Here is a 56191-nt window from a genome sequence, read left to right as displayed (position 1 = left end):
GGGGGCCGCGGGCATCCATCGCCTCGGTCAGGCGCGCGCCGAAGCCTGTGCCCACGACCGGGGCTCGGCCGGCATCGACCGCGGTCACACCCGCTCCGCCCGCGCGATCGCGTAGTCCTGCAGGCTCGTGACGCTGACCGGCTCGCCGCGGCTCTCGAGCGAGGCGACGGCCGCGCCGAGCTGCGCGATGGTCGTGAACAGCGGCTTGTCGGCCGCGACCGTCGCGGTGCGGATCTCGAAGCCGTCGGCGCGGGCGCTGCGACCGCTGGGCGTGTTGACGACGATCTCGACCTCGCCCGCGTTGATGCGGTCGACGATCGAGGGCTCGTCGGGGTCGTCGCCGGGCTTGAGGAAGGCCTCGCCGTGCTTGCGCACGATGCGGGCGGGGATGCCGTTGCGCGCGAGCACCTCGGCGGTGCCGTCGGTCGCCCAGATCTCGAAGCCGAGCTGCTGCAGGCGCAGCACCGGCAGCGTGATGGCGCGCTTGTCGCGGTCGGCGACCGAGACGAAGACGACGCCCGAGGCGGGCAGGCCGCCGTACGCGGCGTCCTGGCTCTTGGCGAAGGCGCGCGGGAAGTCGCGGTCGATGCCCATGACCTCGCCGGTGGAACGCATCTCCGGCCCGAGCACGCTGTCGACGATGCGGCCCTCGACGGTGCGGAACCGCTTGAACGGCAGCACGGCCTCCTTGACGGCGACGGGCGAGTCGATCGGCACGATCGAGCCGTCCTGCGCGGGCAGCATGCCCTGCTCGACGAGCGAGCGGATGCTCGCGCCGGTCATGACGAGCGAGGCCGCCTTCGCGAGCGGGATGCCGAGGGCCTTCGAGACGAAGGGCACGGTGCGGGACGCCCGCGGGTTCGCCTCGAGCACGTAGAGCACGCCCGCGCCGATCGCGAACTGCACGTTGATGAGGCCGCGCACGCCGATGCCGTTCGCGATCGCCTCGGTGGCCGTGCGCACTCGGTCGATGATGTCGCGGCCGAGGGTCACGGGCGGCAGGGTGCAGGCCGAGTCGCCCGAGTGCACGCCGGCCTCCTCGATGTGCTCCATGATGCCGCCGACGTAGAGCTCCTCGCCGTCGTAGAGGGCGTCGACGTCGATCTCGACGGCGTCGTCGAGGAACCGGTCGACGAGCAGCGGCTGGCCGGGTCCGATGATGGCCTGGTCGCGCACGCGGTCGAAGTAGTCGACGAGCGAGGGGCTGTCGTAGACGATCTCCATGCCGCGGCCGCCGAGCACGAAGCTCGGGCGCACCAGCACGGGGTAGCCGATCGTCTCGGCCACGGAGACGGCGCTGTCGACGTCGGTCGCCGTGCCGTTGCGGGGGGCCACGAGGCCGGCCTCGTCGAGGATGCGCGAGAAGGCGCCGCGCTCCTCGGCCAGGTCGATCGCGTCGGGGCTCGTGCCGAGGATGGGCACGCCCGCGTCGGCGAGGCCGTGCGCGAGGCCGAGCGCGGTCTGCCCGCCGAGCTGCACGATGACGCCGACGAGCTCGCCCGAGGCCTGCTCGGCGTGGATGACCTCGAGCACGTCCTCGAGGGTGAGCGGCTCGAAGTAGAGCCGGTCGGAGGTGTCGTAGTCGGTCGAGACCGTCTCGGGGTTGCAGTTGATCATGATGGTCTCGAACCCGGCGTCGCGCAGCGCGAAGCTCGCGTGCACGCAGCTGTAGTCGAACTCGATGCCCTGCCCGATGCGGTTCGGACCCGAACCGAGGATGACGACCTTGCGGGCGTCGCTCGGGGCGACCTCCGTCTCGGTCTCGTAGCTCGAGTAGTGGTACGGCGTGAGCGCCGGGAACTCCCCCGCGCAGGTGTCGACCGTCTTGAAGACCGGCCGCAGGCCCGCGTCCGTGCGGATGGCGCGGATGTCGCGCTCGGTCAGCCCGCGCAGCTGGGCGAGCTGCGCGTCGCTGAAGCCGTGCTGCTTGGCGTGCCGCATGAGGGACGGGTCGAGGGCGTCGGCCGCGGCGACCTCGGCGGCGACCTTGTTGATGAGCGCCATCTGATCGAGGAACCAGGGGTCGATCCCGGTGGCGTCGAAGGCCTCCTGGATGCTCGCCCCGGCCCGCATGGCCTGCTGCAGCGTGACGATGCGGCCGTCGGTGGGCATTGCCGCGAGCGCGAGCAGGGCGTCCTTGTCGCCGGGCTCGCCCTCCCAGTGGAAGCTGGAGCCGCGCTTCTCGAGCGAGCGCAGCGCCTTCTGCAGGGCGGTGGAGTAGTTGCGGCCGATGGCCATCGCCTCGCCGACCGACTTCATCGTGGTCGTGAGGCCCGTGTCGGCGCCGGGGAACTTCTCGAAGGCGAAGCGCGGCACCTTCACCACGACGTAGTCGAGCGTGGGCTCGAAGCTCGCCGGGGTGACGCGGGTGATGTCGTTGGGGATCTCGTCGAGGCGGTAGCCGATGGCGAGCTTCGCGGCGATCTTCGCGATCGGGAATCCCGTGGCCTTCGAGGCGAGCGCGCTCGAGCGGGAGACCCGCGGGTTCATCTCGATGACGATGACGCGGCCCGTGGCGGGGTCGACGGCGAACTGCACGTTGCAGCCGCCCGTGTCGACGCCGACATCGCGGATGATGCGGATGCCGATGTCGCGCAGGTTCTGGTACTCGCGGTCGGTGAGCGTGAGCGCGGGGGCGACGGTGATCGAGTCGCCCGTGTGCACGCCGACGGGGTCGACGTTCTCGATCGAGCAGACCACGACGGTGTTGTCGGCGCGGTCGCGCATGAGCTCGAGCTCGTACTCCTTCCAGCCGAGGATCGACTCCTCGAGCAGCACCTCGGTCGTCGGCGACTGGTGCAGTCCGTCGGCGACCATGCGCTCCAGCTGCTCGCGGTCGTAGGCGAAGCCCGAGCCGAGCCCGCCCATCGTGAAGGAGGGACGGATGACGAGCGGGTAGCCGAGGTCCTCCGCGAACTCGACGGCCTCGGCCACGGTGTGCGCGATGTGGCTGCGGGCGACGTCGGCACCGGCATCCAGCACCAGCTGCTTGAACAGTTGGCGGTCCTCGGCCTTGTGGATCGCCTCGAAGGAGGCGCCGATGAGCTCCACCCCGTGGCGCTTCAGGATGCCCTGCTCGTGCAGCGCGATCGCCGCGTTGAGCGCCGTCTGGCCGCCGAGCGTCGGCAGCACCGCGTCGGGGCGCTCCTTGACGATGATCGCCTCGATGACCTCGGCCGTGATCGGCTCGATGTAGGTCGCGTCGGCGAAGTCGGGGTCGGTCATGATCGTCGCCGGGTTGGAGTTGACGAGGATGACGCGGATGCCCTCCTCGCGCAGCACGCGGCAGGCCTGGGTGCCCGAGTAGTCGAATTCGGCCGCCTGGCCGATGACGATCGGGCCGGAGCCGATGACGAGGACGGAGCGGATGTCGTCGCGCTTGGGCATCAGTGGTCGCTTTCGTTCTGGGTGCTGGCCGCCGCGGCGCGGTGCGCGATGACGGCGTCGCGGAAGCGGTCGAAGAGGTAGGTGGAGTCGTGCGGGCCGGCGGCGGCCTCGGGGTGGTACTGCACCGAGAAGGCGGGGATGTCGAGCGCGCGCAGGCCCTCGACCACCTGATCGTTGAGGCCGACGTGGCTCACCTCGACGCGGCCGAAGCCCGCGGGGCTCTCGACGACGCCCTCCGTGGGGGCGTCGACGGCGAAGCCGTGGTTGTGCGCCGTGATCTCGATGCGGCCGGTCTGCTTGTCGAGCACCGGCTGGTTGATGCCGCGGTGCCCGAAGGGCAGCTTGTAGGTGCCGAAGCCGAGCGCGCGGCCGAGCAGCTGGTTGCCGAAGCAGATGCCGAAGAAGGGCAGGCCGTCGCGCAGCACGCCCTGCAGCAGCTCGACGTGGCCGTCGCTCGCCGCGGGGTCGCCGGGGCCGTTCGAGTAGAAGACCGCGACCGGGTCGAGGGCGCGCAGCTCGTCGAGGGTGACCGACTGGGGCAGCACGTGCACCTCGAAGCCGCGCTCGGACAGGTGGCGCAGCGTCGAGGCCTTGACGCCGAGGTCGAGCACCGCGAGGCGGCCGATCCCCTCGCCGACGGCGGGCACGACGAGCGTCTCGCCGACCGAGACCTCGGCGGACAGGTTGCGGCCGGCCATGCCGGCGCCCGCCCGCACGAGCTCGAGCTGCTGCTCGGGGTCGAGCCGGGCATCCTCACCGGAGAAGATGCCGGCGCGCATCACGCCCGCATCGCGCAGCCGGCGGGTGAGGGCGCGCGTGTCGATGCCGCTGATGCCGACGACGCCCTGCTCGACGAGCTCGTCGTCGAGGCTGCGCACGGCGCGGTGGTTCGAGACGACGCGGGAGGGGTCGCGCACGACGTAGCCGTCGACCCAGATGCGGCGGCTCTCCGGGTCCTCGTCGTTCATGCCCGTGTTGCCGATGTGCGGCGCGGTCTGCACGACGATCTGGCCGGCGTAGCTCGGGTCGGTCAGGGTCTCCTGGTAGCCGCTCATGCCGGTGGCGAAGACGGCCTCGCCGACGGTGCGGCCCTCGGCGCCGTAGGCGCGGCCGGGGAATCGGGTGCCGTCTTCGAGCACGAGCACGGCGGGGGCGGAGGTCATGAGGCGGGCCTTTCGTCGGGGCGGAGCGCGGGCTCGTCGGGGTGGGGGTCGGAGGCGTCGGGGGCGGTGCCGTCCGCGGGCGCGACTGCGCGCAGGGCGGCGAGCAGCTCGGCCGCGCGATCGTCGGTGACGCGCAGGTAGCTGTCGACCTCGGTGCCGTCGAGCGTCCAGGCGAGCATCACGAGCCCGCCCTCCTCGACGACGCGGTCGATGGTCCAGGTGGCGCGGGTCGCGCCGCGCACGGCGGCGGCGGGCACGTAGACCGGCTCCTGGCCGCGCAGCGCGAGCACGACGCCCTCGGGGTGCACGCCGACCTCGCCGCGCGAGCGGAAGCCGAGGCCGTGCACGGCGATGCGATCGAGCGGGGCGTCGGCGCGCGTCGTGGCGACGTAGAGCACGGGCACGCGGATGCCCGGCTCGCCGATCCCCGCAGGCAGCGGCTCCGGGCGTCCGAGCCCCGCCTGCCGGCGCCGGCGGTTGCGCCAGCCGAGCAGCATGAGCGCGAAGGCCAGCAGCAGGATCGAGATCACGATGAGCGCGGGGGTGAGCCTATCCACGGGCAACCTCCTCGGCGGGGCGGAGCGCCCCGTCGAGCAGGGTCGGCACGCCGCCGTGCACGGTGGCGACGATCGCGCCCGCGAGCTCGACGCCCGTGTAGGGCGTGTTCGAGGAGCGGCCGTGCAGGTCGTCGGCGCCCCAGGTGCGGCGCGCGGCCGGGTCGACGAGCGTGAGGTGCGCGGCCGAGCCCTCGGCGAGCGGGGACTCGTAACCCTCGAGGCGCCCGATGGCGGCGGGGGCGGTCGACAGCACGCGCGCGATGTCGGCCCAGCCGAGCATCCCCGTCTCGATCATCGCCGTCTGCACGACCGGCAGCGCCGATTCGAGGCCGACCATGCCGAAGGCGGCCTCGGCCCAGGTGCACTCCTTCGCCTCGGCGGGGTGCGGGGCGTGGTCGGTGGCGACGATGTCGATCGTGCCGTCGGCGAGGGCGGTGCGCAGGGCGTGCACGTCCTCGTCGCGGCGCAGCGGCGGGTTGACCTTGAAGCGGGCGTCGTAGCCGCGGGCGAGCTCCTCGGTGAGCAGCAGGTGGTGCGGGGTGACCTCGGCGGTCACGGCGATGCCGCGTGCCTTCGCCCAGCGGATGACGTCGACGCTGCCGGCGGTCGAGACGTGGCAGACGTGCAGGCGCGCGCCCACGTGCTGGGCGAGCAGCACGTCACGGGCGATGATCGCCTCCTCGGCGACGGCGGGCCAGCCGGCGAGGCCGAGCTCGCCCGAGAGCGCGCCCTCGTTCATCTGGGCGCCCTCGGTGAGACGGGGCTCCTGCGCGTGCTGGGCGATCACGCCGTCGAAGGTCGCGACGTACTCGAGCGCGCGGCGCATGAGCAGGGCGTCGTGCACGCACTTCCCGTCGTCGCTGAACACCCGCACGGCGGCGCGCGAGCGGGCCATGGCGCCGATCTCGCTGAGGCGCTCCCCCGCGAGGCCGACCGTCACGGCGCCGATCGGCCGCACGGTCGCGTAGCCGTGGCGGTGCCCGAGGCTCGCGACCTGCTCGACGACGCCCGCGGTGTCGGCCACGGGGCTCGTGTTGGCCATGGCGAAGACGGCGGTGAACCCGCCGGCCGCGGCGGCGCGGGTGCCGGTGAGCACCGTCTCGCTCGCCTCGCCGCCCGGCTCGCGCAGGTGGGTGTGCAGGTCGACGAGGCCGGGCAGGGCGACGAGTCCCGCGGCGTCGATGACCGTCTCGCGCAGCTCGGGCAGCAGGGAGCCGGTCGCGACGATGCGGCCCTCCCGCACCCGGATGTCCTCCTGCGCGCCGCCGAGCGTCGTCGCGCCGCGGATCAGCAGGCCGGTCATGCGTCGGCCCCCGAGGGGCGGGGCGCGTCGTCGGCGCCGGCGATGAGCAGGTAGAGCGATGCCATGCGGATGAAGACCCCGTTCGTGACTTGTTCGAGCACCGTCGACCTCGCGGAGTCGGCGGCGGCGGACGAGATCTCCAGGCCCCGATTCATCGGGCCGGGGTGCATGACCATCGTATCGGCCTCCAACCGGCCGAAACGTTCCGCGGTGAGCCCGTACTCGCGCGCGTACTCGAGCGCGCTCGGGAAGAAGGCGTCGTGCATCCGCTCCTGCTGCACCCGCAGCATCATCACCGCGTCGGGCCCGGTCGCGAGGGCGGCGTCGAGGTCGTGGTGGATGCGCGCGGGCCAGCTGCCGACCCCGGCGGGCAGCAGCGTGCGCGGCGCGCAGAGGTGCACCTCGGCTCCGAGGGTCTCGAGCAGCCAGACGTTCGAGCGCGCGACGCGCGAGTGCAGCACGTCGCCGACGATGAGCACGCGCATCCCGTTCAGATCGCGACCGCGGGAATCGCCACCGAAGCGGCGCGACCGCATCGTGAACGCATCGAGGAGGGCCTGCGTGGGGTGCTCGTGCGTGCCGTCGCCGGCGTTGAGCACGTGCGCATCGATCCAGCCGCTGTGGGCGAGCTGGTGCGCGGCGCCCGAGGAGGGGTGCCGCACCACGATCGCGTCGGCGCCCATCGCCTGCAGGGTCTGCGCGGTGTCCTTGAGGCTCTCGCCCTTCGAGACGCTCGAGCCCTTCGCGCTGAAGGTGATCACGTCGGCGCTGAGGCGCTTGGCCGCCGACTCGAACGAGAGCCGCGTGCGGGTGCTGTCCTCGAAGAAGAGGTTGACGACGGTGCGGCCGCGCAGGGTCGGCAGCTTGCGCACCTCGCGGGTGGCGGTGAGGGCCATGTCCTCGGCGACGTCGAGCAGCCGCACGGCGGCGGCCCGGTCGAGATCGCGGGTGGAGAGCAGGTGCTTCACGGCTCGATCGTCACCTCCTCGACGCCGTCGACGTCGACGAGGCGCACGCGCACGCGCTCGCTGGTCGCGGAGGGCAGGTTCTTGCCGACGAAGTCGGCGCGGATGGGCAGCTCGCGGTGGCCGCGGTCGATGAGCACCGCGAGGCGCACGGCCCGCGGGCGGCCGTGGTCGGCGAGCGCGTCGAGCGCCGCCCGCACGGTGCGGCCCGAGTAGAGCACGTCGTCGACGAGCACGACGATCGCGTCGTCGACCCCCTCGGCGGGGATGCGCGTCGGGGCGGGCGCGCGGGTGGGCGTGCGGCCGAGATCGTCGCGGTAGAGCGTGATGTCGAGCGAGCCGACGCTGCTCGAGCCGGGCTCGATGGCCTCGACGAGCGCGTGCACCCGCTCGGCGAGCACGGTGCCCCGCGTGGGGATGCCCAGGAAGACGATGCGGCCGTCGCCGCGGCGGGATTCGACCACCTCGTGGGCGATGCGGCGCAGGGCGCGCGCGATGTCAGCGTCGTCGAGCACGGTGCGTGCGACCACTCTGACCTCCTTCCCCGCCTCTCGGGACGGCTCTTAAAGGATGTCGGTGCCGCCAGCCTAGCGGGCGGCGTCGGTATCGCGGGCCTCCGACGGCAGGACGGCGACGGCGCGGACGGGCGAGCCGTCGACGCCGGGGAGGGCGAGCGGCAGGGCGATGAGCTCGGCGCCGTGGGCGGGTACCGCGGCGAGCCCGGCGAGGTTCTCGAGGATGAGCCCGCCCGCGCCGAGCACGAGCTCGTGCACGGGCAGCCGCCAGGCGCCGTCCGGGCCCGGGCGGCTGGCGTCGGGGCTGAGGGCATCGGTGCCGATGACGCGCACGCCGCGGGCGAGCAGCCGCTCGGCGACCTCGGGAGCGAGGCTCGGGTGGTCGACCGCGTCGGCGTCGTCGAAGCGGGCGTCCCAGCCCGTCTCCACGACGACGGCGTCGCCCGCGCGCACGAGCTCGGCCTGCGACTCGAGCTCGGCCCAGCCGATGACCGTGCCCGGAGCGCGATCGCGGGCGCGCAGCACGACGAGCGGGACGATGAGCTGCCCGAGCGGCACCGCGTCGATGCTCGCGCCGCCCGCGATGCTGTGCGAGGGCGCGTCGACGTGCGTGCCGCTGTGCGAGCCCAGGTGCAGGGCGCTCACGGCGAAGCCGTCCTGCTCGAGGGTCGCCGCCGATTCGATGCGCACCGCGGGATCACCGGGGAACACCGTCATGCCCGTCCGCAGCGGGCGGCTGAGATCGACGAGGCGACGACCGGCCAGCGGGATGCTCACGCCGCGGTCTCCCCCGCCGGCGCGGCGTCGCCCGCCGCCGCGGGCGTCGCCGAGAGGTGCTCGTGCACGGCGAGCAGCGTGCCGTCCGCCCCACGGGCGAGCACGATCGTCTCGCGCTCGTCGAGCACCGCGGAGCCGCTCCCCTCCCCCGTCGCCACGACCGTGCGCACCCGGTGCGTGAACACGGCGGCGTCTCCGATCAGCTGCACCCGGCGGTCGGAGCTCGTGCAGTCGAGCACGCTCCAGCCCTCGGCGACCCACTCGGCCCAGAGGCGCTCGTAGGCGGCACGGGACTCGAGGCGGGCATCCCGATCGGGGAAGAGGAAGGTGGCGTCCGCGTGGAAGCAGGCGAAGTAGGCCGGGCCGTCGGTGCGGCGGAAGGCGTCGACGAGGGCGTCGACGGCGGGGAGCACGGCGGTCTCGGTCAGGGCGGGCTGCTCGGGCACGAGGGTCCTCTCACGGCGGGGGCCGCACCGGTCGGCGCGTTGCCCCAGGGTAAACATGCGTCGACCCTGGGGCAACTCGTCGGAGAGGTGGGGATCAGCCCCAGCGCTGGAGGAGCGCCCGCTCGCCGAGCCCCACGAGGGCGTCGGTCGTCTTGCCGAGCACGGCGAGCAGGATGATCGCGAGGTAGATGCGATCCATGCGGCCGTTGTTCTGCGAGTCGGTGAGCAGGAACCCGAGCCCCATCGAGGAGGAGATGAGCTCGGCGGCGACGAGGAAGAGCCACGCCTGGGCGAGCGCGAGGCGCAGGCCGGAGACAATCGCCGGCACGACGGCGGGCAGCTGCACCGTCGTCAGCAGCTCCAGCCGGCCGAGGCCGTAGGCGCGGCCGACCTCCACGAGGTGCGGGTCGACGTGCCGCAGCGCTCCCGCCACCGTGGTGAACACGGGGAAGGCGGCGCCGATCGCGATGAGGGTGAGCTTCGGCTCCTCGTAGATACCGAGGTAGATGAGCAGCAGCGGCACCCAGGCGAGCGAGGGCACGGCGCGGATGGCCCCGAGCAGCGGGCTCAGCAGCTCGGAGGCGATGCGGGAGAGCCCGACCAGCGCTCCGAGGGCGAGCCCGATGGAGGCGCCGATCGCGAAACCGATGAGCACGCGCTGCAGCGAGATGAGGATGTACGGCGCGAGCAGCCCCGCCTGCGCGAGCTCGACGCCCGCGTCGACGACCTGCGCCGGCGAGGGCAGCAGGAAGTCGGCGATGTCGGTGTACTCGGCGGCGACCCACCAGACGGTGAGCAGCGCGAGCGGCACGACGAGGCCGAGCACGATGGTGCGCGCGCGCAGCCGGCCGCGGGTGACCTCGGGGAGGTCGGCGCCCGCCGCGGAGAAGCCGTAGGACGAGGCGAAGGCGAGCAACGAGGGCCGCCGGCGCTGCTCCTGCGGTCGATCGTCGGCGCGCGGCGGCGCCCCCGCCCCGCGCGCACCCTCCGAGGAGGGGCGAGGGACGAGGGCGGCGCCGCGCTCGTCGAAGCTCATTCGCCGGCGAGGGCGTCCGGGTCGGCGGCCGCCGCGTACGTGTCGTCGAACAGGGTCTCGAGCGCGGTGTCGATCTGCTCCTGGCTGGTGACGTCGCCGCTCTCGACGAAGATCGGGCCGATGATCTCGAGCACGTCGCGCTGGGTCTGACCCGGGACGGGGTCGATGTCGATCACGGTGCGCTCGATCGTCGCCTCGGCGATGGGCACCTCGATGCCGGCGACCTCGGCGAGGATCGCCGCGGTCTCCTCCGGGTTCTCCAGCGCCCAGGCGCGGGCCTTCTCGTAGGCGTTCACGACGAGCTGGGCGAGGTCGGGGCTCTCGGCGAGGAAGCTCTCCGTCGCGTTGAGGAAGCCGTAGGAGTTGAAGTCGACGTTGTCGTAGATGATCTCGGCCGAGCCGTTGTAGACCGAGGTCGACAGCAGCGGGTCGAGGCCCGACCACGCCTCGACGGCGCCCGTCTCGAGGGCGGTCTTGCCGTCGGCGTGCTGCAGGTTCTGCAGCTGCACGTCCTCGAGCGCGAGGCCCTCGGTGGCGAGCGCCTGCAGCAGGAAGAAGTAGGGGTCGGTGCCCTTGGTGGCGGCGACCGTGCGACCCGCCAGGTCGTCGATGGAGTCGATGTCGGAGCCGGTCGGCACGAGGATCGAGGCCCAGTTCGGCTGCGTGTACACGTCGATGGTCTTGATCGGGCTGCCGTTCGATCGGGCGAGCAGCGCGGCCGAGCCGGCAGTCGAGCCGACGTCGATGGCGCCCGCGCGCAGCGCCTCGTTGGCCTTGTTGGAGCCGGCCGACTGCACCCAGCTCACGGTGACCTCGTCGCCGAGCTCGTCCTCGAGCCAGCCCTGCTCCTTGATGATCAGGCTCAGCGGGTTGTAGGTGGCGAAGTCGAGGGTGAGCTCGGTGGCCGACCACTCGGCGCCCTCGGCGGGCTCCGGCGCGGTCTGGCCCTCACCGGCGACGCAACCCGTCATGACCATGGCCGCCGCGGCGGCGGTCGCGGTCAGCAGGGTGAGGCGGCTACGGGTGGTCATGATGGCCTTTCGGGGCGTGGAGCGGTGGGGTGGGGTGGTGCACCGGTCGGTCGACCGGGGTTCGTGGGGGCCGTCAGCGGCCGTGGTGGCTCGGCACGCCGAGGCCGTCGAGCAGCTGCGCGCGCAGGCGGGCGAGCACGGTGGATGCTCGGTCCCGGGGTCGCCCGCCGGGCACCTCCATCACGCGGCTGATCGTCGCGCCGGGCCGGTCGAAGCGGGTGCCGAGCAGCACCACCCGGTCGGCGAGCATGAGCGCCTCGTCGACGTCGTGGGTGACGAGCACGATCGTGGCGGGCTCGGCCCGGTGGATGTCGATGAGGAGGTCCTGCATCGTCAGCCGCGTGAGCGCGTCGAGGGCTCCGAAGGGCTCGTCGAGCAGCAGCACGCCCGGTCCGCGGGCGAGCGCCCGGGCGAGTGAGACGCGCTGCGCCATGCCGCCGGAGATCGCGCGCGGCTTCAGCTGCGCGGCGTGCTGCAGCTGCACGAGCTCGAGCAGCTCGTCGACCCGGGCGCGACCGGCGTCGCGGTCGAGGCCGCGGGGCAGGCCGAGCTCGATGTTGCGGGCGACCGTGCGCCAGGGCAGCAGGCGCGGCTCCTGGAAGGCGACCGCGCAGCGCTGGTCGGCGGGCGCGACGCGGGCGCCGTCGATGGTGAGGCTGCCGCTCGTCGGCCGGTCGAGCCCGCTGATCTGGCGCAGCAGGGTGGATTTGCCGCAGCCGGAGGGGCCGAGCAGCGCGACGATCTCGCCGGGCGTGATCGTGAGCTCGACGTCGCGCAGCACGATGCGCGGCTCCTCGCCGCGCGCCCCCGGGAAGTCGCGGCCGACGCCGTGCAGCGCCACCGGCAGGGCCGGGCTGGCGGTCGCGGCGCGGGCGCGAGTGGTGGAGGACATGCCCGTCACCCTACGAAGCGGCCTCCACCCCTCGCAAAAGCGCGGGAAACGCGACGCAACGCAGTGCAACACGGCGTCACATTGCGTCGTCCGCGGCGTGTCGCCGCGGGATGCGGCCGCCGGCGCCGGCCGCGGTGCCGCGGGCTCAGGCCGTGCGGTGCATCGCGTCGGAGATCGCGCCGAGCACGCCGTTGACGAACGACGAGGAGTCGTCCGTCGACAGCACCTGGGCGAACTCGACGGCCTCGGCGATCGCCACCGCCTCGGGCACGTCGGGGTTGTGCACGAGCTCCCAGACGGCGAGGCGCAGGATGGCGCGGTCGACGGCGGGCATGCGCGCGAGCGTCCAGCCGTGCGCGTTGTCCTCGATGAGGCGGTCGATAGACGCCCCGTTGTCGATGACGCCGCGCGCGATGTCCTGCGCGTAGGGCCAGCTCGACGCGCGCTGCGGCTGGGCCGCGGCGCGCTCGCCCTCCTCGACGAGCACGTCGGCGAGGGGCAGCTGGCGCACGTCGGCGATGTACAGCATGTCCAGGGCCCGCTTGCGGGCCTTCGTGCGGGCGCCCACTACTCGGAGACGCGGCCGAGGTAGTCGCCCGTGCGGGTGTCGACCTTGACCTTCGTGCCCGTCTCGAGGAAGAGGGGGACCTGGATCTCGTAGCCCGTCTCGACCGTCGCGGGCTTGGTGCCGCCGGTGGAGCGGTCGCCCTGCAGGCCGGGCTCGGTGTAGGTGACCTCGAGCACGACCGAGGCGGGCAGCTCGATGTACAGCGCCTCGCCCTCGTGGATGGCGATCGTCACCATCTGGTTCTCGAGCATGAAGTTCTTCGCGTCGCCGACGATGACGCCGGGCACGGTGATCTGCTCGTAGTGCGTGGTGTCCATGAAGACGAAGTCCTCGCCGTCCTGGTACAGGTACTGGTAGTCGCCCCGGTCGACGGTCGCGAAGTCGACCTTGAGCCCGGCGTTGAACGTCTTGTCGACGACCTTGCCCGAGCGCACGTTGCGCATCTTGGTGCGCACGAACGCGCCGCCCTTGCCGGGCTTCACGTGCTGGAACTCGATGATGTTCCAGAGCTGACCGTCCAGGTTCAGCACGCTGCCGTTCTTGATGTCGTTCGTCGAAGCCATGGCGAAGGGGGTGTCCGTTTCCGTATCGGGTGGTGCGGGGGGCGTGCGGGCACGCCGAGGAGGCAGTCTAGTCGAGGCCGCGGCGGGCCCGATCCGTCGAGGCTATGCCGAGCCGGCGATGTGCGCGAGGGCGAGGCGGTACGAGCCGAAGCCCAGCCCGGCGATGACCCCGGTCGCCACGCCCGAGATGACGCTCGTGCGCCGGAACTCCTCGCGCGCATGCGGGTTGGAGAGGTGCACCTCGATGAGCGGCAGCCCGGCGCCGGTGACGAGCGCCGCGGCGTCGCGCAGCGCGTAGGAGTAGTGAGTGAAGGCCGCCGGGTTGAGGATGACGGGGCTGCGGGTGTCGACGGCCTCGTGCAGCCAGCCGATGAGCTCGGCCTCGTCGTTCGTCTGCCGCAGGTCGACCTCGACGCCCGCGGGCGCCGCATCCCGCAGCTCGGTCTCGAGGTCGGCGAGCGTCGCGGTTCCGTAGACGTCGGGCTCGCGCGTGCCCAGGCGGTTGAGGTTGGGGCCGTTGAGCACGAGGATGCGGCGCGGGTCGGTCATGGGTCGAGCCTACTCAGCGGCGGATGGCGCCCTGGCGCTCCTCGCCGACCTCCTGGTACGCGGCGAACAGCATCGACTCGTCGGTGCCGTTGAGCACGCGCGGTCGTCCCTCGGCCTCGAGGATGATGAAGCGCAGCATGCCGGCGCGCGCCTTCTTGTCGCGCTGCATGGTGGCGAGCAGGGTCTTCCAGCGCCCGAGCGGGTAGCCCGTCGGCAGGGTGAGCGAGGCGAGGATGCGGCGCGTGCGCTCCACCGTCGCGTCGTCGAGGCCGCCGGCGAGCCGGCTCAGCTCGGCGGCGAACACCATGCCGACGGCCACGGCGGCCCCGTGCCGCCAGCGGTAGCGCTCGGCGTGCTCGATCGCGTGCCCGAGGGTATGGCCGTAGTTGAGGAACTCGCGCCGCCCCTGCTCGGTGAAGTCGTCGCTGACGACGGCCGCCTTGACGCGGATGCTGCGCTCGACCAGCTCGCGGAACACGGGCGTCGCGGGGTCGGTCGCCACCGTGACGTCGGCCTCGAGCAGGTCGAGGATGACGGGGTCGGCGATGAACCCGGCCTTCACGATCTCGGCGAAGCCGGCGAGGATCTCGTGGGTCGCGAGCCCCTCCAGCAGGTCGAGGTCGACGATGACGCTGCGCGGCGCGTAGAAGGCGCCGACGAGGTTCTTGCCCTCGGCCGTGTTGATGCCGGTCTTGCCGCCGACCGCGGCGTCGACCATGCCGAGCACGGTGGTCGGCACCTGCACGAGCGGCACGCCGCGCAGCCAGGTGGCGGCGACGAAGCCCGCGAGGTCGGTGGTCGCTCCCCCGCCGAGCCCGACGACCGCGTCGGTGCGGGTGAAGTCGGTCTGCCCCATGACCTGCCAGCAGAAGGCGGCCACCTCGATGCGCTTCGCGCCCTCGGCGTCGGGCACCTCGGCGAGCAGCACCTCGATGCGCCCGGCGAGCTGCTCGCGCAGGCGCTCGGCGACGGCCGCGAGCGGCGGCGCGTGCACGACGAGCACCTTCGCGACGGTGGACGGCAGGTGCGCCTCGAGGTCGGCGACGAGCCCGCGGCCGACGTGGATGGCGTGCGGGGCGGAGCCGGTGACCTCGATGATCGTGGGCGGGGCGTCGGTCACGGGGTGTCCTCTCCGGACTCGGGATGGGCGGCGGGGGCGGAGTCGCGGGCGGTCTCGCGCGCGAGCACCCAGTCGGCGATCTCCTGCGCGATGCGGTCGATGGGGCGGCGCGAGGTGTCCCACGTCGCGGCGGCGAGCGACTCGTAGAGCGGGGTGCGCGCCGCGACGAGGGTCGTCCAGGCCTCGATGCCGCCGGCGAGCGGGCGGGAGGACCCGTCGAGACGGGCGGCGGCGGCCTCGGGCGTGATGGTCAGCAGCACCACGGGCATCCCGTGCAGCTGCCGCTGCGTCGCGGCGTCGAGCACCGCTCCCCCGCCCAGCGAGACGATCGCGCGCTCGCGCAGCGCGGCCTCGACGGCCTCGCGCTCCCAGGCGCGGAAGACGGGCTCGCCGTGCTCGGCGAAGATCGCCGGGATCGGCCCGTGGGCCTCGACGACGACGCGGTCGGTGTCGATGAGGGGCAGCTGCAGCAGGCGCGCGAGGCGGCGGCCGAGGCGGCTCTTGCCCGCGGCGGGCGGGCCGATCAGCACGACCGCGGGAGCGCCGTCGCCCGGCACCGTCGGCGGACCGCCCGGGTGCGGTTCGGCCACGATCGCGAGGCTCAGGCGCCGCCGTCGGCGACGACGGTGGTGAGCGACTCGGGCATCGCGGCGAGGTAGCCCTCGAGGTTGCGGCGCGTCTCGGCGACCGCGTCGCCGCCGAACTTCTCCAGCACGGCCTCGGCGAGCACGAGCGCCACCATCGCCTCGGCGACGACGCCCGCGGCCGGCACGGCGCAGACGTCGGAGCGCTGGTGGTGGGCCGGAGCCGCGTCGCCCGTGGCGACGTCGATCGTGCGCAGGGCGTGCGGCACGGTCGCGATGGGCTTCATGCCGGCGCGCACGCGCAGCACAGTGCCGGTGCTCATGCCGCCTTCGACGCCGCCCGCGCGGTCGCTGAGGCGCTCGATGCCGGCGGCGCCGACGACGAGCTCGTCGTGGGCGGCCGATCCGCGGCGCTCGGTGGTCTCGAAGCCGTCGCCGACCTCGACGCCCTTGATGGCCTGGATGCCCATGAGCGCGCCGGCGAGCCGCGAGTCGAGCCGGCGGTCCCAGTGCACGTACGAGCCGAGCCCCGGGGGCAGGCCGTAGGCGAGCACCTCGACGACCCCGCCGAGCGTGTCGCCGGTCTTATGGGCGTCGTCGACCTCGGCGACCATGCGGGCGCTCGTCTCGGGGTGCAGGCAGCGCAGCGGGTCGGCATCGAGCAGGTCGACGTCGGCGGGCAGCGGCAGGGGGGCGTCGTCGGGCACGCGGACGGCGCCGATGGAGAGGGTGTGGGCGACGAGCCGGATGCCGAGCTCGCCGAGGAAGGAGCGGGCGACGGCGCCGAGGGCGACGCGGGCGGCGGTCTCGCGGGCGCTCGCGCGCTCGAGCACGGGGCGCGCCTCGTCGAAGCCGTGCTTCTGCATGCCGACGAGATCGGCGTGGCCGGGGCGCGGGCGGGTGAGCGGGGCGGCGCGACCGCCGGTGAGCTCGCTCGCGTCGACGGGGTCGGCGCTCATGACCGTCGTCCACTTCGGCCACTCGGTGTTGCCGATGCGCAGGGCGACGGGGCTGCCCATCGTGAGGCCGTGGCGCACGCCGCCCGAGATCGTGAGCTCGTCCTGCTCGAACTTCATGCGGGCGCCGCGGCCGTAGCCGAGCGTGCGCCGCTGCAGGTCGGCCTGGATCGCCTCGCGCGTCACGGGGACGCCCGCGGGCATCCCCTCGATGACGGCGATGAGCTCGGGGCCGTGGGATTCTCCGGCGGTCAACCAGCGCAACATGCCCCCATCCTCGCACGCGGTCACGGGGAGTCCGCGCCATGCCGGCGGCCGCGGACGGGCCTCAGCGCAGGGCGCCGGCCATGGCCCGCTCGAGGCCTGCCTCATCGGCGAGGGGCGCGGCATCCGGTCCGCCGACGAAGAGCCGCACCTGCCGCACGGCCTGGTGCAGCAGCATGTCGCGGCCCGAGGCGATGGCGCCGTCGACCTGCTGCCACTGCTGCGCGAGCGGGCTCGGCCAGGGGTGGTAGGTGACGTCGAGCAGGGTGGATGCCCGGCGCACCGCTTCGGGGACGACCCCGCCGGGCGCGACCCCGTTGGGCAGCGTCCACGCCACGACCTCGTGCGCCGGCACGAGCCGCTCGAGGTCGCCGAGCGGCCGGGGCGAGGCGGCGAGCCCGAGGCGCTCGGCGAGGTCGAGCAGCGCCCCGGCGCGGGCCTCGTCACGCACGAGCACGTCGAGCTCGACCGCCCCGAGCCGCGCGAGGGCGACGACGATGGAGCGCGCGGTCGCGCCGGCCCCGACGATCGCGGCCCGGCGGAGCGTCGTGATGCCCGCGCGCTCGAGGGCGGTGCGGACGCCCGCGATGTCGGTGTTGCGGCCGATGCGGCGGCCGCCGTCGAGCAGCACGGTGTTCGCCGCGCCGGTCAGGGCGACGTCCTCGTCGACCTCGTCGAGCAGGGGCAGCAGGGCCTCCTTGAGCGGCATCGTCGCCGAGAGGCCCCGCCAGGAGCCGTCGAGACCGTCGAGGAAGGCGGGCAGCCCGGCCTCGTCGACCTCGTGGCGCCCGTAGTCCCAGTCGAGCCCGAGATGGGCGGAGGCGGCGCCGTGCAGCGCCGGGGAGAGCGAGTGCTCGATCGGCGAGCCGATGACCGCGAGCCGGTGCGGCCCGGAGGCCGCAGCCGGATCAGCCACAGGCCGAGGTCTCGGCGTCGCGGCACCAGGCCCGCAGCTGCGCGACGCCCTCCTCGTGCTGGGCGACCGTCTCGGAGAAGACCGTCTCGCCCGTGTCGAGGTTGACGGTCACGAAGAAGAGCCACGGCCCGTCGGCCGGGTTGATCGCCGCGTCGACCGCGAGGTCGCCCGGGTTGCCGATCGGCCCGATGGGCAGCCCCTCGATGACGTAGGTGTTGTAGGGGTTGTCGGCGTCGAGCGTCTCCTGCGTGGAGAAGACCGATCCGTCGGCCTGGGCGCTGCCGTACTGGGCCGTCGAGTCGAACTCGAGCCGCCAGCCGTCGTCGAGCCGGTTCTGGATGACGCGGCTCACGCGGTAGAAGTCGTCCTCGAGGCGCGCCTCGCTCTGGATGAGGGAGGCGAGCGTCAGCACGCGGTGGCGGTCCTCGGGGGCCACGCCGCGGCCGTCGAGGCGCTGGAAGGTCTCGCTCACGAGCCGCTGGATCTGCGCCGCGGCCGAGGTGCCGGGCTCGAAGGTGTACGTCGCCGGGAACAGGTAGCCCTCGACGGTCGGGGCCTCGGCGGGCAGCCCGAGCGCGGCGGGGTCGGCGATCGCGGCTTCGTAGTCCGCGATCGGCACGCCGGTCGCGGCGGAGAGGATGTCGATGACCTGGCCGGCGCGCAGGCCCTCGCGGATGGTGGCGGTCGACTCGCGGCGGTTCGCGGGGTCGAGCAGGGCATCCAGCGCCGACTGCGCCGACATCTCCTCCTGCAGGGCGTAGGTGCCCGGCTGGAAGGCGATCGAGGGGTCGGCGAGCAGCAGGTCGTAGAAGGCGTCGTAGGTCATGGTGACGCCGGATTCCTGCAGGCTCGTCGCCACGTCGGAGCCAATCTCGCCGGGCATGATGGTGACGAGCACCTCGGTGCCGTTGCCGCCGCCCTCGTAGTCGTTCGGCAGCTCCCAGCCGAGCGCCTCGCGCAGCTGCGGCTCGTAGTTCGCCCAGGCGTAGGCGACGGCGCCGCCGCCGAGTCCGAGCAGCAGCACGAGCACGCCGAGCACCCAGGGCCAGGCGCGGCGCCGCTTCGGGGGCCGATCCTCGTCGAGCATCTGCCGGGCGGACCGGCGATCGCCCGCGCCGGTCTGCTCCCGCGCGGCGGCCCGGCTGGCGGGAGCGGCGGCCGCCCCGGTCGCGGCCGGGCCGGCGGCGGGGGCTGCGGGGGCGCCCTGCTCGGGTCGGGCGGTGTCGGGCTGCGATCGGAAGATCGCGTCCCAGGCGTCGTCGTCGCTCACAGTCAGGGTGATCCTCCGTCGGGAACCAGCAGCTCGCCGGGGGCTTCTCCCCGCGACTTCTCGTGGTCCAGCGCGTGCTGGAGCAGGATAACAGCGGCCGCTTGGTCGATCACGGCGCGCGAGGTGCGCCCGTCCCGCCCCGACTCCCGCAGCGAGCGGGCGGCGCTCACGGTCGTGAGCCGCTCGTCGACGAGCCGCACCGGCACGGCGACCTGGCGGGCGATGAGCGCCGCGACGTCGCGCGCGTCCTGCGTCGAGGCGGTCTCCGACCCCGAGAGCGCGATGGGCAGACCGACGACGATCTCGATCGGCTCCCACTCGGCCACGAGGCGGTGGATGCCCGCCATGAGCCCCTTCTTGCGCGGCAGCGTCTCGACCGGCGTCGCGAGGATCCCGTGCGCATCGCACCGCGCGACGCCGACCCGGGCGGTGCCCACGTCGACGCCGAGCCGCACGCCGATGCGCATGGCGGTGGGCCTCAGCCGCGCAGCTCGGCCAGCACGGCCTCGAGCGCGGCCGGGATCGCGGCCGCATCGGTGCCGCCGCCCTGGGCGAGGTCGTCCTTGCCGCCGCCGCCGCCGCCGAGCACGCCCGAGGCGACGCGGGCGAGGGCGCCCGCCTTCGCTCCGGCCTCGCGAGCGGCGGGGGTGGTGGCGACGATGACCGCGGCCTTGCCCGCCACCTCGGCGGCGAGGATCACGACGGCGGCCTGGGCGCTGAGGCGCTCGCGCACCGCGGTGGCGAGCTGGCGCAGGTCGTCGGCGGAGCCGAGCGAGCCGAGCGAGCGGGCGACCACGGTGAACGGCCCGTGCGGCGCGGCCCCGGCGACGAGGGCGGGCACTTTCTCGCCGAGCCGGCTCGACTCGACCTGCGCGAGCTTCTTCTCGGCCGCCTTGAGCTGCGCGCCGAGGTCGGCGATGCGGCTGACGAGCTGGTCGCGGGGCGTCTTGAGGTTCGCGCTGAGCTGCTGCACGAGCGCGCGCTCGGCGGCGAACTCGCGGAAGGCCTCGAGGCCGACGAGCGCCTCGACGCGGCGGTTGGCCGAGCCGACTGAGGACTCGCTGACGAGGCTGATCATGCCGATCTCGGCGCTCGAGCCGACGTGGGTGCCCGCGCAGAGCTCGCGCGACCACGGCCCGCCGATGTCGACGACGCGCACGCGGTCGCCGTACTTCTCGCCGAAGAGCGCCATCGCGCCGAGCGACTTGGCCTCGTCGAGGCCCATGACGCGGGTCTCGACGGGCAGGTTGTCGCGCACGGCGATGTTGCTGATCTCCTCGAGCTCGCTGCGGGTCGCGGCCGACAGCGCCTGGTTCCAGCTGAAGTCGAGGCGCATGTAGCCGGCCTTGTTGTACGAGCCCGACTGGTGCGCCTCGTCGCCGAGCGTCTGACGCAGCGCGGCGTGGATGACGTGCGTGGCCGAGTGGGCCTGCGCCGCGGAGCGGCGCCAGACCGGGTCGACCTGGGTGCGGGCGAGCGCGCCGACGCGCACCTCGCCGCGGCGCACCTGCACGGTGTGGCTGAACAGCCCCGCGACCGGGCGCTGCACGTCGAGCACCTCGAGGTCGAAGCCGGTGCCGACGATCGAGCCCTCGTCCGACTCCTGTCCGCCCGACTCGGCGTAGAGGGTGGTCTCGGCGAGGATGACCTCGGCGATCTCGCCCTCCTGGGCGACGTCGACGCTCGTGCCGCCGACGATGATGCCGAGCACGCTCGACTCGGTCTCGAGCTGGTCGTAGCCGAGGAACCGGGTCTCGCCCGCGGCGCGGAACGCCCCGTAGACGCTGAGGTCGGCGAGCTGCCCCTTCTTCGACTTGGCGTCGGCCTTCGCCCGCGCGCGCTGCTCCGACATGAGCCGGTCGAAGGCCTCGCGGTCGACGCTGAGCCCCGCCTCCTCGGCCATCTCGAGCGTGAGGTCGATCGGGAACCCGAAGGTGTCGTGCAGCTGGAAGGCCGTGTCGCCCGCGATCGTCGAGACGCCCTGCTTCTGCGTGTCGGCGACGGCGAGGTCGAGGATGCTCGTGCCGGCCGTGAGCGTGCGCAGGAATGCCTCCTCCTCGCCGAGGGCGAGGCGCGAGACGCGGTCGTAATGCTCGGTGATCTCGGGGTACGCGGCGCTCATCGCATCGCGCGAGGCGGCGAAGAGCACATCGAAGCTCGGGGCGTCGACGCCCAGCAGGCGCATGGCGCGGATGCTCCGCCGCAGCAGGCGGCGCAGGATGTACCCGCGGCCCTCGTTGCCGGGCGCGACGCCGTCGGTCATGAGCATGAGGCTCGAGCGCACGTGGTCGGCGATGACGCGCATGCGCACGTCGTCGCCGTGGTCGGCCCCGTAGCGCCGGCCGGACATCGCCGCGGCGGCGTCGAGCACCGGTCGTACCTGGTCGATCTCGTACATGTTCTCGACGCCCTGGGTCAGGAAGGCGACGCGCTCCATGCCCATGCCCGTGTCGATGTTCTGCTGCGGCAGCTCGCCGAGGATCTCGAAGTCGTTCTTGCCGGTGCCCTCGCCGCGCAGGTACTGCATGAAGACGAGGTTCCAGATCTCGACGTAGCGGTCGTCATCGGTGGCGGGGCCGCCGTCGATGCCGTAGGCGGGGCCGCGGTCGAAGAAGATCTCGGAGCAGGGGCCGGCGGGGCCGGGCTGGCCGGTCGACCAGTAGTTGGTGTCCATGCCGAGGCGCTGGATGCGCTCGTCGGGCAGGCCCGCGATCTGCTTCCAGAGGCGGATCGCCTCGTCGTCGTCCTCGTACACGGTGACCCAGAGGTCCTTCTCCTGGAACCCCATCCCGCCGTCGCTCTGCGCGCTCGTCAGGAGCTCCCAGGCGTACGAGATCGCGCCCTCCTTGAAGTAGTCGCCGAACGAGAAGTTGCCGTTCATCTGGAAGAACGTGCCGTGGCGGGGGGTCTTGCCGACCTCCTCGATGTCGTTCGTGCGGATGCACTTCTGCACGCTCGTGGCCCGCGGGTACGGGGCGGGCACGACGCCGGTGAGGTAGGGCACGAAGGGCACCATGCCGGCGACGGTGAACAGCAGCGAGGGGTCGTCGCTGACGAGCGAGGCGGAGGGCACGACCGTGTGGCCGCGGTCTCCGAAGAAGTCGAGCCAGCGGCGCTGGATGTCGGCGGTCTGCATGGGGCGCGGTGTCCTGAGGGGTGGGTGATGCGGAGGGCGGCCGGGGCCCGGCCGGGGGCTTACTTCAGGCGGTCGGTGAGGTCGGCGATCGTCTCCTCGGCCTCCGCGACGGCGGCGCGGAGCTCGGCCTCGCGCTGCTGGTAGCCCTCGAGCACCGCGTCGGTGAACTCGCGGGTCTTGGCATCGATCTCGTCGAAGAAGTGCCGGCCCTGCGGGGTCTTGGAGGCCTGGTGGGCGACGACGGCGCCGAGGGCGACGCCGAGGACGAGCCAGAGAGCGTTCTTCATGGGGGTCTCCTTGCGATCGTGAGCGCGGGTGTGGTGCGCGTCTCGATGGTGCGTGCAGGATGCGCGGCGCGGGGCCGCTGACGCCCCTCCACCCTAGCGGCGCGCGCCCGGAGGGCCGGGTGCGCGAGCCGCCCGTCGCCATCCTCAGCGGCAGCGGGGACGACGACGGGGGCCCGGCGCGAGGCCGGGCCCCCGTCGGAGGCGGTGCGGGTCGGTGCTAGCGCGCGGCGTAGTACTCGACGACGAGCTGGACCTCGCACGTCACGGGCACCTCGGCGCGCTTCGGGCGGCGCACGAGGCGCGCCTGCAGCTTGTCGAGCTCGACCTCGAGGTACGCGGGCGTCTTGGGCAGCACGTCGACGTGACCGCCGGCGGCGGCGACCTGGAACGGCTCCATGCCCTCGCTCTTGGGCTTGACGTGGATGGTCTGCTCGGGCTTCACGCGGAAGCTCGGGCGGTCCACGATCTTGCCGTCGACGAGGATGTGGCGGTGCACGACCATCTGACGGGCCTGCGCAGTGGTGCGGGCGAAGCCGGCGCGCAGCACGAGCGCGTCGAGACGCATCTCGAGCAGCTCGACGAGGTTCTCACCGGTCAGGCCGGCCGTGCGACGGGCCTCCTGGAAGATGATGCGGAGCTGGGCCTCGCGGATGCCGTACTGGGCGCGGAGACGCTGCTTCTCACGGAGGCGGACGGCGTAGTCGCTGTCGGCCTTCCGCTTGGTGCGGCCGTGCTCGCCGGGGGCGTAGGGGCGCTTCTCGAGGTACTTGGCCGCCTTCGGGGTGAGGGCGATGCCCAGGGCCCGGGAGAGGCGGGTCTTGCTGCGGGTGCGCGACTTGGTCGACACAGGTGTCCTTCCATGCTCGTGGCCGGGGATCTCACGGCTCACGGACGTACGACCGCTCCGTCCGATCCGAGGCGCACGCCGAGGCGCTTCGGGGAACAGCATCGATGAACTCGATGCGCAGGGGAGGGTGTGCCCATATCTGACGGGCCGGTAGAGCTTAGCAGACGGGGGTCGTGCCGCCCGGCGCGCTCACTCCCCGCGCGCGGCGCCGCGGATGATCGCCCGCAGCTTCGCGAGCCGCGCGCCGATCTCGCGCTCGGCCCCGCGCTCGGTCGGCCGGTAGTACTCGCGCCGCTTCACCGGATCGGGCAGGTGCTGCTGGGCGACGACGCCGAGCGCGTCGTCGTGCGGGTAGACGTAGCCCTTGCCGTGCCCGAGCCGCTTCGCCCCGGGGTAGTGCGCGTCGCGCAGCGGCTTCGGCACCCGGCCGATGCGCCCGGCGCGAACGTCGGCGATGGCCTCGTCGATGCCGAGGTAGGCGGCGTTCGACTTCGGCGCCGTCGCGAGGTAGACGACGGCCTCGGCGAGCGGGATGCGCCCCTCGGGCATGCCGATGAGCTGCACGGCCTGCGCGGCGGCCACGGCGAGCGGGAGGGCGTGCGGGTCGGCGACGCCGATGTCCTCGGCGGCCGAGATGATGACGCGGCGGGCGATGAAGCGGGGGTCCTCCCCCGCCTCGATCATGCGCGCCAGGTAGTGCAGTGCGGCGTCGGGGTCGCTGCCCCGGATCGACTTGATGAAGGCGCTGATGACGTCGTAGTGCTCGTCGCCGTTCTTGTCGTAGCGCAGCAGGGCCCGGTCGACCGCGGCGGCCACCGTCTCGGCGGTGATCGTCGGCGCCGCCGCCCCCGCCGCCTTCCTGCCCTTCGCGGCCGGAGCCGGGGTGGCCCGGGCCGACTGCGCCGCGGCCTCGAGGGCCGTGAGCGCCCGGCGGGCATCCCCCGAGGCGAGGCGGATGATCGACTCGCGCCCGTCGTCGGCCAGCACCACGGCGCCGGCGAGCCCGCGCGGGTCGCTCACGGCGCGATCGACGAGCACGCCGAGGTCGACGTCGGAGAGCGCCTCGAGCGTCAGCAGCAGCGAGCGGCTCAGCAGCGGCGAGATCACGGAGAAGCTCGGGTTCTCGGTCGTCGCCGCGATGAGGATGACCCAGCCGTTCTCGACGCCGGGCAGCAGGGCGTCCTGCTGGGCCTTCGTGAAGCGGTGGATCTCGTCGAGGAACAGCACGGTCGAGGAGCCGTAGAGGTCGCGGTCGGAGAGCGCGCGCTCCATCACCTCGCGCACGTCGCGCACGCCCGCCGTGATCGCCGACAGCTCGACGAAGCGGCGGCCCGACTGCCGGGCGATCGCCTGCGCGAGCGTCGTCTTGCCCGTGCCGGGCGGGCCCCAGAGGATGACCGAGACCGCCGAGGGCGGGGCGCCGTCGTCGCGGGCGAGGCTGACGAGCGGGGATCCGGCGCCGAGCAGATGCGTCTGACCCGCCACCTCGTCCAGACGCGTGGGACGCATGCGCACGGCGAGGGGGACCGCGGCGCTGCCGAGGCCGGGAGCGGCATCCATTCGGCGATCGTATCGGCCGCCGCCGACATCGCCGCCGCTCGCGCGCCCCCGCGGCGGGCGCGCCGGGATGCTCGACTAGAGTTCCCCCGGCACCCGCACGACGGCGACGAGGAGGCAATCGGTGGCACGGATCGCAGGGCAGGACCGCGAGGCGCGCGAGGCGCGCGAGCGGCTGAAGCGCTACGAGGCGCGGCAGACCGTGCACCGCACGCAGATCGACCGGCGCCGTCGCGACAACCTGCTCGGCCTCGTCGTCGGGCTGCTCGTGATCGCGCTCGCCGTCGGCGCGCAGCTGCTCTACTTCGGCGCCGGGCCGGGCGCGCCCGAGACCGCGCCGAGCGCGAGCCCCTCCCCTGACGCCTCGCCCAGCGCGAGCCCCGCGCCGAGCGACGACGCCGCCGCGCAGGCCCCCGACCCGGCGCTCAGCGAGAACCGCACCTGGACGGGCGAGCTCGCGATCGAGGGCATCGACCCGCTCGGCATCGAGCTCGACGGCGCCGCCGCCCCGCAGGCCGTCGCCTCCTTCGTGACGCTCGCCCAGGACGGCTTCTTCGACGGCACGTCCTGCCACCGCCTCACCACCGAGGGCATCTTCGTGCTGCAGTGCGGCGACCCCGACGGCACCGGCGCCGGCGGCCCCGACTACCGCTTCGGGCCCATCGAGAACGCGCCCGCGGACGACGTCTACGCCGAGGGCGTGCTCGCCATGGCGCGGCAGGGCGGCGACGCCGAGAGCCAGGGCAGCCAGTTCTTCATCGTCTACGAGGAGTCGAGCATCCCCTCGGACGCCGCCGGCGGCTACACCGTGCTCGGGCGGGTCACGAGCGGCCTCGAGGGGCTGCGCACCGGGATCGTCGAGGGCGGCACCGAGAACGGCGCGCCCGACGGGCGGCCCGCGAACCCCGCGCTCATCAGCGGCATCACGATCCAGTAGCGAAACCGGGCGTCGCCTCCGGGCCGCCCTCCGCCCGACGGGCGGTGGAATATGCTGAACAACCGTCCGGCGCGCGCACGGCGAGCCGGTGCAGTCGATGGGGATAAGAGGCGTGGTGGCAGAGAACCAGCAGACCGTCTGGGGCCGGGTCGATGAGACCGGCACCGTGTACGTGACCGATCGCGGAGCCGAGCGCGCCGTGGGCCAGTACCCCGACGGCACCCCGGAGGAGGCGCTCGCGTACTTCACCCGCAAGTTCACCGAGCTCGAGGGCCAGGTGCGCCTGCTCGAGCAGCGCGCCAAGGGCGGCGCCCCCGCCGCCGACGTCGTGAAGACCGTCCACTCGCTCACCGCGGCGCTCGAGGAGCCCGCGGCCGTCGGCGACCTCGAGGCCCTGCGCACGCGGGTCGGCGCCCTCACGGGTGCCGTCGAGAAGCTCACGGAGGAGCAGCAGGCCGAGCAGCGCGCCGCCGTCGCGGCCGCGCTCGAGCACCGCACCGGCCTCGTGGTCGAGGCGGAGGCGCTGGCCGCGAAGGATCCGCAGAGCATCCAGTGGAAGCAGGCGACCGCGACCCTCGAGACGCTCTTCGCGCAGTGGAAGGACCACCAGCAGAACGGTCCCCGCCTGCCGAAGAAGGAGGCCGACGAGCTGTGGAAGCGGTTCCGCACCGCCCGCAGCACCGTCGAGACGCACCGTCGCTCGTTCTTCGCCGGCCTCGACGCCGAGCACAAGGAGGCCAAGCAGCGCAAGCAGGCCCTCGTGGCGCAGGCCGAGGCGCTCGCGCCGCAGGGCACCGGCGGCATCCCCGCGTACCGCCGGCTGCTCGACGAGTGGAAGCTCGCGGGCCGCGCCGGCAAGAAGGTCGACGACGCGCTGTGGGCCGCCTTCAAGGCCGCGGGCGACGTGCTCTACGCGGCCAAGGCCGAGGTCGACGCGCAGGAGAACGAGGAGTTCAGCGCCAACCTCGAGGCGAAGAAGGCCCTGCTCATCGAGGCCGAGCCGTTGCTGAAGGCCACCGACCGGGTCAAGGCCCGCGCGACCCTGACGGGCATCCAGCGCAAGTGGGACGCGATCGGCAAGGTCCCCCGCGACCAGGTCCGCGTCGTGGAGGACCGCCTGCGGGCGATCGAGACGGCCGTGCGCACCCTCGAAGAGGATCACTGGAAGAAGAACGACCCCGAGAAGAAGGCGCGCGCCGAGGGGCTCGCGGGCCAGCTGCAGGACGCGATCGCCGCGCTCGAGGCCGACCTCGCCGCCGCGACCGCCGCGAAGGACGCCGCGCGCACCGCTGAGCTGACCGAGGCGCTCGAGGCGCGTCGGGCCTGGCTCTCGGCGGTCGACCGCTAGGCGCACGGGGCCGAACGACCGGAATCCGGTCGCCCGCGTCCCGAGAGGGCCGTCCCGGGGTTATCCCCAGGGCGGCCCTCTCGTCGCGTTCTCCCCCGATCGGCCGCGGGGTCGGCATCGGGATGCTCGGCGCGCGATCCTCGCGGGCATGAGCCGACTCCTCCCCGCCGTCCTCCATCCCCCGCTCCTCTCCGCCGTCGAGCTGCGCGCCGCCGAGCTCGACGGCGAGCTGTTCGCGATCGGGGCCGGATGGCAGCCCGCCGATCTGCCCCCGAGCGCGGCCGCCCGGGCGCTCTCCCTGCGCCCGGAGCTGCCGCCGCGCGCGATCATCGCCGACCGCACCGCCGCGTGGGTCTGGGGGTGGACGAGCCGACGGGTCGGCGTCGCCATCTGCATCGACGCGAGCGCGCGCATCTCGACGACCCACCGCCGGGGCTTCCGCGCCCGCGAGGTCGTCATCGACGGCGACGAGCTGCAGCGTCCCGGCGGTGTCGCCGTCACGAGCCCTGCGCGCACGATCGTCGACCTCGCCCGGCACGACGAGGGCGACGACGTGGTGGTGCTCATCGCCGCCGGCATGCGCCGGCACGGGCTCTCGGCCATGCGCGTCGGAATGATCGCCGACCGCCGGCCGAGCTCCGCGGGTCGCCGCCGCGCCCACGATCGCGTGCGGGCGGCCGCCGAGCTGCTGGCGGCCGAGCGACCCGGGTCAGCCGTTGCTGACGCGGTAGACGTCGTAGACGGTGTCGATGCGGCGCACGGCGTTGAGCACGCGGTCGAGGTGCGTCGTATCGCCCATCTCGAAGACGAACCGGCTGAGGGCGAGGCGGTCGCGTGAGGTGTTGACGCTCGCCGACAGGATGTTGACGTGGTGCTCGGAGAGCACGCGCGTCACGTCCGAGAGCAGGCCCGAGCGGTCGAGAGCCTCGACCTGGATCTGCACGAGGAAGACGCTCTTCGTCGTCGGGGCCCACTCGACCTCGATGATGCGATCCGGCTCCGCGAGCAGTGACTGCACGTTGGTGCAGTCGCCCCGGTGCACGCTGACGCCCTGCCCGCGCGTGACGAAGCCGACGATGGCGTCGCCCGGCACCGGGGTGCAGCACTTGGCGAGCTTCACCAGGATGTCGGGGGCGCCGCGCACGAGCACGCCCGAGTCGCTCGCGCGCACGGGCGTGCGCGCCCGTGTCGGCACGACGAAGGCCTCGTCCTCGCTCTCCGACTCCACGTGCAGCGCGGCGACGATCTTCTCGATCACCGACTGCGTCGAGACGTGGCCCTCGCCGACCGCGGCGTAGAGGGCCTCGACCGTCTCGTAGCGCAGCTGGGAGGAGACGTGCGCGAGGGAGTCCTGCGCCATGAGCCGTTGCAGCGGCAGGTTCTGCTTGCGCATCGCCCGGGCGATCGCGTCCTTGCCCTGCTCGACCGCCTCGTCGCGGCGCTCCTTCGTGAACCACTGCCGGATCTTCGAGCGGGCGCGCTGGCTGGTGACGAAGGCCAGCCAGTCCTGGCTCGGCCCGGCGTCGGGGTTCTTCGAGGTGAAGACCTCGACGGTGTCGCCCGAGCTCAGCACCGTCTCGAGCGGCACGAGGCGCCCGTTGACCTTCGAGCCCATCGTGCGATGCCCGACCTCGGTGTGCACGGCGTAGGCGAAGTCGACGGGCGTCGCGCCGCTCGGCAGGCCGATGACCTTGCCCTGCGGCGTGAAGACGTAGACCTCCTTCGCGCCGATCTCGTAGCGCAGGTTGTCGAGGAACTCGCCCGGGTCGCTCGTCTCGGCCTGCCAGTCGCTGATGTGCGCGAGCCAGGCCATGTCGGTGTCGCTGCGGCCGCCATCGAGCTCGCTGCGGCCCGAGTTCATCCGCTCCTTGTACTTCCAGTGCGCCGCGACGCCGAACTCGGCGCGCTGGTGCATCTCCTGGGTGCGGATCTGGATCTCGACGGGGCGGCCGCCCGGCCCGAAGACCGTCGTGTGCAGCGACTGGTACAGGTTGAACTTCGGGGTCGCGATGTAGTCCTTGAAGCGACCGGGCATCGGGTTCCAGCGCGCGTGCACCGCGCCGAGCACGGCGTAGCAGTCGCGGATGGAGTTGACGAGGATGCGGATGCCGGTGAGGTCGTAGATCTCGTCGAAGTCGCGACCGCGGTTGACCATCTTCTGGTAGATCGAGTAGTACTGCTTCGGCCGGCCGACGATCTGCGCCTTGATGCGCGACTGGCGCAGGTCGCTCGTCACGGCATCGATGACCTGCTGCACGAACGCCTCGCGCTCGGGCGTGCGGTTGCGCACGAGGCTCTCGATCTCGACGTACAGCTTCGGCTGCAGCACGGCGAACGAGAGGTCCTCCAGCTCCCACTTGATCGTGGAGATGCCGAGCCGGTGGGCGAGCGGCGAGTAGATGTCGATGGTCTCCTGCGCCTTGCGCCGGGCGGACTCCCCCTCGACGAAGCCCCAGGTGCGCGCGTTGTGCAGGCGGTCGGCGAGCTTGATGAGCAGCACCCGGATGTCCTTCGACATCGCGACGATCATCTTGCGCACCGTCTCGGCCTGCGCGGCATCGCCGTACTTGACCTTGTCGAGCTTGGTGACGCCGTCGACGAGCATCGCGATCTCGTCGCCGAAGTCGGCTCGCAGCTGGTCGAGCGTGTAGGGGGTGTCCTCGACGGTGTCGTGCAGCAGGGAGGCGGCGAGCGTCTTCACCCCGATGCCGAGCTCGGCGAGGATCTGCGTGACGGCCACGGGGTGCGTGATGTACGGCTCGCCGCTCTTGCGCTTCTGGCCGCGGTGCGCGCGTTCGGCGACCTGGTAGGCCCGCTCGAGCAGGGCGATGTCGGCCTTCGGGTTCTGCGATCGCACGGTCTTCACCAGGCGCTCGAAGCCGCCCACGGGCTGGGCGCGGGAGAACAGGCGGGGAAGGAGGGCGCGAAGGCTCGCGGTGCTCTGCGTCGGCGGGGCCGAGGCGCTCGCGGGCGACGTGCCGGGCGCACCCGGCGCCTGGCCCTGCGTCGTCTCCGTCATGGGGCGGCCTCCTCCCGCGTGATTGTACGCTCGGGCGGCTGTGCGATCCGGCGCGTCGGTGCCGCTCAGCGGACGGCGCCGGAGTCGCTGAGCGCGCGCTGCGTGCGGGCGCCCTGCTTCTGCACCTCGGGCTCGTTCTCACGCAACTGCACGTAGAGCGGGGCCGCGATGAAGATCGACGAGTAGGTGCCGACGATGGTGCCGATGAACAGCGCCAGGGCGATGTCGAACAGCGTGCCCGCGCCGAGCAGCAGCGCCCCGATGATGAGGATGGCCGCGACCGGCAGCGTCGCGATGATCGAGGTGTTGATCGATCGTACGAGCGTCTGGTTGACGGCGAGGTTCACCGACTGCGCGAAGGTGCGGCGCGATTCGACGCCGTCCTCGCCCGTGTTCTCGCGCACCTTGTCGAACACGACGACCGTGTCGTAGAGCGAGTACCCGAGGATGGTGAGGAACCCGATCACCGCCGCCGGCGTGATCTCGAAGCCGAAGACGCCGTAGATGCCCGCGGTGAGCACGAGGTCGTGGGCGAGCGCGATGAGCGCGGCGACCGACATCTTCCAGGTGCGGAAGTAGACCGCCAGCACGAGGCTCGCGAGGGTGAGGAAGACGACGAGCGCGATGAGCGCCTGGCGCGTGATGTCCTGGCCCCAGGTGGCGCCGATGAAGGAGGCGCTGACCTGCTCGGGGGCGACGTCGAACGACTCCGCGAGGGCCGACTGCACCTGGAGGGTCTCCTCCGGGGTGAGCTGCTCGGTCTGGATGCGCACGGAGTCGCCGCCGACGATCGAGACGCGGGGGCTCGAGCCCTCGACGAGCTCGCCGACGACCTCCTCGCCCTGGGCGGTCGCCGCCGCGGGATCCTGCGCGGCCTCGGCCACCGAGGAGACGCGGAACTCGGATCCGCCGCGGAACTCGATGCCGGGGTTGAAGCCGCCGCGCACGACCGTGATGAGCACCGTGAGCACGATGAGCACGAGCGCGATCGCGTACCAGAGCTTGCGGCGGCCGACGAAGTCGATCGAGCGCGCCCCCGTGTAGAGGTCGTTGCCGAATGTGGTGAACCTGCTCATCAGGCGTCCGTCCCTTCGCCGCGCTCCTGCGCCGCCTTGCGCTCGGCGATGGTCTGGCGCTTCTGCGCCTCCCGACTGCTCGAGGCCTTCTTCGTCGCTCCCACCTCGACCGAGGGTCGGAACTGCGCGCGACCCCGGTACACCGCGCCGAGCGCCTTCGGATCGAGGCCGCTGAGGCGGTGCCCGTTCGTGAAGAACGGGGTGCGCGCCACGAGCTGCATGAGCGGGTGCGTGAAGAGCGCCACGACCACGAGGTCGATGACCGTGATGATGCCGAGCGTGAAGGCGAAGCCGCGCACGTTGCCGACCGCGAGCACGAACAGCACGATCGCCGCGATGACGTTGATCACGTCGGAGATGAGGATGGTGCGGAAGGCGCGGCGCCAGCCGGCCTCGACCGCGCCGTCGACGCGGCGTCCGTCGCGCAGCTCGTCCCGGATGCGCTCGAAGTAGACGATGAACGAGTCCGCGATGACGCCGACCGAGATGATGAGTCCCGCGACGCCGGCGAGCGACAGGCGGTAGCCCGACTCGTTCGAGAGGTACGTGATGACCAGGTAGGTGAGGACGCTGGCGATCATGAGCGAGGCGACGGTGACGCCGCCGAGGGCGCGGTACTGGCCGAAGGCGTACAGGACGACGAGCAGCAGGCCGATGAGGCCGGCGATGACGCCGCTCTGCAGCTGCGAGATGCCGAGCGTCGCGGAGATGTTCTCGCTCGACTGCAGCTCGAACCCGATCGGGAGGGCGCCGAAGCGCAGCTGGTCGGCGAGCGTCTGCGAGCTCTCCTGTGTGAAGTTGCCTGAGATCTGCGGATTACCGTCGGTGATCGCGACGTTGGTCTGGGGCGCGCTGATGACGCGGCCGTCGAGAACGATCGCGAACTGGTTGCGCACGCCCTGCAAAGCAACGAGCCGTTCCGTCACAGTGCGGAACTGCTGCGATCCCTCCCCGTCGAAGTCGATGAAGACGCCCCACTCGTTCGTGGTCGCTCCCGTCGAGGAGGGCACGAGGCCCGCCGTGGCGCCATCGATCGCCTCGCCTGTGACCTCCACGGGTCCGAGGATGTATTTGATGTCCTGTTCGCCCTGCTCCTCGCACGTGATGAGGGGCTCGTCGCGGGGGGCGATGTTCGTGCCCGTCTCGTCGAGGGTCGCGCAATCGAAGCCCTCGAACCGCTCTTGCAGCTCCGGCGAGATCCAGTTCAGGTCGCTCGCGTCGGTCGGCTCGACACTCGGGGTGGGGGCCGGGTTCTCCTCGGTCACTCCCTCTTCGGCCGGGCCATCCGGAGCGGCCTCGCTCTCGGCAGACGCGCTCGGCGCGACCGAGGGGTCGCTCGCGCTAGGCAAGGGGCCGGTCCCGTCGGGACTCGGGCTCGCACTGGGATCGGCGCCCTCGTCGATCGTGCTTTGGGAGGCGAGGTCGGCGGCGAGCACCGGACGGAACTCGAGCTGCGCCGATCGGCGGATGCGCTCGAGCGTGGCCTCGTCGGGGGATCCGGGGATGGAGACGACGATGTTCGTGCCGCCCTGGGTGTTGATCTCCGACTCGCTCACGCCCGCGGCGTCGACGCGCTGGCGGATGATCCCAACGGCCTGATCCATCTGCTCCTGCGAGGGCTGCGCCCCCGACTCCAGCTGCGCAGTGAGGATCAGCTGCGTGCCGCCCTCGAGGTCGAGGGCGAGCTTCGGGGTCCACGCGCCGTTGTTGAAGGCGACGCTCGCACCATTGGCGCCGATGAGGGCGACGATGATGACGAGCAGCCAGACCAGGGAGCGCAGGGCCTTGCGCTCGGGAGTGCTTCGTGCCACCTCAGGAACTCATTTCTGCAGGATCGAAAGGGCGCGCCGTGCGATGACGGGCGCGCCGCGGAGCGCTGGGGGCTACTTGTCGCCGGGGCGCTTCTCGTCGCCGACGCTGTCGGCGCTCGACACGTTGAGCTGCGGCGCCTCGTGCTCGGCCGCGTCGGAGTCGACCTCGCCCTCGGCCTCCAGGGCCTCGTCGTCCTCGACGACGCGGGCGAGCGTCTGACGGTGCACGCGCGCGGTCACGCCGGGCGAGGTCTCGATGACCGCGATGTTGTTCTCCTCGTCGACGGAGACGAGGGTGCCGAAGAGACCGAAGTTCGTCATCACCTCGGCGCCGGGGACCATCTTGTCCTGCAGCTCGGCGATGGCCTCCTTGCGCTTCTTCGAGTTGCGGAACATGAAGAAGATGAGCAGGGCCAGGACGGCCAGCATGACGATGGTCAACGGATCCATGGGGTGGTGAGCCTTTCGGGGGATGTCGGCGGTCGTGCCATCACGGCGGTCACCTGCATGCGATGGATGCTCCGGTGCGACCTGCCGTCAACTATAGGTCATGCCCCGAACCGCCCTCGGGCTCGCGCCCGAGGTGCCGCCAGGCCTCCGCGGTCGCGACGCGCCCGCGCGGGGTGCGCGCCAGCAGGCCGGATCGCACGAGGAACGGCTCCACCACGGCCTCGATCGTCTCGGCCTCCTCCCCCACCGACACGGCGAGGGTCGAGAGGCCGACGGGCCCGCCGGCGAAGCGGTCGACGATGACGTGCAGCACGGCGCGGTCGAGCCGGTCGAGCCCCTGCTCGTCGACGTCGTAGAGCTCGAGCGCGGCGCGCACCGCCGTGCGATCCGCCCGCCCGCCGTGCACGAGGGCGTAGTCGCGCACTCGGCGCAGCAGGCGGTTGGCGATGCGGGGGGTGCCCCGGCTGCGCCCGCTGATCTCGTGCAGGGCATCCCCGTCGACGTCGAGGCGCAGCAGCGTCGCGGCCCGCTCGATGACGCGGAACAGCTCGCCGGGCTCGTAGAACTCGAGGTGCGCGGTGAAGCCGAAGCGGTCGCGCAGGGGGTTCGGCAGCAGGCCCGAGCGGGTCGTCGCGCCGACGAGCGTGAAGGGGGCGAGCTCGAGCGGGATGCTCGTGGCCCCCGCGCCCTTCCCGACCATGATGTCGACGCGGAAGTCCTCCATGGCGAGGTAGAGCATCTCCTCGGCCGAGCGGGCCATGCGGTGGATCTCGTCGATGAAGAGCACCTCGCCCGGCACGAGCGAGGAGAGCACGGCCGCGAGATCGCCCGCGTGCTGGATGGCCGGGCCGCTCGTCATGCGCAGCGGGCGGCGGCCCTCGTGGGCGACGATCATCGCGAGCGTCGTCTTGCCGAGCCCGGGCGGGCCGGCGAGCAGGATGTGGTCGGGGGCCCGGTTCTGCAGCACGGCGGCCTGCAGCAGCAGCTCGAGCTGCCGGCGCACCTTCTGCTGCCCGACGAACTCGTCGAGGCTCTGCGGTCGCAGCGCGCCCTCGAAGGCGAGCTCGGTGTCATCGGCCTCGGGCCGGCGGATCTCGTCGCTCACGAGCGCGCTCCGCGCTCATCGGGGCGGGATGCCCGCGGCCCCAGCTCGGCGAGGGCGCGCCGCAGCAGCACGGGCAGCGGCTGCGCCTCGGCACCGGCCTCCGCGTTGAGCACGCTCTCGGCGGCCTCGATGGCGCTGCGCTCGGGCCAGCCGAGGCCCGTGAGGGCGTCGACGAGCGCGCCCGCGGTGCGGGTCGAGGCGCTCTGGGGCGGAGCGCCGACCACGGGCGGTGCCCCGGCGGGCGCGACGACCTTGCCGGCGAGCGTCACGACGATGAGCTTGGCGGTCTTCGGACCGATGCCCGAGACCTTGCGGAACGGTGCGTCATCGCCCTCGGCGATGGCGCGGGCGATCGCGGCGGGCTCCATCTGCCCGAGCACGCCGAGCGCCGACTTCGGGCCGACGCCGCCGACGGTGCGCAGCAGCTCGAACAGGCCGAGCTCGAGCTCGTCGACGAAGCCGAACAGGCTGATGTCGTCCTCGCGCACGATCATCGCGGTGCGCAGCTGCACCGTCTCGCCGAGGTGCAGCTCGAGCGCGTGGCGCTCGGAGATCGCGACGCCGTACCCGATGCCGTTCACCTCGACGACGGCGCGCGAGGTGCCGAGCGAGACAAGGGTTCCGCGGAGGCTGGCGATCACCCCTCGACCCTAGGGGCGGCCGCCGACTTCTCGGCCGCGCGCCACGCTCGCTGGGCGGGCGTGAGCTGATCCGGCCCCGCCACGCCGGCGGGGGCGACCGCAGCGCGGCGCCACCCGTGGCAGATCGCGAGCGCCAGGGCGTCGGCGGCGTCGGCGGGCGTGGGCGGGGCATCCAATCGCAGGATGCGCTGCACCATGGCCGAGACCTGCTTCTTGTCGGCGCCGCCGTGGCCGGTGACCGCGGCCTTGACCTCGCTCGGCGTATGCAGCGCGACGGCGAGCCCGCGGGCGGCGGCCGCGCTCAGCACGACGCCGCTCGCCTGGGCCGTGCCCATGACCGTGCGCACGTTGTTCTGCGCGAAGACCCGCTCGAGCGCGACGACGTGCGGGGCGTGCTCGTCGAGGAGGGCGGCAACCCCCTCAGCGATCGCGAGGACGCGCTGCTCGAGCGGCGTCGCGGGGTCGGTGCGGATGACGCTGACGTGCACGAGGGTCGCCCCGCGGTCGGGCGCGATGTCGACGACTCCGACGCCGCAGCGCGTCAGCCCGGGGTCGACGCCGAGCACCCGCAGGGCCACGGGCGCCTACTCCTCGTCGTCGTCGAGCGCCGCGCGCACCTCGGGGGTCAGGGAGACGTTCGTGTAGACGTTCTGCACGTCGTCGAGCTCGTCCATCGCGTCGACGAGGCGGAACAGCTTGCGCGCCGTGTCGGCGTCGGCCTCGATCTGCACGCTCGCGACGAACTCGGCCTCGGCCTCGTCGTACTCGATGCCGGCCTCGGTGAGGGCCGCGCGGGCCGCGGTCAGCTGCGAGGGATCGGTGACGACCTCGAAGCCGCCGCCCTGGTCGACGACCTCCTCGGCGCCCGCGTCGAGCACGGCGAGCAGGATGTCGTCCTCGGTGACGGCCTCGGTCTTCGTGATCGAGATGACGCCCTTGCGGGCGAAGTTGTAGGCGACGCTGCCCGGGTCGGCCATGGTGCCGCCGTTGCGGCTCATCGCCGTGCGCACCTCGGCCGCCGCGCGGTTGCGGTTGTCGGTGAGGCACTCGATGAGCAGGGCCAGACCGCCGGGGCCGTAACCCTCGTACATGATGGTCTGGTAGTCGACCGAGTCGCCCGTGAGGCCCGCGCCGCGCTTGATGGCGCGGTCGATGTTGTCGTTCGGCACCGAGGTCTTCTTGGCCTTCTGCACGGCGTCGACGAGCGTCGGGTTGCCGTTCATGTCGGCGCCGCCGATCTTCGCGGCGACCTCGATGTTCTTGATGAGCTTCGCGAACGACTTGGCACGGCGGCTGTCGATGATCGCCTTCTTGTGCTTCGTCGTCGCCCACTTGGAATGGCCGGACATGGGGCTCCTTCAACGCTGGGGGACAACCGCCCCAGTCTAGGGCAGGGCGTCCGCGCGGATGCCGGCGCGCTCGAGCTCGAGGGCCGCGAGCGCGCGGATCACTCCGGCGTCTCCGGCCCGGTAGGCCGACCCGGGGTCGGGATGCACGGCCGTGAGCCGGCGCAGCGGCGCGGTCGCGACGGCGCGCGCGGCGAGGGTGTCGGCGCCGAGGCCCGCGGCGAGCATCCGGCGCACCCGGCCCGCTCGGCGCACGAAGCGGATGCGCGGCAGCAGCCACACGAGGGCGATGATCGCCAGCGGCACGAGCACGGCGACCGCCCCGACCGTCTGCGCGACCGTCTCGACGAGATCCTGCTGGCCCCGCCCGGCGTCGACGACCGCTCCCCCGGCGCCCGCGGCGGCGTCGAGCGGCGCGCGGATGCCCTCGCCGATGAGCGGCACCCCGCCCAGCTGCTCGGCCGCGTCGCCGAGCCCGTCGCGGAACGAGCCGCCCGCCGCCTCGAGGTCGCGCCCGAACTGCGCGAACGAGCGGATCGCGGCGGCGAGGGCGAGGGCGGTCGTGATGCTGACGACGACCAGCACGAAGGCGACTGCATCGGCGGCGATCTGCGCCGTGCGCCGGCGCGGGTAGTCCGAGTAGAGCTGCACGAGCCCATGGTGCCCCGAGGGGCGCGGCTCAGCGGCGCGACGCGGCGGCGGAGCGCACCTTCTCGAGGAACCGGCGGTGGAAGCGGTCCTCCCCCTCGACCTCGGGGTGGAAGGAGGTACCGAGCAGCGGGCCCTGCTCGACGGCGACGATGCGGCCGTCGTCGAGCCGCGCGAGCACCTCGACGCCGGCGCCGACGCTCTCGACCACGGGCGCCCGGATGAAGGTCGCGTGCACGGGGGCCTCGCCGAGGGCGGGCACGTCGAGGTCGGTCTCGAACGAGTCCGACTGGGATCCGAAGGCGTTGCGGCGCACGACCGCGTCCAGCCCGCCGAGCGACTGCTGCCCCGCGATGGGGTTCTCGATCGTGTCGGCGAGCAGGATGAGGCCGGCGCAGGTGCCGTAGACGGGCATCCCCTCGGCGATGCGGGCGCGCAGCGGCGCCTGCAGACCGAAGAGCCGGACGAGCTTGTCCATGACGCTCGACTCGCCGCCGGGGATCACGAGGCCGTCGACGCGCTCGAGGTCGGCGGGCCGGCGCACCTCGACGGCCTCGACCTGCAGGGTGCGCAGCACCGAGAGGTGCTCGCGCACGTCGCCCTGCAGGGCGAGGACGCCGACGGTGACGGGCGGGGTGCTACCAGCCACGCTCGGCGAGGCGGTGCGGGGCGGGGAGGTCGGCGACGTTGATGCCGACCATCGCCTCGCCGAGGCCGCGCGAGGCCTCGGCGATGACGTCGGCGTCCTCGTACGCGGCGGTCGCCTTGACGATGGCGGCGGCGCGGGCTGCCGGGTTGCCCGACTTGAACACGCCCGAGCCGACGAAGACGCCGTCGGCGCCGAGCTGCATCATCATCGCGGCGTCGGCCGGGGTGGCGACGCCGCCCGCGGTGAAGAGCACGACGGGCAGCTTGCCGGTGCGCGCGACCTCGGCGACGAGGTCGTAGGGCGCCTGGAGCTCCTTGGCGGCGACGTACCACTCGTCGGGGGTCTTCGCCGCGAGCGCGCGGATCTCACCGAGGATGGTGCGGATGTGCTTGGTCGCCTCGGAGACGTCGCCCGTGCCGGCCTCGCCCTTGGAGCGGATCATCGCCGCGCCCTCGGTGATGCGGCGAAGCGCCTCGCCCAGGTTGGTCGCGCCGCAGACGAAGGGCACCGTGAAGTCCTGCTTCTCGATGTGGTTGACGTAGTCGGCGGGGCTCAGCACCTCGGACTCGTCGATGTAGTCGACGCCGAGCGACTGCAGCACCTGCGCCTCGACGAAGTGGCCGATGCGGGCCTTCGCCATGACGGGGATGGAGACGGTCGCGATGATCTCGTCGATCAGGTCGGGGTCGCTCATGCGGGCGACGCCGCCCTGCGCGCGGATGTCGGCCGGCACGCGCTCGAGGGCCATGACGGCCACGGCGCCCGCGTCCTCCGCGATGCGCGCCTGCTCGGCGTTGACGACGTCCATGATCACGCCGCCCTTGAGCATGTCGGCGAGGCCGCGCTTGACGCGGGGGGTGCCCTGGATGCCCGGGGAGGTGGTCTCGCTCATTGCGTGTGTGCCCTTTCATCCGCGCCGGGATTCGGCGCTGTCAGACGCGCGCGAGGGGCGCGCGGAGTGGTGTGCGTGGCGGCGGGCCGAGTCTACTGCGCGCTGTCTGAGGGCCAGGCGCGCGCGATCTCGTCGCGCACCTCCCCCAGCAGGCGGGGCACGGCCTTGGTGCCGGCGATGATGGGGAAGAAGTTCGAGTCGAGCGCCCACCGCGGCACGATGTGCTGGTGCAGGTGCGCCGCGATGCCCGCCCCCGCGATGCGGCCCTGGTTCATGCCGATGTTGAAGCCCTGGCAGTGCGCCGTCTCGGTGAGCACGCGCATCGCGGTCTGCGTGAGCGCGCCGATCTCGGCGACCTCCGCAGGGCTGGCCTCGTCGTAGGTCGCGATGTGGCGGTACGGGCAGACCAGCAGGTGGCCGCTGTTGTACGGGAACAGGTTGAGCAGCACGTAGGCGTGCTCGCCCCGTGCGACGATGAGCGCCTGCTCGTCGGGCATCTCCGGCGCACGGCAGAAGGGGCAGGCGTCGTCCTCCGGCTGCTGGCCGTTCTCGATGTAGACGAGGCGGTGCGGGGTCCACAGGCGCTGGAACGCGTCGGGCACCGCCGCGAACGCGGCGCCCGGCTCGGCGTCGACGCCGTCGAGCGAGGGGGGCGGGGCATCCGTACCGGTCATGAGGGGATGCCCGCCTACAGCTCGGCCGACCGCGAGGCGATCGTGCTCGTGATGCGGGCGATCGCCTCGGCGACGGGCACGCCGTTCACCTGCGTGCCGTCGCGGAAGCGGAAGCTCACGGCGCCGTTCGCGACGTCCTCCGCGCCCGCGAGCAGGAGGTACGGCACCTTGCCCGTGGTGTGCGTGCGGATCTTCTTCTGCATGCGGTCGTCGGAGCGGTCGACGTGCGCCCGCACTCCCGCGGCACGCAGCTGCGCGATGACGTCCTCGAGGTGCTCGGCGTGATCCTCGGCCACGGGGATGCCGACGACCTGCTCGGGCGCGAGCCAGGCCGGGAACGCGCCCGCGTAGTGCTCGAGCAGGATCGCGAAGAAGCGCTCGATCGAGCCCAGCAGCGCGCGATGGATCATGACGGGCTGCTGGCGCGTGCCGTCGGTCGCGGTGTACTGCAGGTCGAAGCGCTCGGGCTGGTTGAAGTCGAGCTGCACCGTCGAGAGCTGCCAGGTGCGGCCGATCGCGTCGCGGGCCTGAACCGAGATCTTCGGGCCGTAGAAGGCCGCTCCCCCGGGATCGGGCACGAGCTCGAGGCCCGACTCGATCGCGACCTCGCGCAGGGTGTCGGTCGCCTGGTCCCAGACCGCGTCGTCGCCGACGTACTTCTCCGGGTTCTTCGTCGAGAGCTCGAGGTAGAAGTCGTCGAGGCCGTAGCCGCGCAGCGTCTCGAGCACGAACTGCAGCTGGCTCGCGACCTCGGCCTTCACCTGGTCGGGCGTGACGTAGATGTGGGCGTCGTCCTGGGTGAGGCCGCGCACGCGCGTGAGGCCCGAGAGCGTGCCGCTCTTCTCGTAGCGGTAGACGGTCCCGAACTCCGCGAGCCGCAGCGGCAGCTCGCGGTAGCTGCGCCCGCGCGCCCGGAAGATCAGGTTGTGGAACGGGCAGTTCATCGGCTTGAGGTAGTAGTTCTGCCCCTGCTTGGTGACGTTGCCCTCGGCGTCGCGCTCCTCGTCGAGGTGCATCGCCGGGAACATGCCGTCCTCGTACCACTGCAGGTGGCCGCTCGTCTCGAAGAGCTGGCCCTTCGTGATGTGCGGCGAGTAGACGAGCTCGTAGCCGTTCTCGACGAGGCGCTCGCGCATGTAGTCCTCGATCTCGGCCCGGATGATGCCGCCCTTCGGGTGGAACACCGCGAGGCCCGAGCCGATCTCGTCGGGGAAGGAGAACAGGTCGAGCTCGACGCCGAGCTTGCGGTGGTCGCGCTTCGCGGCCTCCTCGAGGCGCGACTGGAACGCGCGCAGCTCGTCCTTGGACGGCCAGGCCGTGCCGTAGATGCGCTGCAGCTGCGGGTTCTTCTCCGAGCCGCGCCAGTAGGCGGCGGCGACGCGCTGCAGGGCGAAGCCGTTGCCGATCATGCGCGTGCTCGGCAGGTGCGGGCCTCGGCAGAGGTCCTTCCAGTGCACCTCGCCCGAGCGAGGGTCGACGTTGTCGTAGATCGTCAGCTCGGCGCCGCCGACCTCGACGCTCTCGCCGTCCGCGCCCTCGGCGGCCGCACCCTTGAGCCCGATGAGCTCGAGCTTGTACGGCTCATCAACGAGCTCGGCGCGGGCCTCGTCCTCGGTGACGACGCGGCGAACGAAGCGCTGGCCCTGGCGGATGATGCGCTCCATCGCCTTCGTCAGCTCCTTGAGCTGCTCGGGCGTGAAGGGCTCGGCGACGTCGAAGTCGTAGTAGAAGCCGTCGGTGACCGGCGGGCCGATGCCCAGCCGCGCCTCGGGGTTGATCTGCTGCACCGCCTGGGCGAGCACGTGCGCGGCCGAGTGGCGCAGGATGGCGAGGCCGTCGGGCGAGGAGATCGTCACGGGCTCGACGAGGGTGCCGGGCTGAACCCGGTGCGCGAGGTCGCGCAGCTCGCCGTCGACGCGCATCGCGACGACCGAGCGGTCCGCGAACAGGCCGAAGCCGTCGGTCTCCTCCGTCGCCGTGACGGGTGCCGGGGCGTTGGTCGTCGTGGCCGGCGCGCCCTCGGGCGAGGGGGCGGCGGGATGCTCGGCGACGGGCTCGGACACGGTGCTCCTCAGGACGGGCGGCAGGGACCGTACGAGCCTACCGGCGGCGGCCGCGCGCGATCATCAGCGGGATCGGGACCCACGGAATGCGAAAACCCCCGGTCAGGCCGGGGGCTTCGAGTGTTAGGAGCTGTGCTGGTGGGCGATACTGGGATCGAACCAGTGACCTCTTCCGTGTCAGGGAAGCGCGCTACCGCTGCGCCAATCGCCCATCGTGTGATGGTGTGCTGCCGGTGGTGCATGGCAGCGGTGAGGTGGCGACGGGATTCGAACCCGTGTGCACGGCTTTGCAGGCCGCTGCCTCGCCTCTCGGCCACGCCACCGTGGGCGGGGCCCCGCGTTACCGCGAGGCCCTACTCGAGCGGATGACGAGATTCGAACTCGCGACCCTCACCTTGGCAAGGTGATGCGCTACCACTGCGCCACATCCGCATGTCACCCGCCGTTTCCGGCGTGCGTTGAAACCATAGCCGACCCGTGATGAGGATGCCAAACCGAGCGGACCGGGCGTGTCCTCCCCTCCTCCCGTGGTGCTGAGCAGGGCCTCCGGATATGGCAGGATGGGAGCCGACGGGCGATTGGCGCAGTTGGTAGCGCGCTTCCTTCACACGGAAGAGGTCATCGGTTCGAGTCCGGTATCGCCCACCACTCCCGCTCATGCTCCTCGCAGCCCGTTCCGTGCCGAGCCGGACTCAGCGCCCGTCGTCGGCCGTCTCGATCGCAGCGCGCCGCCGCCGAGCCGACCAGTGCGCCGCCGCCTCTCGGACGACCGCGGCGAGGGCCCAGCACGGGAGGGCCAGCACGGCGCTCGCGAGCCCCGTTCCCATGACGGCCCCGATCTGACCGGCGGTGAGCACGAGCGTGCCCGTTGCGGCCAGTCCGAAGCCGTCGGCGAGCAGCGACGTGACGACGCCTCCCGCCAGCGCGGCGGCGATGACGGCGCGGGATGCTCCCGGCCCCACCCCCGCGCCGTTGCGACGGTGATCGCCGCGCGCGGCCCCCGCCGCCAGTCCGCCGAGCACGGCCGTCGCGACCAGCGCCACCGGGGCGAGGAACGGTGCGCCGACCCCGATCACCGCCCAGCCGGCGACAACGCCCCCGACGAGGCCCTCGGGTGTGAAGCGCGCCCAGCGGATGCGCTCCATCACCACCCAGGCGACGGTCGCGAGCAGGATCCCGAGGGCTCCGTTGGCGAGGATCCGCCCCGTCGCCTCGTCGATGACCCGTTCGACGCCGACGAGCCACCCGAGCGCACCGACGGCGACGAGCGCGGACCCCAGGGCGGACCGGCGCGGGGAGGCGCGAGGGCGGTCGGGCACCGCGCTGCGCGCGGGGAGCAGGGCGACCACCAGCAGGGCTGCAGCGGGTGCCACGTGGGTGGCGACGACTCCGGCGTAGTCGATCGCACCGAAGACCGTGGAGACGATGGACGGGTACTCCCCCAGCACGGCGGCGAGAGCGACCGGACCGATGAGCGCCCCGTAGCCCGCGGCGAACACGGCGCCCCCGACGCGGCCGAGTCGCGCCATCGCCAGCAGGGCGACCACCGCGGTCACCGAGGCGGCGAGGACGGCATCGAGGAGGCGGGCGGGGGGATCCGCGAGGTGCCCGACGGCGGCGGCGGAGAGCAGCGGGGCCGCTCCCCCGACGACGCCCGAGGCGACGGCGGCGACACGATCGGCGCCGACGACGGGCAGGACGAGACCGACGCCGAGGGGGATGAGGAGGACGAGAGCGGAGCAGAGCAGCTGCAGGAGCGGATCGCTCATCGGGGCTCCTCGTGCTCGGCCGCAGGCAGACGAAGGCGGGGCGCTGCTCTCTGTGGGTAGAGTAGCGCCCCGCCGGGTGGTGCGTTCGGACCGTTAGCGGGTCTCGAGCACGTAGCCCTCCTCGCCGTGGACGACGGGGTCGATGCCCGCGAGCTCGTCCTCCTGCGTGACGCGGAAGCCCATGGTCTTCTCGATCGCGAGGCCGATGATGTAGGCGACCACGAAGGAGTAGATCATCACCGCGAAGGCGGCGATGGCCTGCTTGCCGAGCTGCTCGGCACCGAAGCCGAAGAAGAGGCCGACGCCCTCGCCGAGGAGGCCGATGTAGAGCGTGCCGATGAGACCGCCGACGAGGTGGATTCCCACGACGTCGAGCGAGTCGTCGAAGCCGAGCTTGAACTTCAGGTCGACGGCGAGCGCGCAGAGCACACCGGCGACGAGCCCGAGCACGATCGCCCAGAAGGGGGTCAGCACGGCGCAGGCCGGGGTGATGGCGACGAGGCCCGCGACGGCGCCCGAGGCGGCGCCCACCGAGGTGGCCTTGCCGTCCTTGATCTTCTCGATGATGAGCCAGCCGATGATGGCGGCGGCGGGGGCGGCGATCGTGTTCATGAAGGCGATCGCGGCGATGCCGTCGGCGGCGAGCTCGGAGCCGGCGTTGAAGCCGAACCAGCCGAACCAGAGCAGGCCGGCGCCGAGGAGCACGAACGGCGGGTTGTGCGGCACGTGCGCGCCCTTGGCGAAGCCGATGCGCTTGCCGAGCACGAGGGCGAGCGCGAGCGCCGCCGCTCCGGCGTTGATGTGCACCGCGGTGCCGCCGGCGAAGTCGATCGCGCCGACCGTGTAGGCGATCCAGCCGCCGTCGACGACGCTGCCGTCCTCACCGAGGGTGAAGTTGAAGACCCAGCTGGCGACCGGGAAGTACACCAGCGTCGCCCACAGGCCCGCGAAGACCATCCAGGCGCCGAACTTCGCGCGGTCGGCGATGGCGCCCGAGATGAGCGCCACGGTGATGATGGCGAACGTCGCCTGGAAGGCGGCGAAGGCGATCAGGGGGAAGCCGCCCTGCGGGTCGCCGGCCTCGGCGTACACGCCCGCGAGTCCGATCTCCGCGGTGTCGATGCCGAGGATGCCGTCGACGCCGACGAAGCCGCCGACGCCCTCGTTGGAGAACGTGATCGCGTAGCCGTAGAGCACCCAGAGGACTCCGATGAGGGCCATCGCTCCGAAGCTGAGCATCATCATGCTGATCACGCTCTTGGCCTTGACGAGTCCTCCGTAGAAGAACGCGAGACCGGGAGTCATGAGCAGGACGAGTGCTGCGGCGAACAGGAGGAAGGCGGTGTTGCCCTGATCCATGTCGAACCTCTCTTGTACCGTGGGAAGGACGGCCCGGCTCGGGGATCCGCGGGTCGTGGATCCCCCGACGAGGTCGGGCGCGTCCTCAGTGTCCGTGCGAGAGGTTTCGGCGGGAGTGTCGCCGTGTTTCCCGAGTGTTACGCGATCCGCCCCGATGTAAACATCGGGTTTCGCAGCGGTGCTCGGAGGCTATGCAGTCCCCCTGCGTCCTCCCCCGTCCGGCGTCCCGTCGGAGCGCGCGGCATCAGCGCGTGAGGCGGAATCGCGGAGCTCATCGGGCGAGGTGGTCGCGACAGGCTCGCTGCCCGTGAGGTAGCCCGCTCGCGCGAGCGCGAAGCTGCCGATCGCGCTCGTCAGCAGCTGCGCCACGATGGCGAGCAGCCCCTTGATGAGATTCAGGATGCTGAAATCGAGCACCACGACGCCGAGGATCAGCAGCGCGACCCCGAGTCCTGCCGCCGTCCCGATGGCGCTGGTCCTCGTGTAGAGGTCGGGCAGCCGGATGAGGCCGATGCCCGCGACGACGAGGACGAGCGCCCCGCTGATGAGGAGCGCGCTGCCGAGCACGGTCACGAGGAGCTCGCCGGTCATCGCTTGCCCCCTTGGAGCAGTCGCGCGAGCGAGAGGATCGAGAGGAACCCGAGCACTGCCGCCACGAGGATGATGTCGATCACCGCGCCGATCGCGAACTGCAGACCGAAGACGGCGACGACGCCGATGAAGGCGAAGAAGATCAGGTCGCCCGCCGCGGCGGAATCGCCGGCGGTCGGGCCCCGCACGATGCGGATCACGGCGAGCACGATGGTCAGCGCCAGGAGGGCGAGGACGATCGCGGCGACGGCGTCGGGGATCATGCGGCGTCCTTCCGTGCGGGCGCGGCGTCGGGTCGCCGTCGGACCCCGCGGATCAAGCGGTCCTGGGTCGTGCGCAGTCCGGCCCGCAGCTGCTCGGGATCGTCTCCCACGAACATCCCGTGCACGAACATCTCGTGCCGCTCGCGGTCGACCGCGATGACCAGAGTGTCGGGCGTGATCGTGACCAGGGCGATGAGCAGGGTGAGTTCAGCCTCGCTGAGCTCCGCCAGTGCGAAACGGACGATGCCCGGCTCCGGCTGGCGCCCGGGCGTGAGGATCAGGGCGCTCACCTGCAGGCTCGTCACGAGGAACTGACCGGTGAACCACCCGATGAAGGCGAGGCAGCGCAGCGGCAGGCTCCAACTGGAGTTCATCATCGCCCCATCACCGCCCTGACGTACCCGGCGGTGTCGAGCAGCGCGGCCCCTGCCCGCTCCGACATCGCGAGCAGCAGCTCGCCGCCGAGCCCGAGGCCGACCGAGACCGCGGCGAGGAGGAGGGCGGGCACGATGAGGGCGGTCGGGATGCGTGTGCCCCGGTGCTCGTGCGGATCCTCCTCCGTCGTGGTCGCCCGCTTCGGCGGCGCCAGGCGCTCGACGGCGTCCTCCGCCTCGGCGGCCACCGCCGCGCGATCGATCGGCTCGTCGTCGAACAGCCCGCGCTCGAGCCGCAGACGCGACTCGGCGGCGAGCAGCTCGACGTCGGCGTGGCGTTTGCCGTTGAAGACGTCCGCCCAGATCCGCATCATCGCCATGAGCGAGAGCAGGCTGACGAGCACGAGCAGTCCGGCGACGAGCACCCGACCGGCGTCGGCACTCGCGAGCACGAGGGCGTACTTCGCGATGAAGCCGGAGAACGGGGGCAGACCCGCGAGCGACAGCGCCGCGATGATGAACGCGACGGTGAGCAGCGGCTCGCGCGACCGCAGCCCGGAGACACGATCGAGGCGGCCCGTGCCGTACGTCTGCTCGATCGCGCTGGCGACGAGCAGCAACGAGCCCATGACGACCATGTGGTGCACCATGTAGGCGATCCCCGCCGTGAGGCCGAGCGGCGTGGAGAGCGTCACCCCGACGAGGATGAAGCCGATCCCGCTCACCATCTGGAAGAGCAGCATGGGTCGCACCTCGCGCTCGCCGAGGCCGGCCAGGGCTCCCACGACGAGGGTGATCGCCGCGAGGATCAGGATCGCGGACATCCACCGCTCGTCGCCCTCGAAGACGACCGAGACGATGCGGTAGATGATGTAGACCGCGACCTTGGTGTGCAGACCCGAGAAGAGTGCGGCGACGGCCGGGGACGCCGAGCGGTACGCGCGCGCGAGCCAGCCGTGCACGGGGAACACCGCGGCCTTCACGGCGATCGCCGAGAGGCACACCGCTGCCGCGATCGCGGTGACGGGGTCGTCGGCGGCTCCCGCGAGCTCGCCGAGATTGACCGTGCCCTCCACGGCGTAGATGAGTCCGACCCCGGTGAGGAAGAGCGTCGAGGCGAGCAGGTTCACCGTCACGTAGAGGCGCGAGCCGGCCATGTCGCCGCGGCGACTGAGGATGACGAGCAGTCCGTAGGACGGCAGCAGCATCACTTCGATGAAGACGAACAGGTTGAACAGATCGGCGGTCAGCAGGGCGCCTGCGACTCCGCCGATGAGGACGAGCACGAAGGAGGTGATCGAGGGGTCGCGCGCCTCGCGGCTGGCGACCAGGTACTGGTAGCTCACGACGGCCACGAGGAGCGCGATAGTGAGGATCAGGCTCGAGAAGGCGTCCGCGATGAACGGGATCGCCACCCCGCCGGGCCAGAGGGCGATCTGCTCGGCGACCACGGAGCCGTCGGCGGTCATCACCAGCAGCGCGATCGCGCCGCCGAGGAGGATCAGGAGCGTCGCCATCCCGATGCCCTGGCGCAGACGTTGGTGCCGCGTCACGACTAGCAGGATGCCGCCCAGCAGCAGCGGGGCCCCGACGAACATCGGCAGGAGGCTCTGCAGCGCGCCGGTCATCGCTCTGCCTCCGCGCCGCTCTCGACCGGCGACGACTCATCGGCCGCCTCGGTGTCATCATCGCGTCGCCCGATCACGGCGAAGGTCGCGAGGACGACGGTGATCGCGAAGGCGATGACGATGGCCGTGAGCACGAACGCCTGCGGCAGGGCGTCCGCGGCGCTGCTCGTGTCGCCGCCGAAGAAGGGCGCCTCGCGCCGGCCGACCCCGCCCGCCGCGATGATGAGCAGGTTGACGGCATGGGTGAGCAGGACGAAGCCCAGGATGATGCGGATCATGCCGCGCTGCAGTACGAGGAACACCCCGGCGGCGGTGAGGATGCCGATGCTGATGGCGAGACTCATGAGACCGCCTCCTTCCGGCTCGGGTCGGATGCGGGATCGACGGTGGGCTCGGCGCCCTCGATGACGTCGTCGCTCCCCCGCCGCTCGGTGACGCCGCCGAGCTCGTTGAGCACGGCGATGACGATGGCGATGACGGCGAAGTAGACGCCGAGGTCGAAGATCAGCGCGCTGGTGAAGCCGTACTCGCCGCCCCACGGCAGGGGGATGCCGAAGCGCACGGGCTTGAGGAACGAGCCGACGAGGTAGCCGCCGATGCCGCTCGCGACGCCGACGACGATGCCGGCGGCCAGCAGACCCCGGTACGGCCAGGTGATCGGTGCCCGGCGATCGGTGGCGGCGCCCAGGTAGGCCAGGGCGAATCCGGTGCCCCCGACGAGCGCGGCGATGAAGCCGCCGCCCGGTTCGTAGTGCCCGCGCAGCAGCAGGTACAGCGAGAGGAGGATGACCACGGGCGCGGCCCAGCGGGCGACGACCCGGATGGGCAGCGTGTTGTCAGTGCTGCGGGCGAGGGCGGTTCTCGACCAATGGGAGATGTCGGGTGTGCGCTCGGGCAGCAGCGGCCGGCGGGCGAGGACGCCCATGAGCACGATGCCGGTCACGGCGATGACGGTGAGCTCGCCGAGGGTGTCGAGCGCCCGGTAGTCCACGAGGATCGTGTTGACGACGTTCGAGCCGCCGGTGTCCTCGTAGGCCTCGTCGAGGAAGTACCGTCCCACCGCGGACAGCTCTCGCCGACCGGTGAAGAACAGCGTGGCGGCGGTCGCGGCCGCGCCCACGCCGACTGCCAGGGCGGCGCTCGCCAGCTGGCGGCTGCGCGCCACGCGGTGGAAGAGCGGCGGCAGGCGCCGGAGGATGAGGACGAGCGCGACGACCGTCAGCAGCTCGACGAGCAGCTGCGTGAGCCCGACGTCGATGGCGCCGAGGGCGAAGAACCAGAGGGCGACGACGAAGCCGGCGCCGCCGACGAGGATGAGCGCGGTCAGCCGCGATCGGGTGAGCACCGCCGGGACCACCGTCACGACCAGCAGCCCGAGCAGCAGCGCGTCCGTCCACGGCTCCCCCGGCTCGACGACCTCGCCCACCGCGGGCGACATCACGAGCGCGGCGCCGATGACGAGGGCGAGCAGCAGCCACGGCACGCCGAGGTGCAGCGGCTGAGCATCCGTGCGCGTCGCACCGCCGACCCGCCTGCCGAGGCGGATCGCGCCGGTGCGGATCCGCTCGACGACGTCGATGGCCGTGAACGGCAGGATGCGCGCCTCGAAGACCCGGTCGAGCCGTCGGCGCTGGCCGATCACGACGAGCCCGAGCACGATGATCGTGATCGACAGGGCGAGCTCGGGCGTGAACCCGCTGAAGATCGCGAAGCTCGCCTCGTAGGTCTCCCCCGCGGCGGCGCTGCCCGCGGCTCCGGTCAACGGCCGGAGCATCGCGACCGACGGGCCGAGGAGCAGGCCGAGGAGCGCGGGGACGACGGCCGGGATGAGGAACAGCGGTGAGGCCTCCGACACGATCTGGGGCATCCGGTGCGTGTCGAGGGCCTCGTCGATGCGGTCGGTGCCCCGGTAGTCGGTGAACCCGCCGAGGATGATGCGCCCCGTGTACGCGAAGGTCGCGGTCGCTCCGATCACGGCCGTGGTCGCGAGGAGCGCGCCCAGCCATTCCGGCCCGCCCGGCTCGAGCATGCCGCCGAGCAGGTACTCCTTCGAGACGAATCCGAGCAGCGGGAACACCCCGGCCATCGACAGCCCGGCGAGCACCGTGGCGACGAAGGTGCTCGGCAGCGCTCTCCTCAGTCCGCGGAGCAGCCGGATGTCGCGCGTGCCCGCCTGCCGGTCGACGATGCCGACGACCATGAAGAGCGATGCCTTGAAGAGCGCGTGCGCGAGCGTGTACAGCGCCGCGGTGGTCAGCGCGGAGGGCGTTCCGACGCCGATGAGCGCGACGATGAAGCCGAGCTGGCTCACCGTCGAGTACGCCATGATCTCCTTCAGATCGAAGCGCCGCAGGGCGAAGACCGCGCCCATGATCGCCGTGATGAGACCCGTCGTCACGAGGACCGACTGCCAGACGACGGTTCCGGCCAGCGCGGGCGAGAAGAGCATGAGCAGGTAGATGCCGGCCTTCACCATCGCCGCGGCGTGCAGGTAGGCGCTCACCGGGGTCGGTGCGACCATCGCGTCGGGCAGCCAGAGGTGGAACGGGAACTGCGCCGACTTCGTCATCGCGGCGAGGGCGACGAGCACGGCGACGCCGGCCGTGAAGCCCGCGTCGGTCTGCCACGCGGCGTCGCCCAGCGCGTCGCTGAGCACCGTCGTGCCCGTGCGCACGACGATCAGGACGACGGCGAAGAGGAGCGCGAGACCCCCGGTGGCCGTGATGAGCAGCGTTCGCACGGCCGGCGCGCTCGCCCGGTGGCCCGAGCGGTTGATGAGGGCGAAGGAGCACAGGGTCGTGAGCTCCCAGAAGACGAAGAGCAGCACGAGGTCATCTGCCAGGACGAGCCCGGTCATCGCGAACGCGAAGAGGAGCATCCACGCGAAGTAGCCCGTGTGGGCGTGCACCGAGCGCTCGGAGAGATACCGGGCGGAGTAGGCCATGACGAGCGCGCCGATGCCGAGCACGATGAGGAGGAACAGCGCGGCGAGCCCGTCGAGCCGCAGGCGGACGGCGATGTCGAGGGTGGGCATCCACGCGATCGTCTCGCGCACCGCCTCGCCTCCCGCGATCACGGGCGCGGCCTGGACGCCCACGAGCACGGCCAGAGCGGCCAGCGCGGCCGCGGCGATCCAGCCGGCGTCGCGCCCGATGAGACGGGTCGCCAGCATGGTGAGGCCGACCGTCGCGAGCGCGCCGCCGAGCAGCACGATAAGGCTCACGGCGCCGCCGTCGGTGCCGGGCGGGCGGTCGTCGGGCAGGGAGGGAGCATGGGGTCCTCTGGGGCGTGGCCGACGGGTTCCGCCGTCGACGGTGCGGATCCGCTCGGCTGCGCGCCGAGGGGCCGACCAGACTTCCCGGCGCTCCTGACTGGGAAGTCTACCGGTGCCGAGGGAGCATCCCCTGGACGCCGTTCAGGCCGTGGTGAGCGCGATCATGCGCGAGACGGCGCGCAGGTACTTCTTGCGGTAGCCGCCCGACAGCATGTCGTCGGTGAAGATGCCGTCGAGCGGCACGCCGGTCGTCGCGATGCGGATCTGCGCGTCGTAGAGCCGGTCGACGAGCGCCACGAGCCGCAGGGCGTCGGTCTGGTTGCGCAGCACCGTCACGTCGCGCAGCCCGATCGCCGTCAGCCCGTCGATGAGACCGATGTACCGGCTCGGGTGCACGGTCGAGAGGTGGTGCAGCACCGCGGCGAAGTCGTCGATGGTGGCGGTGCCGCGCGCGGTCTCCTCGCGCATCCGCTCCTCGAAGGCGGCCTCGTCGAGCGTGACCGCGTGCCCCTCGATGTCGCGCTTGCGGTAGTCGTCGCCGTCGATGCGGAGGATGTCGAAGCGGTCGGCGAGCGCGGTGATCTCGCGCAGGAAGTCCTGGGCCGCGAAGCGCCCCTCGCCGAGCGCGTGCGGCGGGGTGTTCGAGGTGGCGGCGATGCGCGTTCCGCCCGCCACCAGCTGACCGAGCAGGCGCGACATCACCATCGTGTCCCCCGGGTCGTCGAGCTCGAACTCGTCGATCGCGATGAGCCGCGCGCCCGACAGCGCCGCGACCGCCTGCGCGTAGCCGAGCGCGCCGACGAGCGCGGTGTACTCGATGAAGGTGCCGAAGTGCTTGCGGCCCGGGGTGCGGTGCCAGAGTGCGGCGAGCAGGTGGGTCTTGCCGACGCCGAAGCCGCCGTCGAGGTAGATGCCCGGCTTGTCGACCACCACCGGGGCCTTGCGGCGGAAGAGTCCGGCGAGCCCCGTGGCGGGCGCGTCCGGCACGCCGTCGGCGAACCGCCGCACCGCCTCGACCGCCTCCGACTGCGAGGGATGCGCGGGGTCGGGCACGTAGCTCTCGAGGCTGGCGGCCGCGAACTGCGGCGGCGGGGCCAGGTGCTCCAGCAGCTCGGCGGCGGCGAGCCCGGGATTGCGGTCGATGAGGCGCAGTGCGGTCGTCGCGGAATCCACCGGTGTCGAGCTCCTCGGGTGCGGCGCATCAGTGCCGGATCGTGGTCGGCGCCCAGCCGGAGTGCGTAGATTCGTCGGGCGCGGTCGCTCCCAGGATAACCGGGGGCCCGCCCCCGATCCCCCGCCGTCCGATCCGGACGCCGACGAGCCAGGAGAAGCGCCATGACGATCCCCGTCGACAGCACTGCGAAGTTCCAGCACTACGCCCACCCCGAGCGCCTCGTCTCGACCGAGTGGCTCGAGCAGCACCTCGGCGCCGAGGGCCTCGTCGTCGTCGAGTCCGACGAGGACGTGCTGCTGTACGAGGTGGGGCACATCCCCGGCGCGGTGAAGGTCGACTGGCACACCGAGCTCAACGACCCCGTCATGCGCGACTACATCGACGGCGCGCAGTTCTCCGCGCTCATGAGCGCGAAGGGCATCGCCCGCGACTCGACCGTCGTGATCTACGGCGACAAGAGCAACTGGTGGGCCGCGTACGCGCTGTGGGTCTTCACGCTCTTCGGGCACGAGGACGTGCGGCTGCTCGACGGCGGCCGCGACCGCTGGGTCGCCGAGGGCCGAGCGATCACGACCGACGCCCCGACGCCGACCCCGACCGACTACCCCGTCGTCGAGCGGCGCGATGAGAGCATCCGCGCCTTCAAGGAGGACGTGCTCGACCACCTCGGCAAGCCGCTCATCGACGTGCGCAGCCCCGAGGAGTACAGCGGTCAGCGGACGACCGCGCCCGCGTACCCCGAGGAGGGCGCCCTGCGCGCGGGCCACATCCCGACCGCGCGCAGCGTGCCGTGGAGCCGCGCCGCGAACGAGGACGGCACCTTCCGCCCGCTCGACGAGCTCTCCGCCATCTACCGCGACGAGGCCGGCGTCGGCGACGCGGACGACGTGATCGCCTACTGCCGCATCGGCGAGCGTTCGAGCCACACCTGGTTCGTGCTCACCCACCTGCTGGGCGTCGAGAAGGTGCGCAACTACGACGGCTCGTGGACGGAGTGGGGCAGCGCCGTGCGCGTGCCCATCACCACCGGCACCGAGCCCGGCGACGCGCCCGCTCGATAGCCTCGAGTCGTGACCGCCGACCTGCCCCCCGCCCTCGCCGAGACCCGCGAGGACTTTCTCGCGCTGACCGAGAAGGATCGCCTGCAGCTGCTGCTGGAGTTCTCGAACGAGCTGCCCAACCTGCCGGAGGAGTACCGGGACCGCCCCGAGCTGCTCGAGCGCGTCGAGGAGTGCCAGTCGCCGGTGTTCCTCTTCGTCGCCGTCAAGGGCGACGTCGTCGCGGTCCACGCGACCGCGCCGGCCGAATCCCCGACGACGCGGGGGTTCGCCTCGATCCTCGTGCAGGGGCTCTCCGGCCTCGACGCGGCGACCGTGCTCGCCGTGCCCGACGACTTCGCCTTCGATCTCGGGCTCACCACCGCCGTCAGCCCGCTGCGCTTGCGGGGCATGACCGGGATGCTCGGCCGCATCAAGCGCCAGGTGCGCGAGAAGACCGCCGCGTGATCCTGCGTCGGCTGCTGCCGGCACCGGGCGACGAGCTCGACGTCGCGGCGCCGGGTGCTCGGGATCGGCTGCTCGAGTGGTACGCGCCGGAGGGCGCGGAGGGCATCCGGTGCAACCTCGTCGTCACCATCGACGGGCGGGCGGCCGGCGGCGACGGCCTCTCGGACTCGCTCAGCAGCCGCACCGACCGCATGATCCTCGGCGTCATCCGCGAGAGCGCCGACGCGGTGCTCGTCGGTGCCGGCACCGTGCGCGCCGAGGGCTACCGTCTGCCGTCGAGGGCGCCTCTCGCGATCGTCTCGGCGAGCGGTCGTCTCGACGGGCACCGTCTCGCGCCGCGCGAGGGCGCGCCCCCGGTCGTCGTGCTGACGACCGCCGCCGGGGCGGAGCGGGTCGCGGCCTCTCTCGGCGTCCTCCCTCACCGTGCGGTCGTCGTCGCCGAGCACTCCTTCTCGATCAGCGAGGCGGTCGATGCGCTGCGCGGTCTCGGCCTGCGCTCGCTCGTCGCGGAGGGCGGCCCCTCGGTCATCCGCTCGCTCCTCGAGGCGGACCTCCTCGACGAGCTGTGCCTCACCACCGCCCCGCGGCTGGGCGGCCGCGCGCTGCCCCTCCTGGGCGAGGGGGATGCTCCGCTCACGACCTGGCAGCGCACCCAGCTGCTCGTCGACGCCGAGGGGCTCTCCTACGCGCGCTGGTCGCGAGCCGTCCCCGCCTGAGCCCGGGCCCGGAGCCACCGCTCGATGACCGCCTCCCAGCGCACGGGGTCGACGTTCCACAGCTTGGTGTGCCGGGCGACGGCGAACCGCTCGAGCGTCACGATGTCGGGTCGGGCCGCCGCCAGCGCGAGCGAGGCGCCGGGCGGCACGTAGCCGTCGTCGTCGCTGTGCAGCAGCAGCAGCGGCACCGTCAGCTCGTCGGCGCGGGCGACGAGGTCGAGCTCGGCCAGGTCGATGGGCGCCCCGATGCCGAGCAGCGGACGAGCGCCCGCGGAGCCGAGCACGCCGAGGGCGACCTCGCCGACCGGCCTCGGCAGCCCGGAGAGCGCCGCGTGGAACCGCAGCACCGTCCGCCAGTCGACGACGGGCGACTCGAGCACGGCGCCGACGACGTGATGGGCGAGCGGGGATCGGGTGAGGAACTGCAGGGTGATGGCCCCGCCCATCGACCACCCCATGACGACGATGCGCGCGGCGCCGCGCCGCAGAGCCTCGGCGACCGCCGATTCCAGGTCGCGCCACTCCTCGAGCCCGAGGGCGTAGCGGCCGTCGGCGCTCGGCGGGGCGAGACCGTCGTTGCGGTAGCTGATGAGCAGGCTCGAGAAGCCGGCGCGGCGGAACACCGGCAGTGCGCGCAGCCCCTCTGCGCGGGTGACGCCCCGGCCGTGCACCTGCACGACCCAGTCGGTCGAGGGCCCGCTCGCCGGGTGCACGACCCAGGCGGGGGCCGGCCCGAGCTCGGTCGCGACGGCGACCTCCTCGGCGTCGAGCCCGAGGTCGGCCGGGTTCAGATGGAACCAGGCGCCCCAGCGGCCCCGCCGGGCCTCCTGGATGCGACCGCTCTGCACGCTCTCGAGCACCCGGGTGACGGTCGTCGGCGTGGTGGTCAGGATGCGCCCGACGCGCGCGTGCCCCGCCCCGCCGGCGAACCAGAGCCCGTAGCGGCCCGGAACGGCGGTGTCGGGCGTACGGCCGAGGCGGATCCACCGCGCATCCAGGTCGACGCCGTGGATCGCGACGTCCTCCTCGCGCCGCACGGCTGGCGTGACGACGCGACGCGCCATGCCGACCGCGACCGCGGCGGTCGCCGACATCGCGGCGACGGCTGCGCCGACCACGATCGCGCCGAGGAGGATGCCGGCGCGGGAGCCGGGCGACGGGCTCATCGGGCGCGCGGCAGCGCGCGTCGCGGCGGTCCGGCGAGTCTCACGCGACGAACCTAGCAACTGCTCCTAGTCTGCACACGTGCCCGCCTCCCCCGTCGCCACCGAACCCGCGGCCGTCTTCGCGGCCCTCGTCGCCTCGCTCGACGCCGCGGTGCTGCGTGAGGAGCTCGTCGTCTCGAGGATCCCGGCGCCGACGGGGCTCGCCCCCTACGCGCACGCGCTCGCGGCCGACGTGAACCCGGCGCGGCACGCCGACGACGCCGATCTCGGCACCGGCCGGCTGATCCTGCTGTTCGACCCCGAGGCGCCCGAGGGATGGGGAGGGACGACGCGCATCATCTGCCTCGTCCAGGCCCCGCTCGAGAACGACATCGGCCTCGATCCCTTCGTGGCCGACGTCGCGTGGGCGTGGCTCACCGACGCCCTCGCGGCCCGCGGCGCCGGTCACACGGCGGCCAGCGGCACGGCCACGCGCATCCTCTCCACCGGTTACGGCGAGCTCGCCGCGCAGGGCAGCGGGGCGCAGATCGAGCTGCGCGCCTCGTGGACCCCGCTCGACGACGATCTCGCCGCGCACGTCGAGGGCTGGGCCGAGCTGCTGTGCATGGTCGCCGGCTACCCGCCCACTCCCGAGGGCGTCGTCGCCCTCCCCCGACGACGGAGCCCCCGTGCCTGACTCCATCCCCGATCCCTTCGCCGTGCCCGAGTCGGTGCGTGCCCGCATGCCCGGTCGGCGCGCATCGAGTGGAGCGGCGGCGCCCTCGGAGCCCCCCTCGACGCCGACGGCGCCCTCCGTCCCGACCCCCGACGCGACCGATCCGAAGCCCGCCGCGTCGGCCCCCGTCGTGCCGGCACCGGTCGCGGACGAGCCGCCCGCCGCGGTCGAGCCCGAGCGCCCGCCGCTGCCGACCGCGGTGCCCGCGCAGGCGCCCGTCGTCATCGAGACGCGGGAGGACTACCTCGCGGCCGTCGACGCGCTGCGGGCGGGCCATGGGCCCGTGGCGGTGGATGCGGAGCGCGCGAG

Annotated in this window: 55 protein-coding genes and 4 tRNA genes (2 of these 59 running past the window's edge); 8 read left to right on the top strand and 51 right to left on the bottom strand. The window is 72.7% G+C overall.

Translation table 11 applies throughout. From position 1 onward, the window contains the following. From pyrF to HGB54_RS06540, 25 genes are all read right to left on the bottom strand, one after another. Positions 1–88 carry the 5' portion of an orotidine-5'-phosphate decarboxylase gene (gene pyrF, locus HGB54_RS06660; protein ID WP_228545713.1) on the bottom strand. Its footprint begins 767 nt before the window's first position, so only the first 88 of its 855 coding nucleotides appear in the window; it begins with the start codon at positions 86–88; its stop codon lies off the left edge, out of view. Further along, positions 85–3387: a carbamoyl-phosphate synthase large subunit gene (carB, locus tag HGB54_RS06655; protein WP_168915741.1), complete on the bottom strand. Its 3303-nt coding sequence runs from the start codon at positions 3385–3387 to the stop codon at positions 85–87. Before carB ends, pyrF begins: the two co-directional genes overlap by 4 nt. Next, positions 3387–4550 (bottom strand): glutamine-hydrolyzing carbamoyl-phosphate synthase small subunit, encoded by a 1164-nt coding sequence (carA, locus tag HGB54_RS06650; protein WP_168915740.1) that lies wholly within the window; start codon positions 4548–4550, stop codon positions 3387–3389. Before carA ends, carB begins: the two co-directional genes overlap by 1 nt. Next, complete coding sequence (locus HGB54_RS06645) at positions 4547–5107, bottom strand: PH-like domain-containing protein (protein WP_228545712.1); 561 nt, start codon at positions 5105–5107, stop codon at positions 4547–4549. Before HGB54_RS06645 ends, carA begins: the two co-directional genes overlap by 4 nt. Beyond that, positions 5100–6410, bottom strand: a complete 1311-nt coding sequence (locus HGB54_RS06640) for a dihydroorotase (RefSeq protein ID WP_168915739.1) — start codon at positions 6408–6410, stop codon at positions 5100–5102. The genes HGB54_RS06645 and HGB54_RS06640 overlap by 8 nt, the downstream gene beginning before the upstream one ends. Next, positions 6407–7378, bottom strand: coding sequence for an aspartate carbamoyltransferase catalytic subunit (locus HGB54_RS06635; protein ID WP_168915738.1), 972 nt, complete (start codon positions 7376–7378; stop codon positions 6407–6409). Before HGB54_RS06635 ends, HGB54_RS06640 begins: the two co-directional genes overlap by 4 nt. Beyond that, a complete protein-coding gene (gene pyrR, locus HGB54_RS06630) occupies positions 7375–7905 on the bottom strand; it encodes a bifunctional pyr operon transcriptional regulator/uracil phosphoribosyltransferase PyrR (RefSeq protein ID WP_168915737.1) in 531 nt (176 codons plus the stop codon). The genes HGB54_RS06635 and pyrR overlap by 4 nt, the downstream gene beginning before the upstream one ends. Before the next feature lie 57 nt (positions 7906–7962). Beyond that, positions 7963–8667 (bottom strand): cyclase family protein, encoded by a 705-nt coding sequence (locus tag HGB54_RS06625; RefSeq protein WP_228545711.1) that lies wholly within the window; start codon positions 8665–8667, stop codon positions 7963–7965. Then, complete coding sequence (locus tag HGB54_RS06620) at positions 8664–9113, bottom strand: YybH family protein (RefSeq protein WP_228545710.1); 450 nt, start codon at positions 9111–9113, stop codon at positions 8664–8666. Before HGB54_RS06620 ends, HGB54_RS06625 begins: the two co-directional genes overlap by 4 nt. Positions 9114–9207: 94 nt before the next feature. Beyond that, the gene (locus HGB54_RS06615; RefSeq protein ID WP_168915735.1) at positions 9208–10149 is read right to left on the bottom strand and encodes an ABC transporter permease; all 942 of its coding nucleotides are present in this window, start codon (positions 10147–10149) and stop codon (positions 9208–9210) included. Continuing rightward, positions 10146–11180, bottom strand: a complete 1035-nt coding sequence (locus HGB54_RS06610) for an aliphatic sulfonate ABC transporter substrate-binding protein (protein WP_168915734.1) — start codon at positions 11178–11180, stop codon at positions 10146–10148. Before HGB54_RS06610 ends, HGB54_RS06615 begins: the two co-directional genes overlap by 4 nt. A 73-nt stretch (positions 11181–11253) precedes the next feature. Beyond that, on the bottom strand, positions 11254–12072 hold the full coding sequence (locus tag HGB54_RS06605) for an ABC transporter ATP-binding protein (RefSeq protein WP_168915733.1): 819 nt from the start codon (positions 12070–12072) through the stop codon (positions 11254–11256). Positions 12073–12217: 145 nt separating this feature from the next. Then, positions 12218–12640, bottom strand: coding sequence for a transcription antitermination factor NusB (gene nusB / locus HGB54_RS06600; protein WP_168915732.1), 423 nt, complete (start codon positions 12638–12640; stop codon positions 12218–12220). After that, complete coding sequence (gene efp, locus HGB54_RS06595; protein ID WP_168915731.1) at positions 12640–13203, bottom strand: elongation factor P; 564 nt, start codon at positions 13201–13203, stop codon at positions 12640–12642. The genes nusB and efp overlap by 1 nt, the downstream gene beginning before the upstream one ends. Before the next feature lie 102 nt (positions 13204–13305). Beyond that, positions 13306–13752 (bottom strand): type II 3-dehydroquinate dehydratase, encoded by a 447-nt coding sequence (gene aroQ, locus HGB54_RS06590; protein ID WP_168915730.1) that lies wholly within the window; start codon positions 13750–13752, stop codon positions 13306–13308. 13 nt (positions 13753–13765) lie between these two features. After that, positions 13766–14872, bottom strand: coding sequence for a 3-dehydroquinate synthase (gene aroB / locus HGB54_RS06585; protein ID WP_168915729.1), 1107 nt, complete (start codon positions 14870–14872; stop codon positions 13766–13768). Further along, the gene (locus HGB54_RS06580) at positions 14869–15462 is read right to left on the bottom strand and encodes a shikimate kinase (RefSeq protein WP_228545709.1); all 594 of its coding nucleotides are present in this window, start codon (positions 15460–15462) and stop codon (positions 14869–14871) included. The genes aroB and HGB54_RS06580 overlap by 4 nt, the downstream gene beginning before the upstream one ends. An 11-nt stretch (positions 15463–15473) precedes the next feature. Next, entirely contained in the window at positions 15474–16679 is a 1206-nt protein-coding gene (aroC, locus tag HGB54_RS06575) for a chorismate synthase (RefSeq protein WP_168915728.1), read from the bottom strand. Between the two features lie 61 nt (positions 16680–16740). Further along, positions 16741–17592, bottom strand: coding sequence for a shikimate dehydrogenase (locus HGB54_RS06570; RefSeq protein ID WP_168915727.1), 852 nt, complete (start codon positions 17590–17592; stop codon positions 16741–16743). Continuing rightward, positions 17585–18862, bottom strand: a complete 1278-nt coding sequence (gene mltG, locus HGB54_RS06565) for an endolytic transglycosylase MltG (protein ID WP_168915726.1) — start codon at positions 18860–18862, stop codon at positions 17585–17587. Before mltG ends, HGB54_RS06570 begins: the two co-directional genes overlap by 8 nt. 2 nt (positions 18863–18864) lie before the next feature. Continuing rightward, complete coding sequence (ruvX, locus tag HGB54_RS06560) at positions 18865–19329, bottom strand: Holliday junction resolvase RuvX (protein ID WP_168915725.1); 465 nt, start codon at positions 19327–19329, stop codon at positions 18865–18867. A gap of 11 nt (positions 19330–19340) precedes the next feature. After that, positions 19341–21998, bottom strand: a complete 2658-nt coding sequence (gene alaS / locus HGB54_RS06555) for an alanine--tRNA ligase (protein ID WP_168915724.1) — start codon at positions 21996–21998, stop codon at positions 19341–19343. Between the two features lie 59 nt (positions 21999–22057). Continuing rightward, complete coding sequence (locus HGB54_RS06550) at positions 22058–22285, bottom strand: hypothetical protein (RefSeq protein ID WP_168915723.1); 228 nt, start codon at positions 22283–22285, stop codon at positions 22058–22060. Between the two features lie 217 nt (positions 22286–22502). Beyond that, positions 22503–23132 carry a 30S ribosomal protein S4 gene (gene rpsD, locus HGB54_RS06545; protein WP_168915722.1) on the bottom strand — a complete coding sequence of 210 codons (630 nt, stop codon included), beginning with the start codon at positions 23130–23132 and terminating at the stop codon, positions 22503–22505. A 189-nt stretch (positions 23133–23321) separates the two neighbouring features. Beyond that, positions 23322–24692: a replication-associated recombination protein A gene (locus tag HGB54_RS06540; RefSeq protein WP_168915721.1), complete on the bottom strand. Its 1371-nt coding sequence runs from the start codon at positions 24690–24692 to the stop codon at positions 23322–23324. Between the two features lie 121 nt (positions 24693–24813). On the opposite strand from HGB54_RS06540, the gene HGB54_RS06535 reads away from it, so the two are divergent. Continuing rightward, entirely contained in the window at positions 24814–25626 is an 813-nt protein-coding gene (locus HGB54_RS06535; protein ID WP_228545708.1) for a peptidylprolyl isomerase, read from the top strand. Between the two features lie 115 nt (positions 25627–25741). Then, on the top strand, positions 25742–26974 hold the full coding sequence (locus tag HGB54_RS06530; RefSeq protein ID WP_168916862.1) for a DUF349 domain-containing protein: 1233 nt from the start codon (positions 25742–25744) through the stop codon (positions 26972–26974). A 709-nt stretch (positions 26975–27683) separates the two neighbouring features. Here HGB54_RS06530 and HGB54_RS06525 read toward each other — a convergent pair. The 16 genes from HGB54_RS06525 to HGB54_RS06450 form a co-directional block, all read right to left on the bottom strand. Further along, a complete protein-coding gene (locus HGB54_RS06525) occupies positions 27684–29993 on the bottom strand; it encodes a RelA/SpoT family protein (RefSeq protein WP_168915720.1) in 2310 nt (769 codons plus the stop codon). Positions 29994–30058: 65 nt separating this feature from the next. Further along, positions 30059–31069 carry a protein translocase subunit SecF gene (secF, locus tag HGB54_RS06520; protein WP_168915719.1) on the bottom strand — a complete coding sequence of 337 codons (1011 nt, stop codon included), beginning with the start codon at positions 31067–31069 and terminating at the stop codon, positions 30059–30061. After that, on the bottom strand, positions 31069–32880 hold the full coding sequence (gene secD, locus HGB54_RS06515; RefSeq protein WP_168915718.1) for a protein translocase subunit SecD: 1812 nt from the start codon (positions 32878–32880) through the stop codon (positions 31069–31071). Before secD ends, secF begins: the two co-directional genes overlap by 1 nt. A 72-nt stretch (positions 32881–32952) precedes the next feature. Further along, positions 32953–33330 carry a preprotein translocase subunit YajC gene (gene yajC, locus HGB54_RS06510; RefSeq protein WP_168915717.1) on the bottom strand — a complete coding sequence of 126 codons (378 nt, stop codon included), beginning with the start codon at positions 33328–33330 and terminating at the stop codon, positions 32953–32955. A 91-nt stretch (positions 33331–33421) separates the two neighbouring features. After that, a complete protein-coding gene (gene ruvB / locus HGB54_RS06505) occupies positions 33422–34435 on the bottom strand; it encodes a Holliday junction branch migration DNA helicase RuvB (protein WP_168915716.1) in 1014 nt (337 codons plus the stop codon). Further along, on the bottom strand, positions 34432–35076 hold the full coding sequence (ruvA, locus tag HGB54_RS06500; protein ID WP_168915715.1) for a Holliday junction branch migration protein RuvA: 645 nt from the start codon (positions 35074–35076) through the stop codon (positions 34432–34434). Before ruvA ends, ruvB begins: the two co-directional genes overlap by 4 nt. Beyond that, on the bottom strand, positions 35073–35654 hold the full coding sequence (ruvC, locus tag HGB54_RS06495; protein ID WP_168915714.1) for a crossover junction endodeoxyribonuclease RuvC: 582 nt from the start codon (positions 35652–35654) through the stop codon (positions 35073–35075). The genes ruvA and ruvC overlap by 4 nt, the downstream gene beginning before the upstream one ends. A gap of 6 nt (positions 35655–35660) precedes the next feature. Further along, positions 35661–36425 carry a YebC/PmpR family DNA-binding transcriptional regulator gene (locus tag HGB54_RS06490; RefSeq protein WP_168915713.1) on the bottom strand — a complete coding sequence of 255 codons (765 nt, stop codon included), beginning with the start codon at positions 36423–36425 and terminating at the stop codon, positions 35661–35663. Between the two features lie 36 nt (positions 36426–36461). Next, on the bottom strand, positions 36462–37073 hold the full coding sequence (locus tag HGB54_RS06485) for a hypothetical protein (protein ID WP_168915712.1): 612 nt from the start codon (positions 37071–37073) through the stop codon (positions 36462–36464). Between the two features lie 28 nt (positions 37074–37101). Further along, on the bottom strand, positions 37102–37719 hold the full coding sequence (gene pdxT, locus HGB54_RS06480; RefSeq protein WP_168915711.1) for a pyridoxal 5'-phosphate synthase glutaminase subunit PdxT: 618 nt from the start codon (positions 37717–37719) through the stop codon (positions 37102–37104). Next, positions 37709–38611, bottom strand: a complete 903-nt coding sequence (gene pdxS / locus HGB54_RS06475; RefSeq protein WP_168915710.1) for a pyridoxal 5'-phosphate synthase lyase subunit PdxS — start codon at positions 38609–38611, stop codon at positions 37709–37711. Before pdxS ends, pdxT begins: the two co-directional genes overlap by 11 nt. 92 nt (positions 38612–38703) lie before the next feature. Then, complete coding sequence (locus tag HGB54_RS06470) at positions 38704–39285, bottom strand: HIT family protein (protein ID WP_168915709.1); 582 nt, start codon at positions 39283–39285, stop codon at positions 38704–38706. A gap of 14 nt (positions 39286–39299) precedes the next feature. Continuing rightward, positions 39300–41207 carry a threonine--tRNA ligase gene (gene thrS, locus HGB54_RS06465; RefSeq protein ID WP_228546008.1) on the bottom strand — a complete coding sequence of 636 codons (1908 nt, stop codon included), beginning with the start codon at positions 41205–41207 and terminating at the stop codon, positions 39300–39302. Positions 41208–41484: 277 nt separating this feature from the next. Further along, positions 41485–41559 (bottom strand) — tRNA-Val (locus tag HGB54_RS06460). A 41-nt stretch (positions 41560–41600) separates the two neighbouring features. Next, positions 41601–41671 (bottom strand) — tRNA-Cys (locus tag HGB54_RS06455). A gap of 37 nt (positions 41672–41708) precedes the next feature. Further along, positions 41709–41780 (bottom strand) — tRNA-Gly (locus tag HGB54_RS06450). 140 nt (positions 41781–41920) lie between these two features. On the opposite strand from HGB54_RS06450, the gene HGB54_RS06445 reads away from it, so the two are divergent. Continuing rightward, positions 41921–41996 (top strand) — tRNA-Val (locus tag HGB54_RS06445). Positions 41997–42040: 44 nt separating this feature from the next. On the opposite strand, the gene HGB54_RS06440 is transcribed toward HGB54_RS06445, so the two are convergent. The 9 genes from HGB54_RS06440 to zapE all read right to left on the bottom strand — a co-directional run bounded on the left by HGB54_RS06440 (position 42041) and on the right by zapE (position 51779). Then, positions 42041–43117: a hypothetical protein gene (locus HGB54_RS06440; RefSeq protein ID WP_168915707.1), complete on the bottom strand. Its 1077-nt coding sequence runs from the start codon at positions 43115–43117 to the stop codon at positions 42041–42043. A gap of 93 nt (positions 43118–43210) precedes the next feature. Further along, positions 43211–44476, bottom strand: a complete 1266-nt coding sequence (locus HGB54_RS06435) for an ammonium transporter (RefSeq protein ID WP_168915706.1) — start codon at positions 44474–44476, stop codon at positions 43211–43213. Positions 44477–44665: 189 nt separating this feature from the next. Further along, positions 44666–45067 (bottom strand): cation:proton antiporter, encoded by a 402-nt coding sequence (locus HGB54_RS06430; protein ID WP_168915705.1) that lies wholly within the window; start codon positions 45065–45067, stop codon positions 44666–44668. Then, on the bottom strand, positions 45064–45330 hold the full coding sequence (locus HGB54_RS06425; protein ID WP_168915704.1) for a monovalent cation/H+ antiporter complex subunit F: 267 nt from the start codon (positions 45328–45330) through the stop codon (positions 45064–45066). The genes HGB54_RS06430 and HGB54_RS06425 overlap by 4 nt, the downstream gene beginning before the upstream one ends. After that, a complete protein-coding gene (locus HGB54_RS06420; protein ID WP_168915703.1) occupies positions 45327–45707 on the bottom strand; it encodes a Na+/H+ antiporter subunit E in 381 nt (126 codons plus the stop codon). The genes HGB54_RS06425 and HGB54_RS06420 overlap by 4 nt, the downstream gene beginning before the upstream one ends. After that, complete coding sequence (locus HGB54_RS06415; RefSeq protein ID WP_168915702.1) at positions 45704–47332, bottom strand: monovalent cation/H+ antiporter subunit D family protein; 1629 nt, start codon at positions 47330–47332, stop codon at positions 45704–45706. Before HGB54_RS06415 ends, HGB54_RS06420 begins: the two co-directional genes overlap by 4 nt. Next, the gene (locus HGB54_RS06410; protein WP_168915701.1) at positions 47329–47676 is read right to left on the bottom strand and encodes a sodium:proton antiporter; all 348 of its coding nucleotides are present in this window, start codon (positions 47674–47676) and stop codon (positions 47329–47331) included. The genes HGB54_RS06415 and HGB54_RS06410 overlap by 4 nt, the downstream gene beginning before the upstream one ends. After that, entirely contained in the window at positions 47673–50555 is a 2883-nt protein-coding gene (locus tag HGB54_RS06405; RefSeq protein WP_228545707.1) for a DUF4040 family protein, read from the bottom strand. The genes HGB54_RS06410 and HGB54_RS06405 overlap by 4 nt, the downstream gene beginning before the upstream one ends. A gap of 192 nt (positions 50556–50747) precedes the next feature. After that, on the bottom strand, positions 50748–51779 hold the full coding sequence (gene zapE, locus HGB54_RS06400) for a cell division protein ZapE (RefSeq protein ID WP_228545706.1): 1032 nt from the start codon (positions 51777–51779) through the stop codon (positions 50748–50750). A gap of 162 nt (positions 51780–51941) precedes the next feature. On the opposite strand from zapE, the gene HGB54_RS06395 reads away from it, so the two are divergent. Genes HGB54_RS06395 through HGB54_RS06385 form a run of 3 tightly spaced genes read left to right on the top strand, consistent with a single transcriptional unit; the run spans position 51942 to position 54001 of the window. Continuing rightward, positions 51942–52841 carry a sulfurtransferase gene (locus HGB54_RS06395; RefSeq protein WP_168915700.1) on the top strand — a complete coding sequence of 300 codons (900 nt, stop codon included), beginning with the start codon at positions 51942–51944 and terminating at the stop codon, positions 52839–52841. Between the two features lie 9 nt (positions 52842–52850). Further along, entirely contained in the window at positions 52851–53285 is a 435-nt protein-coding gene (locus tag HGB54_RS06390; protein WP_168915699.1) for a SufE family protein, read from the top strand. After that, positions 53282–54001 (top strand): dihydrofolate reductase family protein, encoded by a 720-nt coding sequence (locus HGB54_RS06385; RefSeq protein WP_168915698.1) that lies wholly within the window; start codon positions 53282–53284, stop codon positions 53999–54001. The genes HGB54_RS06390 and HGB54_RS06385 overlap by 4 nt, the downstream gene beginning before the upstream one ends. On the opposite strand, the gene HGB54_RS06380 is transcribed toward HGB54_RS06385, so the two are convergent. Continuing rightward, a complete protein-coding gene (locus HGB54_RS06380) occupies positions 53968–55167 on the bottom strand; it encodes an alpha/beta hydrolase family protein (RefSeq protein ID WP_168915697.1) in 1200 nt (399 codons plus the stop codon). The genes HGB54_RS06385 and HGB54_RS06380 overlap by 34 nt on opposite strands. Before the next feature lie 79 nt (positions 55168–55246). On the opposite strand from HGB54_RS06380, the gene HGB54_RS06375 reads away from it, so the two are divergent. Together HGB54_RS06375 and HGB54_RS06370 are read left to right on the top strand one after the other, a co-directional pair. Further along, positions 55247–55843, top strand: a complete 597-nt coding sequence (locus tag HGB54_RS06375; RefSeq protein ID WP_168915696.1) for a DUF3000 domain-containing protein — start codon at positions 55247–55249, stop codon at positions 55841–55843. After that, positions 55836–56191 carry the 5' end (the start) of an HRDC domain-containing protein gene (locus tag HGB54_RS06370; RefSeq protein WP_228545705.1) on the top strand. It continues 1093 nt past the right edge of the window, so 356 of the gene's 1449 nt are visible here — the first part of the coding sequence; the start codon lies at positions 55836–55838; its stop codon lies beyond the right edge, outside the window. Before HGB54_RS06375 ends, HGB54_RS06370 begins: the two co-directional genes overlap by 8 nt.

It is taken from the genome of Microcella flavibacter, from assembly GCF_012530535.1.
Taxonomy (GTDB): Bacteria; Actinomycetota; Actinomycetes; order Actinomycetales; family Microbacteriaceae; genus Microcella; species Microcella flavibacter.
This window is presented reverse-complemented; position numbering and strand designations above follow the sequence as displayed.

What these genes read in the sequence shown, in the direction of transcription:
- carB (WP_168915741.1), bottom strand. Translation starts at nt 3,387, where the DNA reads ATGCCCAAGCGCGACGACATCCGCTCCGTCCTCGTCATCGGCTCCGGC.
- carA (WP_168915740.1), bottom strand. Translation starts at nt 4,550, where the DNA reads ATGACCTCCGCCCCCGCCGTGCTCGTGCTCGAAGACGGCACCCGATTC.
- HGB54_RS06640 (WP_168915739.1), bottom strand. Translation starts at nt 6,410, where the DNA reads ATGACCGGCCTGCTGATCCGCGGCGCGACGACGCTCGGCGGCGCGCAG.
- HGB54_RS06615 (WP_168915735.1), bottom strand. Translation starts at nt 10,149, where the DNA reads ATGAGCTTCGACGAGCGCGGCGCCGCCCTCGTCCCTCGCCCCTCCTCG.
- HGB54_RS06610 (WP_168915734.1), bottom strand. Translation starts at nt 11,180, where the DNA reads ATGACCACCCGTAGCCGCCTCACCCTGCTGACCGCGACCGCCGCCGCG.
- HGB54_RS06605 (WP_168915733.1), bottom strand. Translation starts at nt 12,072, where the DNA reads ATGTCCTCCACCACTCGCGCCCGCGCCGCGACCGCCAGCCCGGCCCTG.
- efp (WP_168915731.1), bottom strand. Translation starts at nt 13,203, where the DNA reads ATGGCTTCGACGAACGACATCAAGAACGGCAGCGTGCTGAACCTGGAC.
- aroQ (WP_168915730.1), bottom strand. Translation starts at nt 13,752, where the DNA reads ATGACCGACCCGCGCCGCATCCTCGTGCTCAACGGCCCCAACCTCAAC.
- aroC (WP_168915728.1), bottom strand. Translation starts at nt 16,679, where the DNA reads ATGTTGCGCTGGTTGACCGCCGGAGAATCCCACGGCCCCGAGCTCATC.
- ruvX (WP_168915725.1), bottom strand. Translation starts at nt 19,329, where the DNA reads ATGCGCATCGGCGTGCGGCTCGGCGTCGACGTGGGCACCGCCCGGGTC.
- alaS (WP_168915724.1), bottom strand. Translation starts at nt 21,998, where the DNA reads ATGCAGACCGCCGACATCCAGCGCCGCTGGCTCGACTTCTTCGGAGAC.
- HGB54_RS06550 (WP_168915723.1), bottom strand. Translation starts at nt 22,285, where the DNA reads ATGAAGAACGCTCTCTGGCTCGTCCTCGGCGTCGCCCTCGGCGCCGTC.
- HGB54_RS06540 (WP_168915721.1), bottom strand. Translation starts at nt 24,692, where the DNA reads ATGGATGCCGCTCCCGGCCTCGGCAGCGCCGCGGTCCCCCTCGCCGTG.
- HGB54_RS06525 (WP_168915720.1), bottom strand. Translation starts at nt 29,993, where the DNA reads ATGACGGAGACGACGCAGGGCCAGGCGCCGGGTGCGCCCGGCACGTCG.
- secF (WP_168915719.1), bottom strand. Translation starts at nt 31,069, where the DNA reads ATGAGCAGGTTCACCACATTCGGCAACGACCTCTACACGGGGGCGCGC.
- yajC (WP_168915717.1), bottom strand. Translation starts at nt 33,330, where the DNA reads ATGGATCCGTTGACCATCGTCATGCTGGCCGTCCTGGCCCTGCTCATC.
- HGB54_RS06490 (WP_168915713.1), bottom strand. Translation starts at nt 36,425, where the DNA reads ATGTCCGGCCATTCCAAGTGGGCGACGACGAAGCACAAGAAGGCGATC.
- pdxS (WP_168915710.1), bottom strand. Translation starts at nt 38,611, where the DNA reads ATGAGCGAGACCACCTCCCCGGGCATCCAGGGCACCCCCCGCGTCAAG.
- HGB54_RS06470 (WP_168915709.1), bottom strand. Translation starts at nt 39,285, where the DNA reads ATGACCGGTACGGATGCCCCGCCCCCCTCGCTCGACGGCGTCGACGCC.
- thrS (WP_228546008.1), bottom strand. Translation starts at nt 41,207, where the DNA reads ATGCGCGTCGACGGCGAGCTGCGCGACCTCGCGCACCGGGTTCAGCCC.
- HGB54_RS06440 (WP_168915707.1), bottom strand. Translation starts at nt 43,117, where the DNA reads ATGAGCGATCCGCTCCTGCAGCTGCTCTGCTCCGCTCTCGTCCTCCTC.
- HGB54_RS06435 (WP_168915706.1), bottom strand. Translation starts at nt 44,476, where the DNA reads ATGGATCAGGGCAACACCGCCTTCCTCCTGTTCGCCGCAGCACTCGTC.
- HGB54_RS06430 (WP_168915705.1), bottom strand. Translation starts at nt 45,067, where the DNA reads ATGACCGGCGAGCTCCTCGTGACCGTGCTCGGCAGCGCGCTCCTCATC.
- HGB54_RS06425 (WP_168915704.1), bottom strand. Translation starts at nt 45,330, where the DNA reads ATGATCCCCGACGCCGTCGCCGCGATCGTCCTCGCCCTCCTGGCGCTG.
- HGB54_RS06420 (WP_168915703.1), bottom strand. Translation starts at nt 45,707, where the DNA reads ATGATGAACTCCAGTTGGAGCCTGCCGCTGCGCTGCCTCGCCTTCATC.
- HGB54_RS06415 (WP_168915702.1), bottom strand. Translation starts at nt 47,332, where the DNA reads ATGACCGGCGCGCTGCAGAGCCTCCTGCCGATGTTCGTCGGGGCCCCG.
- HGB54_RS06410 (WP_168915701.1), bottom strand. Translation starts at nt 47,676, where the DNA reads ATGAGTCTCGCCATCAGCATCGGCATCCTCACCGCCGCCGGGGTGTTC.
- HGB54_RS06395 (WP_168915700.1), top strand. Translation starts at nt 51,942, where the DNA reads ATGACGATCCCCGTCGACAGCACTGCGAAGTTCCAGCACTACGCCCAC.
- HGB54_RS06380 (WP_168915697.1), bottom strand. Translation starts at nt 55,167, where the DNA reads ATGAGCCCGTCGCCCGGCTCCCGCGCCGGCATCCTCCTCGGCGCGATC.